The sequence below is a fragment of the Stenotrophomonas sp. 05N423 genome, from assembly GCF_056397145.1.
The window spans coordinates 1-56,919 of the sequence record NZ_JBFTMV010000002.1; the positions used below are offsets into that span (position 1 = coordinate 1).

General features: G+C 68.4%; 45 protein-coding genes and 3 tRNA genes (1 of these 48 only partly in view). 17 read left to right on the forward strand and 31 right to left on the reverse strand.

Annotation, left to right across the window (positions count from 1 at the left end; translation table 11 throughout):
• On the forward strand, positions 1-1,597 hold a 1,597-nt coding region (locus AC1DGW_RS03895; protein WP_478019647.1), incomplete at its 5' end, for a TonB-dependent receptor.
• A gap of 11 nt (positions 1,598-1,608) precedes the next feature.
• Here the strand turns inward: AC1DGW_RS03895 and AC1DGW_RS03900 are convergent.
• The gene (locus tag AC1DGW_RS03900; protein WP_478019649.1) at positions 1,609-2,922 is read right to left on the reverse strand and encodes a polyhydroxyalkanoate depolymerase; all 1,314 of its coding nucleotides are present in this window, start codon (positions 2,920-2,922) and stop codon (positions 1,609-1,611) included.
• Positions 2,923-3,094: 172 nt separating this feature from the next.
• Complete coding sequence (locus tag AC1DGW_RS03905) at positions 3,095-3,691, reverse strand: class I SAM-dependent DNA methyltransferase (protein WP_478019651.1); 597 nt, start codon at positions 3,689-3,691, stop codon at positions 3,095-3,097.
• Between the two features lie 62 nt (positions 3,692-3,753).
• On the opposite strand from AC1DGW_RS03905, the gene AC1DGW_RS03910 reads away from it, so the two are divergent.
• Complete coding sequence (locus AC1DGW_RS03910) at positions 3,754-4,212, forward strand: CopD family protein (protein WP_478019653.1); 459 nt, start codon at positions 3,754-3,756, stop codon at positions 4,210-4,212.
• 62 nt (positions 4,213-4,274) lie between these two features.
• On the opposite strand, the gene AC1DGW_RS03915 is transcribed toward AC1DGW_RS03910, so the two are convergent.
• The 17 genes from AC1DGW_RS03915 to rpsB all read right to left on the reverse strand — a co-directional run bounded on the left by AC1DGW_RS03915 (position 4,275) and on the right by rpsB (position 25,326).
• Positions 4,275-5,279 carry an acetyl-CoA carboxylase carboxyltransferase subunit alpha gene (locus AC1DGW_RS03915; protein WP_478019655.1) on the reverse strand — a complete coding sequence of 335 codons (1,005 nt, stop codon included), beginning with the start codon at positions 5,277-5,279 and terminating at the stop codon, positions 4,275-4,277.
• A gap of 76 nt (positions 5,280-5,355) precedes the next feature.
• Complete coding sequence (gene dnaE, locus AC1DGW_RS03920) at positions 5,356-8,943, reverse strand: DNA polymerase III subunit alpha (protein ID WP_478019657.1); 3,588 nt, start codon at positions 8,941-8,943, stop codon at positions 5,356-5,358.
• Positions 8,944-9,106: 163 nt separating this feature from the next.
• Positions 9,107-9,754 (reverse strand): ribonuclease HII, encoded by a 648-nt coding sequence (locus AC1DGW_RS03925; protein WP_478019659.1) that lies wholly within the window; start codon positions 9,752-9,754, stop codon positions 9,107-9,109.
• Entirely contained in the window at positions 9,751-11,013 is a 1,263-nt protein-coding gene (gene lpxB / locus AC1DGW_RS03930; protein WP_478019661.1) for a lipid-A-disaccharide synthase, read from the reverse strand. Before lpxB ends, AC1DGW_RS03925 begins: the two co-directional genes overlap by 4 nt.
• Positions 11,010-11,801, reverse strand: a complete 792-nt coding sequence (lpxA, locus tag AC1DGW_RS03935) for an acyl-ACP--UDP-N-acetylglucosamine O-acyltransferase (protein ID WP_478019664.1) — start codon at positions 11,799-11,801, stop codon at positions 11,010-11,012. Before lpxA ends, lpxB begins: the two co-directional genes overlap by 4 nt.
• A 19-nt stretch (positions 11,802-11,820) precedes the next feature.
• Complete coding sequence (gene fabZ / locus AC1DGW_RS03940; protein ID WP_054666837.1) at positions 11,821-12,279, reverse strand: 3-hydroxyacyl-ACP dehydratase FabZ; 459 nt, start codon at positions 12,277-12,279, stop codon at positions 11,821-11,823.
• Positions 12,276-13,289, reverse strand: a complete 1,014-nt coding sequence (lpxD, locus tag AC1DGW_RS03945) for a UDP-3-O-(3-hydroxymyristoyl)glucosamine N-acyltransferase (protein WP_478020656.1) — start codon at positions 13,287-13,289, stop codon at positions 12,276-12,278. Before lpxD ends, fabZ begins: the two co-directional genes overlap by 4 nt.
• A 227-nt stretch (positions 13,290-13,516) precedes the next feature.
• Positions 13,517-15,982: an outer membrane protein assembly factor BamA gene (bamA, locus tag AC1DGW_RS03950; RefSeq protein WP_478019666.1), complete on the reverse strand. Its 2,466-nt coding sequence runs from the start codon at positions 15,980-15,982 to the stop codon at positions 13,517-13,519.
• Between the two features lie 71 nt (positions 15,983-16,053).
• Positions 16,054-17,412 (reverse strand): RIP metalloprotease RseP, encoded by a 1,359-nt coding sequence (gene rseP, locus AC1DGW_RS03955; RefSeq protein ID WP_478019668.1) that lies wholly within the window; start codon positions 17,410-17,412, stop codon positions 16,054-16,056.
• A 26-nt stretch (positions 17,413-17,438) separates the two neighbouring features.
• The gene (locus AC1DGW_RS03960; protein WP_478019670.1) at positions 17,439-18,653 is read right to left on the reverse strand and encodes a 1-deoxy-D-xylulose-5-phosphate reductoisomerase; all 1,215 of its coding nucleotides are present in this window, start codon (positions 18,651-18,653) and stop codon (positions 17,439-17,441) included.
• Position 18,654: 1 nt separating this feature from the next.
• Positions 18,655-19,476, reverse strand: a complete 822-nt coding sequence (locus tag AC1DGW_RS03965; protein WP_478019672.1) for a phosphatidate cytidylyltransferase — start codon at positions 19,474-19,476, stop codon at positions 18,655-18,657.
• Entirely contained in the window at positions 19,473-20,222 is a 750-nt protein-coding gene (gene uppS / locus AC1DGW_RS03970; protein WP_478019674.1) for a polyprenyl diphosphate synthase, read from the reverse strand. The genes AC1DGW_RS03965 and uppS overlap by 4 nt, the downstream gene beginning before the upstream one ends.
• A 27-nt stretch (positions 20,223-20,249) precedes the next feature.
• Positions 20,250-20,807, reverse strand: a complete 558-nt coding sequence (gene frr, locus AC1DGW_RS03975; RefSeq protein ID WP_478019676.1) for a ribosome recycling factor — start codon at positions 20,805-20,807, stop codon at positions 20,250-20,252.
• 165 nt (positions 20,808-20,972) lie between these two features.
• A complete protein-coding gene (gene pyrH, locus AC1DGW_RS03980) occupies positions 20,973-21,701 on the reverse strand; it encodes a UMP kinase (RefSeq protein WP_055764505.1) in 729 nt (242 codons plus the stop codon).
• A gap of 119 nt (positions 21,702-21,820) precedes the next feature.
• Positions 21,821-23,326, reverse strand: a complete 1,506-nt coding sequence (locus AC1DGW_RS03985) for an HDOD domain-containing protein (protein WP_478019679.1) — start codon at positions 23,324-23,326, stop codon at positions 21,821-21,823.
• A 183-nt stretch (positions 23,327-23,509) separates the two neighbouring features.
• On the reverse strand, positions 23,510-24,391 hold the full coding sequence (tsf, locus tag AC1DGW_RS03990; RefSeq protein WP_478019681.1) for a translation elongation factor Ts: 882 nt from the start codon (positions 24,389-24,391) through the stop codon (positions 23,510-23,512).
• 146 nt (positions 24,392-24,537) lie between these two features.
• The gene (rpsB, locus tag AC1DGW_RS03995; protein ID WP_478019683.1) at positions 24,538-25,326 is read right to left on the reverse strand and encodes a 30S ribosomal protein S2; all 789 of its coding nucleotides are present in this window, start codon (positions 25,324-25,326) and stop codon (positions 24,538-24,540) included.
• Between the two features lie 351 nt (positions 25,327-25,677).
• Between rpsB and map the strand changes: the two genes are divergently transcribed.
• From map to AC1DGW_RS04035, 8 genes are all read left to right on the forward strand, one after another.
• Positions 25,678-26,469 (forward strand): type I methionyl aminopeptidase, encoded by a 792-nt coding sequence (gene map, locus AC1DGW_RS04000; protein WP_478019685.1) that lies wholly within the window; start codon positions 25,678-25,680, stop codon positions 26,467-26,469.
• Complete coding sequence (locus tag AC1DGW_RS04005; RefSeq protein WP_478019687.1) at positions 26,466-29,114, forward strand: [protein-PII] uridylyltransferase; 2,649 nt, start codon at positions 26,466-26,468, stop codon at positions 29,112-29,114. Before map ends, AC1DGW_RS04005 begins: the two co-directional genes overlap by 4 nt.
• On the forward strand, positions 29,114-30,148 hold the full coding sequence (gene dapD, locus AC1DGW_RS04010) for a 2,3,4,5-tetrahydropyridine-2,6-dicarboxylate N-succinyltransferase (RefSeq protein ID WP_478019689.1): 1,035 nt from the start codon (positions 29,114-29,116) through the stop codon (positions 30,146-30,148). Before AC1DGW_RS04005 ends, dapD begins: the two co-directional genes overlap by 1 nt.
• A gap of 126 nt (positions 30,149-30,274) precedes the next feature.
• On the forward strand, positions 30,275-30,631 hold the full coding sequence (locus tag AC1DGW_RS04015) for an arsenate reductase (protein WP_478019691.1): 357 nt from the start codon (positions 30,275-30,277) through the stop codon (positions 30,629-30,631).
• A gap of 96 nt (positions 30,632-30,727) precedes the next feature.
• The gene (gene dapE, locus AC1DGW_RS04020) at positions 30,728-31,855 is read left to right on the forward strand and encodes a succinyl-diaminopimelate desuccinylase (protein WP_478019693.1); all 1,128 of its coding nucleotides are present in this window, start codon (positions 30,728-30,730) and stop codon (positions 31,853-31,855) included.
• 24 nt (positions 31,856-31,879) lie between these two features.
• The gene (locus AC1DGW_RS04025) at positions 31,880-34,888 is read left to right on the forward strand and encodes a diguanylate cyclase (RefSeq protein WP_478019695.1); all 3,009 of its coding nucleotides are present in this window, start codon (positions 31,880-31,882) and stop codon (positions 34,886-34,888) included.
• 229 nt (positions 34,889-35,117) lie between these two features.
• Positions 35,118-36,803 (forward strand): asparagine synthase B, encoded by a 1,686-nt coding sequence (asnB, locus tag AC1DGW_RS04030; RefSeq protein WP_478019697.1) that lies wholly within the window; start codon positions 35,118-35,120, stop codon positions 36,801-36,803.
• Between the two features lie 151 nt (positions 36,804-36,954).
• On the forward strand, positions 36,955-37,380 hold the full coding sequence (locus AC1DGW_RS04035; protein ID WP_478019699.1) for a RidA family protein: 426 nt from the start codon (positions 36,955-36,957) through the stop codon (positions 37,378-37,380).
• A 39-nt stretch (positions 37,381-37,419) separates the two neighbouring features.
• Here the strand turns inward: AC1DGW_RS04035 and AC1DGW_RS04040 are convergent, their stop codons facing one another.
• Together AC1DGW_RS04040 and AC1DGW_RS04045 are read right to left on the reverse strand one after the other, a co-directional pair.
• Positions 37,420-39,768, reverse strand: coding sequence for a penicillin acylase family protein (locus AC1DGW_RS04040; protein ID WP_478019701.1), 2,349 nt, complete (start codon positions 39,766-39,768; stop codon positions 37,420-37,422).
• Positions 39,769-39,868: 100 nt separating this feature from the next.
• The gene (locus AC1DGW_RS04045) at positions 39,869-40,285 is read right to left on the reverse strand and encodes a hypothetical protein (protein WP_478019703.1); all 417 of its coding nucleotides are present in this window, start codon (positions 40,283-40,285) and stop codon (positions 39,869-39,871) included.
• 133 nt (positions 40,286-40,418) lie between these two features.
• Here AC1DGW_RS04045 and bfr point away from each other — a divergent pair, with 133 nt between their 5' ends.
• Positions 40,419-40,907: a bacterioferritin gene (gene bfr, locus AC1DGW_RS04050; protein ID WP_478019705.1), complete on the forward strand. Its 489-nt coding sequence runs from the start codon at positions 40,419-40,421 to the stop codon at positions 40,905-40,907.
• Between the two features lie 74 nt (positions 40,908-40,981).
• On the opposite strand, the gene AC1DGW_RS04055 is transcribed toward bfr, so the two are convergent.
• The 3 genes from AC1DGW_RS04055 to parC form a co-directional block, all read right to left on the reverse strand.
• Positions 40,982-41,641: a thiopurine S-methyltransferase gene (locus tag AC1DGW_RS04055; protein ID WP_478019708.1), complete on the reverse strand. Its 660-nt coding sequence runs from the start codon at positions 41,639-41,641 to the stop codon at positions 40,982-40,984.
• A gap of 11 nt (positions 41,642-41,652) precedes the next feature.
• Entirely contained in the window at positions 41,653-41,904 is a 252-nt protein-coding gene (locus tag AC1DGW_RS04060; RefSeq protein WP_478019710.1) for a hypothetical protein, read from the reverse strand.
• A 252-nt stretch (positions 41,905-42,156) separates the two neighbouring features.
• Positions 42,157-44,400, reverse strand: a complete 2,244-nt coding sequence (gene parC, locus AC1DGW_RS04065; RefSeq protein ID WP_478019712.1) for a DNA topoisomerase IV subunit A — start codon at positions 44,398-44,400, stop codon at positions 42,157-42,159.
• A gap of 211 nt (positions 44,401-44,611) precedes the next feature.
• Here parC and AC1DGW_RS04070 point away from each other — a divergent pair, with 211 nt between their 5' ends.
• From AC1DGW_RS04070 to AC1DGW_RS04085, 4 genes are read left to right on the forward strand one after another with little or no spacing between them, the layout of a single operon-like run.
• Entirely contained in the window at positions 44,612-45,055 is a 444-nt protein-coding gene (locus AC1DGW_RS04070) for a MarR family winged helix-turn-helix transcriptional regulator (protein WP_478019714.1), read from the forward strand.
• The gene (locus AC1DGW_RS04075) at positions 45,052-46,554 is read left to right on the forward strand and encodes an efflux transporter outer membrane subunit (protein WP_478019716.1); all 1,503 of its coding nucleotides are present in this window, start codon (positions 45,052-45,054) and stop codon (positions 46,552-46,554) included. The genes AC1DGW_RS04070 and AC1DGW_RS04075 overlap by 4 nt, the downstream gene beginning before the upstream one ends.
• A 10-nt stretch (positions 46,555-46,564) precedes the next feature.
• Positions 46,565-47,743, forward strand: coding sequence for a multidrug efflux MFS transporter periplasmic adaptor subunit EmrA (gene emrA, locus AC1DGW_RS04080; protein ID WP_478019718.1), 1,179 nt, complete (start codon positions 46,565-46,567; stop codon positions 47,741-47,743).
• A gap of 11 nt (positions 47,744-47,754) precedes the next feature.
• Positions 47,755-49,317 (forward strand): DHA2 family efflux MFS transporter permease subunit, encoded by a 1,563-nt coding sequence (locus AC1DGW_RS04085; protein WP_478019720.1) that lies wholly within the window; start codon positions 47,755-47,757, stop codon positions 49,315-49,317.
• 257 nt (positions 49,318-49,574) lie between these two features.
• Here AC1DGW_RS04085 and AC1DGW_RS04090 read toward each other — a convergent pair.
• From AC1DGW_RS04090 to AC1DGW_RS04100, 3 genes are all read right to left on the reverse strand, one after another.
• Positions 49,575-49,659: transfer RNA gene (locus tag AC1DGW_RS04090), tRNA-Leu, on the reverse strand.
• A 298-nt stretch (positions 49,660-49,957) separates the two neighbouring features.
• Positions 49,958-50,042: transfer RNA gene (locus tag AC1DGW_RS04095), tRNA-Leu, on the reverse strand.
• Between the two features lie 191 nt (positions 50,043-50,233).
• A tRNA-Leu gene (locus AC1DGW_RS04100) sits at positions 50,234-50,318 on the reverse strand.
• 115 nt (positions 50,319-50,433) lie between these two features.
• Between AC1DGW_RS04100 and rnr the strand changes: the two genes are divergently transcribed.
• Positions 50,434-52,887, forward strand: coding sequence for a ribonuclease R (gene rnr, locus AC1DGW_RS04105; protein ID WP_478019722.1), 2,454 nt, complete (start codon positions 50,434-50,436; stop codon positions 52,885-52,887).
• A 57-nt stretch (positions 52,888-52,944) separates the two neighbouring features.
• On the opposite strand, the gene AC1DGW_RS04110 is transcribed toward rnr, so the two are convergent.
• Positions 52,945-53,439 carry an RcnB family protein gene (locus AC1DGW_RS04110; protein WP_478019724.1) on the reverse strand — a complete coding sequence of 165 codons (495 nt, stop codon included), beginning with the start codon at positions 53,437-53,439 and terminating at the stop codon, positions 52,945-52,947.
• Positions 53,440-53,658: 219 nt separating this feature from the next.
• Here AC1DGW_RS04110 and rlmB point away from each other — a divergent pair, with 219 nt between their 5' ends.
• On the forward strand, positions 53,659-54,405 hold the full coding sequence (rlmB, locus tag AC1DGW_RS04115) for a 23S rRNA (guanosine(2251)-2'-O)-methyltransferase RlmB (RefSeq protein ID WP_055764552.1): 747 nt from the start codon (positions 53,659-53,661) through the stop codon (positions 54,403-54,405).
• Positions 54,406-54,465: 60 nt separating this feature from the next.
• Here the strand turns inward: rlmB and phoU are convergent, their stop codons facing one another.
• The 3 genes from phoU to pstA form a co-directional block, all read right to left on the reverse strand.
• Entirely contained in the window at positions 54,466-55,173 is a 708-nt protein-coding gene (gene phoU / locus AC1DGW_RS04120) for a phosphate signaling complex protein PhoU (protein WP_478019726.1), read from the reverse strand.
• A gap of 66 nt (positions 55,174-55,239) precedes the next feature.
• Positions 55,240-56,070 (reverse strand): phosphate ABC transporter ATP-binding protein PstB, encoded by an 831-nt coding sequence (gene pstB / locus AC1DGW_RS04125; RefSeq protein ID WP_478019729.1) that lies wholly within the window; start codon positions 56,068-56,070, stop codon positions 55,240-55,242.
• Between the two features lie 21 nt (positions 56,071-56,091).
• On the reverse strand, positions 56,092-56,919 hold the 3' portion of the coding sequence (gene pstA, locus AC1DGW_RS04130) for a phosphate ABC transporter permease PstA (RefSeq protein WP_478020659.1). It continues 33 nt past the right edge of the window; 828 of the gene's 861 nt are visible here — the last part of the coding sequence; its start codon lies off the right edge, out of view — the gene reads right to left on this strand; its stop codon occupies positions 56,092-56,094.

Below are 56,919 nucleotides of genomic sequence, written 5' to 3' on the forward strand. Positions count from 1 at the left end.
CGAAGGCTCCATGGGCGGCACCGTCCGCACCCTGACCCGCAAGCCCGACCTGGATGCCTTCGGCGCCGCCTTCGAGGCCTCGGCCTCCACCACCCGCGACGGCGGCAACGGCTGGGGCGGCAAGGCCATGCTCAACGTCCCGCTGCTCAGGGACAAACTCGCCGCGCGCGTCGCCGTCACCGACGAATCGCTCTCCGGCTGGATCGACGATGCCCGCAGCGACCGCAAGGACATCAACGAGCAACGGGTCAGGACCGGGCGCATCAAGCTGCGCTTCACCCCCACCGAGCACTGGGACATGGATCTGGCCTGCTGGAAGTACGACTCCGATGCGCCCGGCGGCGGCAACAGCGCGCTCGACAACCGCAGCACCAACTCCCACTACAGCAACACCGATGCCTGGAGCGTGGCCAGCTTCGCCACCAGCTACGCCTTCGATGGCTCACGGCTGTTCTATTCCTACGCCGACGCGGACCTGGCCTATGCCAACGACGGCATGCTGAATCCGACGACGACCTATGTGACCAACATCCAGATCGGCGTGCGCACCCACGAGCTGCGCTGGTCCTCGACCGGCGAGCGCACGTTGGACTGGACCGTGGGCTACTACCTGCGCAAGGCCGACCGCCATGAGCGTTCCAGCGTCGGCGGCGTGCCGCCCAGCCGGCTGGTGCAGTTCAACGACGCCTACGCGCTGTTCGGCGAGACCACGCTGAAGCTGCCCGCCCCGGCCTGGTCGCTGACCGCGGGACTGCGTTATTTCAAGGACCATGTGGATGCCAGGTCGGTCTCCACCGACCGTGCTTCGACCCTGGATGCGAAGTTCGACAGCTGGAACCCGCGCCTGGCGCTGTCGTTCAAGCCCGGCGAAGACACCACCCTCTATGCCAGCGTCGCCCGCGGCTTCCGCTCCGGGCAGTTGCAGCCGATAGCCACGCTGCTGGTGGCCGAGGCCAATGGCATCGAATTGCCGGCGGCCGTCGCCCCGGACAGCATCCTGACCTACGAGCTGGGTGCCAAGTCGCTGCTGGCCGGTGGCAGGCTGATGCTGGAAGGCGCGCTGTTCTACAGCGACTGGAAGAACGTGGCGGTGCGGGTGCCGATCACGACCAGCATCAACGGCCTGGTCAACTCCAAGGGTACCGAGAACAAGGGCGTGGAGGTGAACCTGATCTACTCGCCCAACGCCTCGTGGATGCTGCAGGTAGGCGGCAACTGGGTCGATGCGGCCTATGCCGAAGACGTGCCGGGCACGCCGCTGCGCAGGGGTACGCCGGTGTACAACGTGCCCAGGACGAGTTTCAGCGCGTCGGCGGCCCACAACTGGCCGGTGGGCGAGACACTCAAGGGCATCGCCCGGGCAGGCGTGGTGCACGACGCCCGGCGCGCGACGGCATTGACCTCAGGTACGCCGGGCGACGCGGTCACCTCGGTCGATGCGCGCGTCGGCCTGGAGTCGCCCAGCGGCTGGTCCGGCTACCTGTACGGCGAGAACCTGACCGACGACAACGGCGCGCTCAACGCACGCACCGTGGCCGGCATCGGCAACCGGCTGCGTCCGCGGACCCTGGGCGTCATGTTCCGCTACGACTACTGACCGCGGTCCGGTCAACGCTGCGCGCGGCGGCGCAGCGGGGTGACGTTGCTTGCGGACTTCTTCGCCTTCCTGGCGGCTGGCTGTGCGGACTGCGCGGCGAAGAAGTCGCGCACCTCCGGGTAGACCACTTCGCGCCAGCGGCGGCCGCTGAAGATGCCGTAGTGGCCGGCGCCTTCGACGGTGAGGTGGCGCCGGCGCGCTGCCGGAATGCCGGTGCACAGCGCCTGCGCGGCTTCGGTCTGGCCGAGGCCGGCGATGTCGTCCAGCTCGCCCTCGATGCTCAACAGCGCGGTGTCGCGGATCGCCGACGGGTCCACGCGCTCGCCGCGCACATGCCACTGCCCGCGCGGCAGCAGGAATTCCTGGAACACCACGCGGATGGTGTCCAGGTAGAAGCGCGCGGGCATGTCCAGCACCGCGTTGTATTCGTCGTAGAAGCGGCGGTGGGCGTTGGCGTCGTCCAGGTCGCCCTTGACCAGGTCGGTGTAGAAATCCCAGTGCGACATCAGGTGGCGGCTGGGGTTCATCGCCACGAAGCCGGCATGCTGCAGGAAGCCGGGGTACACGCGGCGGCCCTGGCCGGGGTAGGGCGCGGGGACGGTGTGGACGACGTTGTTCTCGAACCACGACAGCGGGTTGCGCGTGGCGAGATTGTTGACCGCGGTGGGGCTGCGGCGTGCGTCGATGGGGCCGCCCATCATCACCAGCGAGCGTGGCGTGGCTTCGCCACGGCTGGCCATCAGCGATACCGCGCCCAGCACCGGCACGGTCGGCTGGCAGACGCTGACCACATGCAGGTTCGCCGCGCCAAGGTGGCGGATGAATTCCTGCACGTACTCGACATAGTCGTCCAGGCCGAACTCGCCTTCTTCCACCGGCACCATGCGCGCATCGACCCAGTCGGTGACGTATACGCGGTGGTCGCGCAGCAGGGTGCGCACGGTGTCGCGCAGCAGGGTGGCGTGGTGGCCGGACAGCGGCGCCACCACCAGCACGGCGGGCTGGGCGAGCAGGGCTTCGACCTTGGCGCCGTCGTTGCTGTGGCGCTTGAAACGCAGCAGCCGGCAGAACGGTTTTTCCAGCTCGGTGAGCTGGGCGACGGGAACGACTTCGCCGTCGAGCTCCAGCTCGTGGATGTCCCACTCGGGCTTTTCGTAGTCCTTGCCGAGGCGATGGAACAGCTCGTTCATCGCCGCCAGCCGGTCGGCGCCGGGCATGGACGACCACCAGTGCCCCGGGTTGTTGAAGAACGCCGCATTGGCCTGCGCCTGGTGGACCCAGGGCGCGAGCAGATTGCGGGTCATCTCATGCAGTTGATAGAGCATGCCGGGCAATATGTATGGTCATATGGTGCCGTGCAGCATAACGCAAACAGGCAGGGGGCGAGTTAAGGCCGAGGGGCGTGGCCCCGAGCTGCGGCCGGTCCGTAGCTGCCGGGCTTGCCCGGCAGGGGCTTTCCCGGCAAGTCTGTGTGGGGTAAACCCACCGCTGCGGATTTCAATTGCCGCTTTCCAGCGCGGCCACCTCGTCGGCGCAGGCCGGCCCCAGCCAGCAGTGCGAGCCGGCGGCGCGGAAGCCGGCGGCCGCCAGCTGGCGGCGATACCAGCGCGCCGGGCGCGACTGGAAGCCGTCGTGGTCGCCGTGGAACTCGTCCTCGGCGGCGAAGGTTTCCAGGAAGGCCACGCCGCCGCACAGTTCGGCCAGCCCGGCCAGGCCCTGGCGCAGTTCGCGGCTGGACACGTAGTGCATGACGTCCGAGCAGACCAGCAGGTCCACCGGCGCGCAGGGGCGCAGCCACTGGAAATCGCCGAAGCGTGCCAGGTGCAGGTTGCGGGTGCGGCCATAGCGCCGCACGGCGTATTCGCTGCCGTCGAAGCCCATGTACTGCAGCTTCGGCCGCAGTTTCAGCAGCGGCGCGCGCCATGCGCCTTCGCCGCAGCCGATATCGAGCACGCTGCGGACCGGGCGTTCCAGGTAGTACTCGGCGGTGGCCACGGCCAATTGCACCTTGCGCGCCAGCCGCGCGGCGCCGCCGATATCGCCGCGGCGGTACCAGCGCTGGAAATAGGCGGCGTCGTATTGCTTTTCCTGCATGTGCGTGTCGGGGACGGATGGGCGAAAATGCGGCCATCCTACGCCGCCGATGGAGCCAGCGCATGCAATCGTATTTCTGGGTGAAGACCTTCCACATCGTGTTCGTGGTGGCGTGGATGGCCGCGGTGTTCTACCTGCCGCGCATCCTGGTCAACATCGTCGAGGCCGCCGGGCAGGCGGCCCAGGTTGGCGAACGCCTGCAACTGATGGGGCGGCGCCTGTACCGCTTCGGCCACGTCATGTTCGGTCTCGCCTTCGTGCTGGGGCTGGTGCTGTGGCTGGGCTACCGGGTATTGCCGGACTTCCCGACCATGGTCGCCCCCGGCGCCGCCGGCTGGCTGCATGCCAAGCTGGGCCTGGTGGTGCTGCTGCTGGCGTATTTCATCTTCACCGGGCGCTGGCTCAAGGGCGTGGCCAAGGGCAGGGCGCTGCCGTCATCGCGCACGCTGCGCTGGTTCAACGAACTGCCGTTGCTGCTGTTCGTCGCCATCGTCTATCTGGTGCTGGCCAAGCCGTTCTGAGGGTTTGAAACAAACGAAAGGCCGGCATTGCCGGCCTCGCGTTCTGATACGTTGAAAGCGGCTTACTTCTTCGCCACTTTGCCCTTCTTCTCGGTGGACTCGGCAGACGGGACGGCCTCGTAGGCGCCGTAGCCGCGCAGGCGTGCATAGCGCTTGGCCAGCAGTTCGTCGACCGGCAGCTTTTCCAGCGCGTCCAGTTCATTGAGCAGCACCGCTTTCAGGCGCTTGCCCATCTGCTTCGGGTTGCGGTGGGCGCCGCCGATCGGTTCGCGCACGACCTTGTCGATCAGGCCCAGGCCCTTCAGGCGCGGGGCGGTCATGCCGAGCTGTTCGGCAGCGTCCTTGGCCTTGCCGGCGTCCTTCCACAGGATCGAGGCGCAGCCTTCCGGGGTGATGGTCGAATAGACGCTGTACTCCAGCATCACGGTGCGGTCGCCCACGCCCAGCGCCAGCGCGCCGCCGGAACCGCCTTCGCCGATCACGGTGCAGATCACCGGCACCTTCAGCTCGGCCATTTCCAGCAGGTTGCGGGCGATGGCCTCGGACTGGCCGCGCTCCTCGGCGTCGATGCCCGGCCAGGCGCCGGCGGTGTCGATCAGGGTCAGCACCGGCAGGCCGAAGCGCTCGGCCATCTTCATCAGGCGCAGGGCCTTGCGGTAGCCCTCGGGCTTGGGCATGCCGAAGTTGCGCTTGATCTTTTCCTTGGTGTCGCGGCCCTTCTGGTGGCCGATCAGCATCACCGGGCGGCCGCCGATGCGGGCCAGGCCGCCGACGATCGCCTTGTCGTCGGCGAAGGCGCGGTCGCCGGCCAGTTCCTGGAACTCGTCGCAGAAGGTCCCGATGTAATCCATGGTGTAGGGGCGCGACGGGTGGCGCGCCACCTGCAGCACCTGCCAGGACGACAGGTTGCGGAAGATCTGCGCGGTACGCAGGCGCAGCTTGTCTTCCAGTGCCCGGACCTCGGCCTCGACATTGACCGCCGGGCCCGCGCTGGCGCTGCGCAGGTCCTGGATCTTGGTTTCCAGATCGGCGATGGGCTGCTCGAAATCGAGGTAGTTCGGATTCATCGGAAACCGTCTTGAATGAAAGTGGGGAAGTGTAGCCGAACGTGTTGGCCGGACCCGTACGCGGCCGTCCGGACCTTCAGCTGGCCCAGGGCGGGCTGTAGGCCAGCTTGACGCGGCGCACCGCCGGGTCTTCGCGCAGGGCGTCGAGCAGCTGCGTGCTGACCCGTACCGCGCCGCTGCCGCCGAGGTCGAGCATGCCGGCGACGCCGCCCTCCCTGCATCTCAGCAGCAGGTCCAGGCGGATCGGCGTGCGGCCGGGACGGTGCGTGGCCAGCAGTGGTTCGATGCGCTGCCAGATCGGGCCGCCGCGGCCGTCCACGCGCAGCGACAGCCGCACCGCATGGTCGGCGCACAGCTGCTCGAAGTCCCAGCACTGGCGGATGCGCAGTGCGTAGCCGCCGTTGAATTCGTCCTCGCGCAGGCCGCCCTTGACCACCAGGATGCGGTCCTTGGTCATCAGGTGGCCGAATTCGGCCAGGCCATCGGAGAAGGCGCTGCATTCCACGCGGCCCTTGCCGTCCTCCAGTTGCACGAACACCTGGCTGTCGCCCTTGCGGCGCACGCCGATGACCATGCCGGCCAGGATCACCTGCGCTTCCTGGCGCCAGCCGCGCTTCTCGCCGTCACGCGGTGGCGGTGCCGGTGCGACCAGCTTGTCCAGTGCGCCCAGGTCGGTGCCGACCAGTTCCTTGACGTCGTCGGCATACGGGTCGAACGGGTGACCGCTGAGATAGAAGCCCAGCGTCTCGCGCTCGCCGTTGAGCAGTTGCGCCACCGGCCATTCGCGGCTTTCCGGCAGGTCCAGCTGCGCGGCGGCGTTGACCGGATCGGGCGCGCCGAACAGCGAGTTCTGGCCCGAGGCCTTCTCGCGCGCCATCTGGTCGGTGGCTTTGAGCACCTCGGGCAGCTGCAGCATCAGCGAGGCGCGGTTGCGGCCCAGGCCGTCGAGCGCGCCGCACTGGATCATGGCCTCCAGGGTGCGGCGGTTGAGCTTGGCCGTTTCCACGCGCGCGCAGAAATCCAGCAGCGTGGTGTATTCGCCGCCGCGCAGGCGCTCGGCCACCACCGCCTCGCAGGCGCCCTGGCCAACACCCTTGATCGCGCCCAGCCCGTAGCGGATGGTGTCGGCGCTGGAGGCCTCAAACATGTAGGCCGAAGCGTTGACCCGCGGAGGTTCCACGTTCAGTCCGAGGTTGCGCACTTCGGCGAGGAAGCCGACCACCTTGTCAGTGTTGTCCATGTCCGAGGACAGCGTTGCGGCCATGAACTCGGCCGGGTAATGACGCTTGAGCCATGCGGTCTGGTAGCTGACCAGCGCGTAAGCGGCGGCGTGCGACTTGTTGAAGCCGTAGCCGGCGAACTTCTCCATCAGGTCGAAGATCTCGTCGGCCTTGGGGCCGTCGACGCCACCCTTGGCCGCGCCCTCGCGGAAGATCTCGCGGTGCTTGGCCATCTCGGCCGGTACCTTCTTGCCCATCGCGCGGCGCAGCAGGTCGGCGCCGCCCAGCGAGTAGCCGCCGACGATCTGCGCCATCTGCATGACCTGCTCCTGGTACACCATGATGCCGTAGGTGTCGCTCAGGATGGCCTCGGTGCGCGGGTCGGGATAGATGATCTCCTCCTGCCCGTGCTTGCGCGCGTTGAACGAGGGAATCAGGTCCATCGGGCCCGGGCGGTACAGCGACACCAGCGCGATCAGGTCCTCGAAGCGGTCGGGGCGCGCGTCCTTCAGCAGGCGGCGCATGCCCGAGGATTCGAACTGGAACACCGCGCCGGTGTTGCCGTTGGCGAAGATGTCCTTGTAGGTCGGGGCGTCGTCGAGCGGGATCTGGGTGATGTCCACCGGCGGGATGCCGGCGCGCGCGTGGCGGGCGTTGATCGCCTTCACCGCCCAGTCAATGATGGTGAGCGTGCGCAGGCCGAGGAAGTCGAACTTCACCAGGCCCACTTCTTCCACGTCGTTCTTGTCGAACTGGGTGACCGGGTTCCTGCCCAGGCTGCCTTCGTCGTGTTCGGCGTACAGCGGGCAGAACTCGCTCAGCGGCTCGGGCCCGATCACCACGCCGCCTGCGTGCTTGCCGGCGTTGCGGGTCAGGTCTTCCAGCTGCAGCGCCAGGTCGATCAGGTCGCGGACGTCGTCCTCGGTCCCGTAGCGCTGGATCAGCTCGGCCGAGGCCATTTCCGAATCCGGGCCTTCCTTGCCCTTGCCCAGCGCATCCTTCAGGCCGATGCCGAGGATGTTGGGGATCAGCTTGGAAACGCCGTCGACCAGGCCGTACGGGAAGCCGAGCACGCGCCCGGTATCGCGCACCACCGCCTTGGCCGCCATGGTGCCGTAGGTGATGATCTGGCTGACGCGCTCGCGGCCGTACTTGCGCGCGACGTAGTCGATCACTTCGTCGCGGCGGTCCATGCAGAAGTCGATGTCGAAGTCGGGCATCGACACGCGTTCCGGGTTGAGGAAGCGCTCGAACAGCAGGTTGTACGGCAGCGGGTCGAGATCGGTGATCTTCAGCGCCCACGCCACCAGCGAGCCGGCGCCCGAACCGCGGCCCGGGCCGATCGGGATGCCCTGGTTCTTTCCCCACTGGATGAAGTCGGCCACGATCAGGAAGTAGCCCGGAAAGCCCATCTTGATGATGGTGTCCAGCTCGAACTCGAGCCGCTCGAAGTAATCCTCGCGGCTCATGCCCGGCGCCAGCGGATTTTTCTCCAGGCGCTCGGTCAGGCCGTCGCGCGACATCTTCTGGATCCAGGTGTCCAGGGTCTCGTCGTCCGGCACCGGGTAGTCGGGCAGGAAGTAGGTGCCCAGCCGCATCTCGACGTTGCAGCGCTGCGCCAGCGCCAGCGTGTTGTCGATCGCGTCGGGGATGTCGGCGAACAGCTCGCACATCTGCTCGGGCGACTTCAGGTACTGCTCGCGGCTGTATTCGCGCGGGCGCTTGGGGTCGTCGAGCACGCGACCGGTGGAGATGCACACGCGCGCCTCGTGCGCGTCGAAATCCTGCGGCGACAGGAAACGCACGTCGTTGCTGGCGATCACCGGCAGGCCGCGCTGGCCGGCGGCCATCAGCGCGAACTGGTTGAAGGGCTCCTCGCCGTCGCGGCCGGTGCGGGTCAGTTCCAGGTGCAGGCCATCGCCGAACACGCGCTGCCAGTCGGCCAGCTGCTGCTCGGCCAGGTCATGGCGGCCTTCGCCGGCCAGTCGCCCGGCCAGGCTCTGGCGCCCGGCCAGCGCGAACAGGTTGTGGCAGCCGTCCTTCAGCCATTGCGGGTGGATGGCGACGCCGCCCTCGGGGCGGTGGCCTTCCAGCCAGGCGCGGCTGAGCAGGCGCGACAGGCTCAGGTAGCCTTCGCGGTCGCGGCACAGCAGGGTCATGCGCCACGGGTCGTGGCCTTCCTCGGCGATCAGCACGTCGGCGCCGGCGATGGGCTTGATGCCCACGCCCTCGGCGGCCTTGTAGAACTTCACCAGCGCGAACATGTTGTTCAGGTCGGTGACCGCCAGCGCCGGTGCGCGCATCTCCACCGAGCGGCTGAGGAGATTGGCCTGCTTGGCCTTCTTCGGGTCGGCCTGGTCCGGCTTGGCCGGAACGCGGATGGTGGAGTCCACCATCGAGAATTCGGTGTGGACGTGGAGATGGACGAAGCGGGGAGTGCTCATGCCGGATCACTGCGATGACACGGCAGGGTAGCCGCGGGGGGCGTGGGGAACAAGCTTGACAGGCACCGAATGCCCGCCCCGTGTAGGAGCGCACATCTGTGCGCGAAGGGCTTTCCCGGTAGAGCACCTTCGCGCACAGATGTGCGCTCCTACAAGTGCGCTCCTACGGGATGCGTGGCAGGCAGTCACGGACCGGCGCGAAGCTGCGCCGGTGCTCGGGGCAGGGGCCGTGCGTGCGCAGGGCGGCCAGGTGGGCCGGGGTGCCGTAGCCCTTGTGCTGGTCGAAGCCGTATTCGGGATGGCGCTGGTGCAGCGCCTGCATGTAGCGGTCGCGGCTGACCTTGGCCAGGATCGAGGCCGCCATGATGGCGCGGTCGATGGCGTCGCCGCCGACCAGGGCCTCGGCCGGACAGGGCAGGCCCTTGGGGATCTTGTTGCCGTCGATGCGCGCGAACTGCGCCACATGCGCCACGCCTTCCACCGCGCGGCGCATGCCCTGCATGGTCGCCTGGAAGATGTTGATGCCGTCGATCTCGGCCACGTCCACCAGCACGATGCTGTGGGCCAGGGCACGCTCGACGATGCGGTCAAAGAGTTGTTCGCGGCGCGCGGCGGTGAGCGCCTTGGAGTCGTCCAGACCATTGATGCGCGGCCGCTGCGGGTCGAACACCACCGCGGCCACGGCCACCGGTCCGGCCAGCGGCCCGCGCCCGGCCTCGTCCACGCCGGCGATCAGGCGTGGTCCCTGACGGGCGGCCAGCAGGCCGTCGTCGAACAGGGCAAGCGACGCGGCAGCGGCGCGCGCGTTCACGCAGGCTCGGCCAGCAGCGAGGCCACCGCGTCGGCGGCGCGGGCGGAGGCGTCCTGGCGCAGCTGCAGGTGCAGGCGCCGGTAGTCGTCCTGCAGTCCGGCCACGTACCCGGGCTGCTCGAACCATTGCAGCACCGCCGCGGCCAGGCGGTCGGGCGTGCAGTCGTGCTGGATCAGCTCCGGGGCGAGGTCGCGGCCGGCCAGCACGTTGGGCAGGGCGTAGCGGTCGACCTTGACCAGCTTCAAGGCCCTGGCGATGCGGTAGGTCAGTTCGGATACCCGGTAACCAACCACCATCGGCCGCTTGACCAGCATGGTCTCCAACGTGGCGGTGCCGGAAGCCAGCAGCACCACGTCGGCGGCGGTCACCGCATCGCGGGCCTGGCCGTCGAGCACGTGCAGGCGCGTGGCGGGCAGGGCCGAGGCGGCGATCTGCTGGTCGATCAGTTGCCGGCAGCCGGCGTTGGCGGCCGGCACCACGATGTGCAGGTCGGGCATGCGCTCGGCCACCTGCCAGGCGGCCTCGAAGAAGGCCGGGCCGAGCCGGCCGATCTCGCCCAGGCGGCTGCCAGGCAGCACGGCCAGCACCGGTGCGGTGGCCGGCAGCGCCAGTCGGGTGCGGGCGTCGGCGCGGTCGCTGTCCAGCGGGATCGCATCGGCCATGGGATGGCCGACGAAGCGCGCATCGACACCATGGCGGGCGTAGATCGGCGGCTCCATCGGGAACAGGCACAGCACCATGTCGGCGCTGGCGCCGATCTTCTCGGCGCGCTTCTCGCGCCAGGCCCAGACCGAGGGGCTGACGTAGTGCACGGTGCGGATGCCGCGCTGCTTGAGCCAGCGTTCCACGCCGAGGTTGAAGTCGGGCGCGTCGATGCCGATGAACACGTCCGGGCGCCAGTCGAGCACGCGCTCGCGGAACGCGCGGCGCAGCTTCAGCAGGCGCGGCAGGTGGCGCAGGATCTCGGCCAGGCCCATCAGCGCCAGTTCGCTGGCATCGAACCAGGTCTGGCAGCCGGCGTCGCGCATGGCGTCACCGCCGATCCCGGCGAACTCGGCGTCGGGGAAGCGCTGGCGCAGTTCGGCGATCAGGCCTGCGCCGAGTAGATCGCCGGAGGTTTCCCCGGCCACCAGCGCGATGCGCGGGGAACGGGGAAGCGGGAAGCGGGAAGCGGGAAGGGAAGCGGCGGGGACGGTTGTCTGGCCGCCGTCATTCCCCGTTCCCGATTCCCCGTTCCCGTTGTTGCTGCTGGCACTCATCGCTGCAGCGGACGGTCCGCGTGCTCGATGAAGTCCAGCATCTGCCGTACGTCATCGCTTTCCCTGGCCTGCTCGGCCAGTTGCAGCTTGGCCTCGGCCAGCGGCACGCCGGCTACATACAGGGTGCGGTAGGCGCGCTTGATGGCGCCGATGCGCCCGGCGTCGAAGCCGCGGCGCTTGAGGCCTTCACTGTTGATGCCGCGCGGGCGGCCGTGGCCGTCGATGCCGACCATGGTGAACGGCGGGATGTCGCCGGTGACCAGCGCCCCCATGCCAAGGAAGGCGTGGTCGCCGATGCGGCAGAACTGATGCGCGCCGGCGAAGCCGCTGATGATCACCCAGTTGCCGACGCTGACGTGGCCGGCCAGGGTGGTGTTGTTGGAGAACACGCAGTGGTCGGCCACGTGGCAGTCGTGGGCGACATGGGTATAGGCCAGCAGCCAGTTGTCGTTGCCGAGGGTGGTGACGCCGCCGCCGCCGCCGGTGCCGCGGTTGACGGTGACGAACTCGCGGAACACGTTGCGGTCGCCGATCACCAGTTCGGTGCGTTCGCCGGCGTACTTCTTGTCCTGCGGTTCGCCGCCGATGGCGGCGTGGCCGATGAAGCGGTTGTCGCGGCCGATGCGGGTCGGGCCATGGATGCTGCAATGGGGCCCGACCACGGTGCCGGCGCCGATCTCGACGTCGGCGCCGATCAGGCTGAACGCACCGACGCGCACGTCGTCGGCGAGTTTCGCCGACGGATCGACGACCGCCGTGGGATGGATCAGGGGGGCGCTGTCGCTCATGCGCGGGCTCCGGTCGGGGTCATTCGCGGGTGCCGGCGCACAGCACCTCGGCATGCGCCACGACTTCACCGTCCACCTTGGCTTCGCCGTAGTAGACGGCCATGTTGCGGATCACGCGCTTGACCTGCACGTGCAGTTCCAGCACGTCGCCCGGCACCACCTGCTTCATGAAGCGCACGTTGTCCACCTTGACCAGGTAGAACAGCTTGGACTGCGCGTCGCGGCCGAGGCTGAGCTGGGTCAGCACGCCGCCGGCCTGCGCCAGCGCCTCGATGATAAGCACGCCCGGCATGATCGGCTGGCTGGGGAAATGCCCCTGGAAGAACGGCTCGTTGATGGTGACGTTCTTGTGCGCGACGATCGTCCTGGCCTCCGTGTCCAGCGCGACCACCTTGTCCACCAGCAGGAACGGGTAGCGGTGCGGGATCAGCGTGCGGATGGTGTTGACGTCGATGGGCAACGGCAGCGGTGAGTTCATTCCTTCTCCTTGCTCACAGCCAGGACCCGGCGTGCCAGGCTGTCCAGCTGCTTGAAGCGCGCGGCGTTCTTGCGCCACGTGCGGTTGTCGGTCAATGGGGTGCCGGACGAATACTCGCCCGGTTCGGTGATGGAGTTGCGCACGACCGACTTGCCGGTGACGACGACGTGGTCGCAGATCTCGAGGTGTCCGACCACGCCGACCGCGCCGCCGAGCAGGCAGTAGCGGCCTATCCTGGCGCTGCCGGCGATGCCGGTGCAGCCGGCAATCGCGCTGTGCGCGCCGATGTGGCAGTTGTGGGCGATCTGCACCAGGTTGTCCAGGCGCACGTCTTCTTCCAGCACGGTGTCTTCCAGCGCGCCGCGGTCCACGCAGGTATTGGCGCCGATCTCGCAGTCGTCGCCGATGCGCACGCCGCCCAGCTGTGGCACCTTGATCCAGCGGCCGGCGTCCATCGCCAGGCCGAAGCCGTCGGCGCCCAGCACGGCGCCGGGATGGACGCGCACGCGCTTGCCGAGCCGGACCCGGGTGACCAGGGTGACGCGGGCGATCAGTTCGCAGCCGGCATCCAGCGCGCAGTCTTCGCCTATGATGCTGCCGGTGCCGACGATGCAGTTCTCACCGACCACGCTGCGCGCGCCGATGCTGACGAACGGGCCGATGTGGGCGCTGGCGGCCACCTGCGCGGACGGGTCGATCACCGCGCTGGGGTGGATGCCGGCCTCGCGCAGCGGCACCGTCTCGAACAGCGCGCCGATCTTGGCGAAGGTGGTGTAGGGATCCTTGGCGACCAGGGCGGTGCCGGGCGCGACCTCGGCGTCGTCGGCGCGCAGCACAACGATGGCCGCCCTGCTGTCGGCCAGCTGGGCGCGGTAGCGCGGATTGGCCAGGAAGGTCAGCTGGCCGGGGCCGGCATGGGCCAGCGTGGCCACGCCATGGATGGCCGTGGACGGATCGCCGTGCACCTGCAGCCCGAAGCGCTCGGCCAGTTCCTGTGCGGTATGGGTCAGAGTATTCACGCCGGGAGTTTAGCGTCTGGAAGTGGCGCGGTCATGCGGCGGCAGCCAAGAGCCCGCGTGGTTGCGGGGAGCGGCCGGACCGTTCTGGAGGAAAGCCCCCTTTGGTAAAGGGGCGCGCCGAAGGCGGGGGGAATCGGAAGGCAGGGGCGCGACCCATCGTTCCGCCATGGCGGAACGATGGGTACCCGGGGCAATGCCCCGGGTGCGCGGGCAGTTCGTCAGAACTGACCGCCGAAGGTGAACTGCAGGCGTTCGATCTCGTCGCCTTCCTTCTTCTTGAGCGGGAAGGCATAGCTGATCGAGATCGGGCCGACCGGCGCGCGCCACAGCAGGGCGATACCAGCAGAAGCGCGCAGCTCGCCCGCATCGAAGTTGTCGGTGCCGCTGTAGACGTTGCCGAAATCGAGGAAGGCCGACACGCGCGCCGACGGACTGTCGAACAGCTTCGGGAAGTAGGCTTCGACCGCACCGACCGTCTTCAGCGAGCCACCCAGCGGCTGGCCGCGATAGTAGCCGCCGATGACCTCCGAGCGCGGACCCAGGGTGTTGTCGCGGAAACCGCGTACCGAGTTGGTGCCGCCAGCGTAGAAGTTCTCGAAGAACGGCAGCCCGGACGCCTTCACCTGGCGGTGGTTGGCAGTGGGGTTGGTGGCGCAGTCCACCACTTCGGTGGTGCCCGGCTTGCCCGGGACGGCCGGCGTATCACCATCGGCCGGGATGCCTGGAACGGCGGGAATGTCGTTCCAGCAGATGTCGCGCACCTTGTCCTTGCCGTACGAATCGCCGTAACCGAACTCGACGCGGGTGTTGATCACCAGCGACGGCATGACCGGCCAGTACTTGGAGATCTGGTAGCTGAGCTTGTAGTACTCGGCGGTGGAGCCGGGCAGCGTGGCTTCCAGGCCCAGGCGCTGGTAGGTGCCGGCAGTAGGCATGAGGTACTGGTTGCGGGTATCGCGCGCCCAGCCCAGCTCGGTGCGCCAGGAATGGAAGGTACGCGTGCCCATCGCATCGATGTAGTCGATGATCGATTGCGGGGTATAGCCGCCATAGGTGGTGATCTGGTTGCTGTCGATGCCGAACATCAGCGAGAAGCTGTCGTTCTCGGTGATCGGCACGCCGAACACCATCTGCGCGGCGCCGTTGGTGCTGTTGTACTGGGCGGTGTTGAAGTCCGAGTAGTCCAGCTCGCGCCAGGACAGGTTGTAGCCCAGCGACACGCCGTCGTCGGTGAAATACGGGTTCGTATACGAGAAGCCGTAGCGCTGCAGATAGCTGCTGCGCGAGGCCTCGACCGAAACGCGGTTGCCGCCGCCCAGGAAGTTGTTCTGCGACAGCTGCACCGAGGTGGTCATGCCGTAGGACTGCGAATAGCCCAGGCCGAACACGAAGCTGCCCGAGGTGGTTTCCTTGACGTTGTAGACCACATCGACCTGGTCGTTGCTGCCGGTGACCGGAGTGGTCTCGACGTCGACCGATTCGAAATAGCCCAGGCGCTGCAGGCGGATCTTGGAGCGGTCGATGGCCGCCTGAGAGTACCAGGCGTTCTCGAACTGGCGCATTTCGCGGCGCAGCACCTCGTCGGCGGTACGGGTATTGCCCTTGAACACGATGCGGCGTACAGACACGCGCGGGCCGGGCACCACCTGCATGTTGACCGCCACCGTGCGTTCGGCGCGGTTGCTGGTCGGGATCGGATTTACCTTGGCGAAGGCGTAGCCGACGTTGGACAGCGTGTTGGTGATCGCATCGGCGCTGAACTCCAGCAGGCCGCGCGAGAACGTGTCGCCGGCCTTCTGGAACACCATGCGCTCGACGTCCTCCTGCGGCAGGACGGTGTCGCCGGTGACCTTGATCTCGGAGATCTTGTACTGCTCACCCTCGGTCACGCCGGCGGTGATGAACATGTCGCGCTTGTCGGGGCTGATCGAGACCTGGGTGGAATCGACGCTGAAATCGACATAGCCGCGGTCCAGGTACCAGGAGTTGAGCTTCTCCAGGTCGCCGGACAGTTTTTCCTTGGAGTACTGGTCGTCGCGGCGGTACCACGAGGCCCAGTTGTGTTCCTTGGACTCCCAGGTATCGAGGATGTCCCCGGCCTCGAACTTCTCGGTGCCGATCAGGTTGACGTGGCGGATCTTGGCCGCCTTGCCTTCCTTGACGGCGATGGCGACGTCGACGCGGTTGCGGTCCAGCGGGCTCACCGTCGGGGTGATCTCGACGTTGTACTTGCCGCGGTCGTTGTACTGGCGGCGCAGTTCCTGGGTCACGCGGTCCAGGCTCAGGCGGTCGAAGGTGCCGCCCTCGTTCAGGCCGATGTCGGCCAGGCCCTTGAGCAGCTGCTCGCTCTTGATGTCCTTGTTGCCGGTGACGGTCAGCTTGTTGATCGCCGGGCGCTCCTTGACCGTGACCACCAGGATGTCGCCCTGGCGGTCCAGCTGCACGTCCTCGAAGAAGCCGGTCTTGTACAGGGCGCGGATGGTATCGCCGACCTTGGCGTCGTCGACGCGGTCGCCGCGTTCCACCGGCAGGTAGGTGAAGACGGTGCCGGAAGAGATGCGCTGCAGGCCGTCCACGCGGATGTCGCTGGCGGTGAAGGGCTCGGCTGCCTGCGCGAGCGCGGGCGCGGCCAGACCGGCGGCGAGGGCGAGGGCAAGCAGGCGGCGATTGGGAAGTCGCGTCATGTCACGTCCGGTTGGAGTCGATTTCATTGTTGCGTGGGTGCCGGCGTATGACGACGTCAGCGGGAAAAAGTTCATCGCGGGACCAGCCCGAGGATGTCGTTGTAGAACGCCAGCCCCATCAGCCCGGCCAGCAGCGCCAGGCCGACGTACTGTCCGGCGGCCATGGCGCGCTCGCTCAACGGGCTGCCCTTGACCAACTCGATAAGGTAATACAGCAGGTGACCGCCGTCCAAGATCGGGATCGGCAGCAGGTTGATGATGCACAGGCTCAGCGACAGCAGGGCCAGGAAGTACAGGAACCAGTCCACCCCGCGTTCGGCCGAGGCATTGGCGACGCGGGCGATGGTGATCGGGCCGGAAATGTTCTTGACCGAGGCATGGCCGGTGAGCATGCGCCGCATCATGCCGAGGGAGTCGCTGGCCAGCCGGCCGGCCTCGCGCACGGCGGCCGGCAGCGCCGCCAGCGGCCCGTACTGCTGGCGGGCGTCATAGGCCGGGGCCTGGCCGGTGACGAAGCCCACGCCGAGCAGCCAGCGGCCCTTGCCCGCCTCGTCCGCCGCCTTCTGCGGCTGTAATTCCAGGGCCAGGCGCTGGCCGGTGCGTTCGACCTCGATCATGCCCGGGCCGCCGCGCTCGCCCAACTGCTGCACCAGCGGCGCGACCTGGTCGGCGCTTTCCACGCGCTGCCCGTCGATGGCCAGGATCAGGTCGCCGCGCTGCAGCTGGCCGCTGGCGGCCGAACCTTCGGCCACCGAATCGACCTGCGCCGGCTGCAACCAGAACTGCCAGGCCAGGCCGGCCTGCACCGGCACCGTGCGTTCGTCGAAACCAGCCGGCAGTGTGGACAGCGGCAGTACCCGGGTGTGGGTGTTGTCCAGCGTGTCGAGCACCCGCACGCGTGCGTCCTGGCGGTCCATCGCAGCGGTGGTGAGGGCCATGCTGGCCTCGGCCCAGGTCGCGACGGTGCGGCCGTCCACGTCGAGGATGCGGTCGCCGGGGGCGAGGCCGGCGGCGGCGGCCATGCCGCTGCTGCGGCCGATGGTGGCCGAGTAGTCCTGGCGGCCGATCACGAACATCGCCCACAGCAGGGCGATGCACAGCAGCAGGTTGGCGGCCGGGCCGGCGGCCACGATCGCGATGCGCTGCCAGACGCTCTTGTTGTTGAAGGCCACGGCGCGTTCGCCGGCGGGTACCTCGACTTCGCGCTCGTCCAGCATCTTCACGTAGCCGCCGAGCGGGATGGCGGCGATGGCGAACTCGGTGCCGTTGCGGTTGCGGCGGCTCCACAGCGGCCGGCCGAAGCCGACCGAGAAGCGCAGCACCTTCACGCCGCAGCGCCGGGCCACCCAGTAGTGGCCGAATTCATGGAACGTCACCAGCACGCCGAGGCTGACGATCATCCACCACACGGAACCGAGGAAGTCAGCCATGGACGCGGCTCGGTTGGAAGACGGGGTCAGGCATGGGGCAGGCGGGCGATGGCGGAGGAGGTGACCTGGCGGGACTGCGCGTCGGCCGCCAGCAGGGCGTCCAGTGTATCGGCAGCCATGTGAGGCAGGGTGGACAACGCATGTTCCACCAGCGCAGGGATCGACAGGAAGCCTATGCGGCCCTGAAGAAAGGCTGAAACGGCGACTTCGTTGGCGGCGTTCAGGATTGCCGGGGCGCTGCCGCCGGCCTCCATCGCCTGCCAGGCCAGGCGCAGGCAGGGAAAGGCCTCCAGGTCCGGGGCTTCGAAGTCGAGGCGACCCTGGGCCAGCAGGTCGAGCCCGGCCACGCCCGACTCGATGCGCCGCGGCCAGCCCAGTCCCACCGCGAGGGTAGTGCGCATGTCCGGCAGGCCAAGCTGGGCCAGGGTGGAGCCGTCGATGAACTCGACCAGCGAATGCACCAGACTCTGCGGGTGCACCAGTACGTCGATGCGCGCGCCGGGCACGCCGAACAGGTGGTGGGCTTCGATGACCTCCAGGCCCTTGTTCATCAGCGTGGCCGAATCGACCGAGATCTTCGGGCCCATCGACCATTTGGGATGCGCCACCGCCTGGGCCGGGGTCACCGCTTCCAGCTCGGCGCGGCTGCGGCCGCGGAACGGGCCGCCGGAGGCGGTGAGCAGGATGCGGCGCACGCCGGCGCCTTCGACGCTGGCGTCGCGCGAGCGCAGGCACTGGAAGATGGCGTTGTGTTCGCTGTCGATCGGGATGATTTCGGCCCCGGCTGCCGCCGCTTCGCGTGTCAGCAGTTCGCCGGCCAGCACCAGCGATTCCTTGTTGGCCAGCAGCAGTCGCTTGCCGGCACGGGCCGCGGCCAGGGTCGAGGACAGCCCGGCCGCGCCGACGATGGCCGCGACCACGGTGTCGCAGGCGTCGCCGGCGGCAAGTGCGTCGATCGCGGCGGCGCCGGCGTGGGCCTCGGTTGCCAGGCCGGCGTCGCGCAGCCCGTCGCGCAGGCGCTCGAACAGCGCCGGCTCGGCGATGACCGCGTGCCCGGGCCGGTGGCTCCGGCACAGCGCGATCAGCGCATCGACGTTGTTGCCGGCGGCCAGCACGCTGGCGCGCATCTGCTCCGGATGGCGGGCGATGACGTCCAGCGCCGAGGTGCCGATCGAACCGGTGGCACCAAGGATGGCGACCCGGCGCGGGGCGTCCCTGTGGAGAGGCGAGGAAGCGGACATGTCAGAAACCGAAGATTTCCTTGCCCAGCGCGAACACCGGCAGCGCGGCCAGCACGCCGTCGATGCGGTCGAGCACGCCGCCGTGGCCAGGGATCACGCTGCCCGAATCCTTGGCGCCGGCATGGCGCTTGAGCAGGCTTTCGAACAGGTCGCCGAGCACCGAGGCCAGCACCGCGACCGCGGCCACCAGCAGCAGCCAGCCGATATCCGCGGCCTGTACGCCCGCCAGCCAGCCGAAGCCGACGGCGACGGCCAGGCCCGCGACCAGCCCGCCCAGCAGACCTTCGATGGTCTTGTTGGGGCTTACGCGCGGCGCCAGCTTGTGCCTGCCGAAGGCGCGGCCGGCGAAATAGGCGCCGGAATCGGCGGCCCAGACGATGGCCAGCGCGGTCAGCAGCCAGCGGTTGCCGTGCGGCTCGCCGGCGTGGATCAGCACCAGCGCCGCCCAGGCCGGGACGATGGCCAGGGTGCCGGCGGCCAGCTTGAGCATGCGCGCGCTGCTTTCCTCGTGCGCGCCGAAATCGAAAAAGCGCAGCCACAGCAGCGCCAGCAGCCAGAAGCCGACACCAGCCAGCGATGCCAGCTGGAACAGCACCAGGCTGCCGGCCGATGCCCACACAAGCAGCACCATCAGCAGCAGGTTCAGCACCAGCAGCACGGTGCGCGGCAGGCCGTCCACGCCGGTGAGCCGGAACCATTCCCACAGGCCGGTCAGGAACACCAGCGCGGCGGCGGCGGCCAGCCACTGGGTGGGCAGCAGCAGGATCGCGCAGATGGCCACGGGGGCCATGATCAGGGCGGCGATGACACGGGTCTTGGTCATGGGGAAACGGTCTCCGTGGCCGCGGCGGCGACCTGTGCGCTGGTCAGTCCATAGCGGCGCTCGCGTTGCGTGTAGTCGTCCAGCGCCTGCTGCAGGAGGCCGGCATCGACATCCGGCCACAGCACGTCGGTGAACCACAGCTCGGTGTAGGCCAGCTGCCACAGCAGGAAATTGCTGATGCGGGTGTCGCCGCCGGTGCGGATGAAAAGATCCGGCGGCGGCAGGTCGGTCAGCGCGACATGCCGGCCGAGCAGGTGTTCATCGATCTGCTCGGGCAGCAGGGTGCCGGCGGCGACCTGCTCGGCGAGCAGGCGCGCGGCATGGGCGATGTCCTGGCGGCCGCCGTAGCTTGCGGCGATGCTCAGGGTCATGGCGCCGTTGCCGGCCGTGCGCTGCTCGGCCCGGTCCATGCGCTGGGCGATGCCGGCGGAGAAGCGCGAGCGTTCGCCGATGAAGCGCACGCGCACGCCGCGGCGGTCGAGTTCGTCCACCTCGCGGTCGAGCGCGCCCAGGAACAGCTTCATCAGCGCATCCACTTCCTCCTGCGGCCGTCCCCAGTTCTCGCTGGAAAAGGCGAACAGGGTGAGCGCGGCGATGCCGCGCTCCAGGCAGAAGTCGATGGTGCGGTTGACCGCGCGCGCGCCGGCGCGGTGGCCGATCATGCGCGGGCGCCGCCGCTGCTGCGCCCAGCGGCCGTTGCCATCCATGATGATGGCAACGTGCGCGGGCAGGCTTGGTGCTGGCATGCCGTCGGGCATGGTGGACGGCACCGGTCAGACCGCCATCAGTTCCTGTTCCTTGAGCTTGACCACTTCGTCGACGTCCTTGATCGCCTTGTCGGTCAGCTTCTGGATCTCGTCCTGCGCGCGACGGTCCTCGTCCTCGGTGATGGTCTTGTCCTTGAGCAGCCTGGCCACTTCCTGGTTGGCGTCGCGGCGGATGTTGCGGATGGCGACCTTGCTGTCCTCGCCTTCCTTGCCCACGGTCTTGGCCAGTTCCTTGCGACGCTCCTCGGTCAGCGGCGGCAGGTTCAGGCGGATCACCGTGCCCATGGTGGTGGGCGTGATGCCGATGTCGGAAGCGTAGATGGCCTTCTCCACTTCCTTGATCATGTTCTTGTCGAACAGGGTGATGACCAGCGAGCGGCCTTCGGACACGCTGATGCTGGCCACCTGGTTCAGCGGCGTGTCGGTGCCGTAGGCCTTGACCTTGATGCCGTCCAGCAGGGCCGGCGATGCGCGGCCGGTGCGGATGGTGGTGAGGGTGTGGCGCAGAGCGTCGAGGCTCTTGGCCATGCGCGCCTGCGCATCTTGCTTGATGTCGTTGATCATCGCCGGAATCCTGGATGTTTCTGGAACCGGCCGATTATAGGCGAACAGCCCTGCCGGCCGGACGGGAATCGTGGAGCGGGGCGCGCCGGCTTCCCTGCGCGCCCCGTGAGTCGTGCCGTGCCGGGCGTCCGCCGGTGGCACGGTCCTGCCTGGCCGGGCCTGTTGTCAGTGGGCGTCGCGGCCGTGGACCAGGGTGCCGATGTTCTCGCCGCGCAGGATCTTGAGCAGCTCGCCGGGCTGGCCCATGTCGAACACGCGCAGCGGCAGGTCGCTGTCGCGGGCCAGAGCGAAGGCGGCGGTATCCATGACCTCCAGGCCCTGGCTGATGACCTGGTCGTAGCTCAGGGTGTCGTAGCGCACTGCATCGGCGTGCTTGTTCGGGTCCTTGTCGTAGACGCCGTCGACCTTGGTGGCCTTGAGCAGCAGGTCGGCGCCGATCTCGATGGCGCGCAGCGCGGCGCCGGAGTCGGTGGTGAAGAACGGGCTGCCGACGCCGGCGGCGAAGATCACCAGCCGGCCCTTTTCCAGATGGCGGATGGCGCGGCGGCGGATGTAGTCCTCGCACACGTCGTTGATCTTGATCGCGCTCATCACGCGCGCCTTGGCGCCAAGCTTCTCCAGCGCGTCCTGCATGGCCAGCGCGTTGATGACCGTGGCCAGCATGCCCATCTGGTCGCCGGTGACCCGGTCCATGCCGCCGGCGGCCAGGCCGGCGCCGCGGAAGATGTTGCCGCCGCCGATGACCAGCGCCACCTCGGCGCCGGCCTGCTGCGCCTCGATGACCTCGCGCGCCAGGCGGTTGATGATCTTGGGGTCGATGCCATAGTCCTCGTCTCCCATCAGCGCCTCCCCGGAAAGTTTCAGAAGGATGCGTTGGTAGGCGAGCTGGGACATGGGCGACCTCGGTGGCTGGAAAACGCGGGAATTCTAACGGATCGAGGGCCTGCCGGGCAGCGCTTTTGTTGCGCTGCAATGACGGATTTCCACCCGCGTTCGCCCGTGTTCAGCCGTGTTCAGCCGGAAGCCGGCTGCGGCTCGGGGGCGCGGGCGATCACCCGGTTGCGGCCCAGGCTCTTGGAACGATAGAGCACATCGTCGGCGGCCTTGAGCAGATCCTGCACGTTGGCGAAGCGCTCGTAGTCGCCATGCGTGGCCACGCCGGCGGAAAAAGTGACGTGCAGCGGCGCGCCCTCGATCTCGGCCATCGGCGTGTGCGCGATGGTGTCCAGCACGCGTCGCACCACCTCCAGGGCGAGGTGCTCGTTGGTGTCGGGGAACAGCACCACGAATTCCTCGCCGCCGAAGCGGGCGACGGTATCGCTGTTGCGCAGCTGTTCCTGCAGGTGCGAGGCGAAGGACTGCAGCACCTGGTCGCCGGCCAGGTGGCCGTGGGCGTCGTTGATCTTCTTGAAGTCGTCCAGGTCGATGAAGGCGATGGACAGCGGCCGGTTCATGTGCGCGGCGCGCGCGAACTCCTGCTCCAGCACCGTTTCCAGGTGTCTGCGGTTGAGTACGCCGGTGAGGGCGTCAAGGTGTGCCTGTTCGGCCAGGCGCCGGGCCATCAGTTCGAAGTCGTCGGCGCGCCGACGGGTGGTCGCGGCGTCCTGCAGTTCGCGCAGGTTGCGCAGTTCCTTCAGTTCGTTGGCGTGGTCGAGCAGGAAGCGCAGGCGCGCCGAACTGGGCACCGGCACGTCGAGCAGGGCGCACAGTTCCGGCAGCATCTGGCTGACACGCTGCAGCACCAGCTCGAAGCCCTGGCTGTCCATGCCCAGTTCCTGGTAGGCCTGCTGCAGGGCATGGCTGCGGGCGGCGTCGGCATCGGGTGCCAGCCAGATCTCGGCCACGCAGCCGGACAGGGCGACGCAGCGCTGGAACAGGTCCCCCGGCGCGGCCGGCGGCTCGCTGCGGGCGATCGCTTCCACCAGGTAGCGGGGCAGGTGCCATTGCTCGCACAGCTGGGCGCCGGCCTCTGCATGGCTGCAGCCGAGGATGGCGCGCTCGTGGGCGAGCAGTTCCTCGTTGCAGGTGGCGCTGTCGAACAGCGCCGGGTAGATGTCCGGGCTGGCCTGCATCAGTGCCAGCGCACCGATGTCCTGCAGCAGGCCGGCGAGCATCAGTTCCTCGACGCGCCGCACCCCGCAGCCCAGGCCGAGGAAGCGTGCGGCCAGGGCGCAGAGCACGCTGCGGCGCCAGATGCGCTCCAGCAGGCGCGGGTCCTGGCCTTCCTTGTCCAGCGCATGCGCCAGCGAAAAACCGAGCGCCAGCTGCAGGGTCGCATTGAGGCCGAGCATGGTCAGCGCCTGCCCGAGGTTTTCGATCCGGCGCCGGCTGGCGTACAGCGGGGAATTGGCGATGCGCAGCATGCGCGCGCTCAGGGCCATGTCCATCGCGATGGCGTCGGCCGCGGTGGCGATGTCGGTCTCCGGATCCTGCGCCAGTTCGATGATGCGGATGGCGATGCCGGGCGGCGAGGGCAGGTTGCGGCAGAGCGACAGCGCTGCGTTGAGCTCGGGGGACATGTCGGGGGAGGTGTTCAGCAGGCCATCAAGGATACGGACGGGGTGGGCGCCGGGGTGTTTGCGTCACAGTATCGGGCAAAGGGACTTGAAGTCCACAGGAAAAACGGGATCGGCATCCGGATGCCGGATAAAAAAGAAGCCGCGGAGTCCGCGGCTTCTTCTGGGCTCCTGATCAGGGCCGTGTCAGACCTGCATCGCCTTGGCGACTTCGGCGGCGTAATCCTCGACCACCTTCTCGATGCCTTCGCCGACCACCAGGCGCTGGAAGCCGACGACATCGCCACCGGCGGCCTTCACGGCCTGCTCGACGGTCTTGTCGCCGTCCAGCACGTAGTTCTGGCCGTACAGGGTCACTTCGCTGATGATCTTGTTGATCTTGCCGCTGATGATCTTTTCCAGGATCTCGGCCGGCTTGGCCTTGTCCTTCTCGCTCATCTTGGCCAGCTCGATTTCCTTTTCCTTGGCGACGAACTCGGCCGGCACGTCGGCGGCCTTGTTGTGCGGCGGATTCATCGCGGCCACGTGCATGGCCAGGCCGTTGGCCAGCTCGGCGTTGCCACCGGCCAGGTCGACCAGCACGCCGATCTTGCCGTTGGTGTGCACGTAGGCGCCGACGGTGTTGCTGCCTTCAACCTTGGCCAAGCGGCGGATCTGGATGTTTTCGCCCAGCTTCTGGATGGCGGCGGCGCGGGTTTCCTCGACGGTTTCGCCGGAGGCCAGCTTGGCCGACTTCAGGGCTTCCACGTCGGCGGCGCCCGAGGCCAGGGCGGCCGCGGCGACGGCGTCGACGAACGCCTTGAAGTTGACGTCGTTGGCGACGAAATCGGTTTCCGAGTTCACTTCGACCAGCACGGCCTTGCCACCGTTCACGGCGACGCCGATGCGGCCTTCGGCGGTGACGCGGTCGGCCTTCTTGTCGGCCTTGGCGGCGCCGGACTTGCGCAGGGCTTCGGCAGCGGCGTCGATGTCGCCGTTGTTCTCGGCCAGCGCCTTCTTGCATTCCATCATGCCGGCGCCGGTGCGCTCGCGCAGTTCCTTGACCAGGGATGCGGTGATTTCAGCCATGGTTAAAACCTCTGAGAATTTGGGGTGGATGTGTAGGAGCGGCGTAAGCCGCGAACGGGCTTCACGGGAAAGCCGCATCGCGGCTTACGCCGCCCCTACCGGGGGAAGCAGCCGCGCGATGGTCGCGCGGCTGCATTGCGCCACGATTACTCGGCGGCTTCGGCCTTCTTGGCGCGCGGCTTGCGGGCCGGCTTGGCTTCGCCCTCGGCGCCTTCGGCGAACTCTTCCTCGCGCACCGAGGCGGCGTTCGGGGCGGAGGCCTTGCCTTCCAGCACGGCGTCGGCGGCGGCGCGGGCGTACAGCTGCACGGCGCGGATGGCGTCGTCGTTGCCCGGGATGGCGTAGTCCACCAGTTCCGGGTTGTAGTTGGTGTCGACCACGGCGATCACCGGGATGCCGAGCTTCTTGGCTTCCTTGATGGCGATGTCTTCATGGCCGATGTCGATCACGAAGATCGCGTCCGGCAGGCGGTTCATGTCCTTGATGCCGCCCAGCGAGGCTTCCAGCTTGTCGCGCTCGCGGCGCAGGCCCAGCACTTCGTGCTTGACCAGCTTGTCGAAGGTGCCGTCGGTTTCGCCGGCTTCCAGTTCCTTCAGGCGGGCGACCGACTGCTTGACGGTGCGGAAGTTGGTCAGGGTGCCGCCCAGCCAGCGCTGGTTCATGAACGGCATGCCGCAGCGCTCGGCCTCTTCCTTGATGGCGTCGCGCGCGCTGCGCTTGGTGCCCAGGAACAGGATGGTGCCGCGCTTCTGGGCAACGGACGAGATGAAGTTCATCGCATCGTTGAACAGCGGGACGGTCTTTTCCAGGTTGATGATGTGGATCTTGCCGCGGGCGCCGAAGATGTACGGAGCCATCTTGGGGTTCCAGTAACGGGTCTGGTGGCCGAAGTGGACGCCGGCTTCCAGCATCTGGCGCATGGTGATCTGGGACATTGCAGAACTCCTGAACAGGGAACCGGCGATTCCGCCCGCGGGAAAGTGTGCGGGACGCGTGGAAGCGCGAAAGGTTCCGGGGTTGGGCTTCCCTGCTGCCTCCGTGACCGACGACATGCGTACTGGAGCCTTGGCTCCAGCTGGCACGCGCACCCCGGCACGGATGGGGGCAGCAGGTGTGGATTCACCGGTGACGCCCGGTGTGGGCGGTCCGGAGCGGCGCAGGGCCGGCAACGGAGCCGCGGAATTATAGGGCGCGCGGGGCCGCCGCGCAAACCGCCAGCCCGGCCGGCGCGCGCGGGCCGGGGGGCGGGTCGTTCAGGCAGGCGCCAATGGGTGATAATGGCGGCCATGAGCGTGAACCTGAAAACCCCCGAAGAAATCGCCAAGATGCGCATCGCCGGCCGCCTGGCGGCCGAAGTGCTGGACATGATCGGCGCACACGTCAAGCCCGGCGTCACCACCGAGGAGCTGGACCGCATCTGCCACGACCACATCGTCAACGTGCAGGGCGCGATCCCGGCCAACGTCGGCTACCGCGGCTTTCCCAAGACCCTGTGCACCTCGGTCAACAACGTGATCTGCCATGGCATTCCCAGCGAGGCCAAGGTGCTGAAGGACGGCGATATCGTCAATATCGACGTGACCGTCATCAAGGATGGCTGGCACGGCGACACCAGCCGCATGTACTACGTCGGCACGCCGTCGGTGATGGCCCGGCGCCTGGTGGACACGACGAAGGAAGCCATGTGGCGCGGCATCCGCGCGGTCAGGCCGGGCGCCACGCTGGGCGACATCGGCAATGCGATCCAGGAATACGCCGAGTCCGAGCGCTTCAGCGTGGTGCGCGAGTACTGCGGCCACGGCATCGGCAAGGTCTACCACGACGAGCCGCAGGTGCTGCATTACGGCCGGCCCGGCCAGGGGCTGGTGCTCAAGCCGGGCATGACCTTCACCATCGAGCCGATGATCAACGAGGGCACCCGCTATACCAAGGTGCTGCCGGACGGCTGGACCGTGGTCACCAAGGACCGCAAGCTCTCGGCGCAGTGGGAGCACATGGTGGCGGTGACCGAGGACGGCGTTGAAGTGCTGACGCTGTCGCCGGCCGAGACCGGACACGCGCCATCCGGGGCGGCATGAGTCAACTGCCGGCGGATCTGGTCCAGCACGTACCGGACGCGCCGGCCGATCCCGCGGGCGATGCGCAGTGGGCTGCCGCGGCGCGGCAGTCGCTGGCCCACGCCGATGCGCGGTTGTGCCGTCGCTTCGAGCAGGGCGACAACATCGAGCGGCTGCTGGCGCTGCGCGCGCGCTGCGTCGACCACCTGCTCCAGCAGGCCTGGCGGCGTTGCCTGCCGGCCGACGGCGGGCTGTCGCTGTTCGCGGTCGGCGGCTACGGGCGCGGCGAACTGTTCCCGCGTTCGGACATCGACCTGCTGGTGCTGGGCGAGCCGGAGGTGCAGCAGGCGGACGAGGCCGCGCTGGCGCGCCTGTTCGCGCTGCTGTGGGACGCGGGGTTGCCGGCCAGCCACGCCGTGCGTTCGGCCGCGCAATGCGCGCAGGCCGCAGCCGACCAGACCGTGCTCACCGCACTGATCGAAGCGCGGCCGCTTTGCGTCGAACCTGGCGCGCAGCAGGCGCTGGCGCGCGCGGTGTCGCCGACCCTGATCTGGCCGGCGCGCGACTATTTCCTCGCCAAGCGCGAGGAACTGCTGTTGCGCCACCAGCGTTTCGGCGACACCGCCGACAACCTCGAACCGGACATCAAGGACGGCCCCGGCGGCCTGCGCGACCTCAACACCCTGGGCTGGATGGCGCTGCGCGCGTTCGGCGTGAGCGACATCGACGCGCTGGTCGGGCTCGGGCACCTGGGCCTGGACGAGGCTGCCGCGCTCAAGCGCGAGCGCGCGGTGCTGGCGCGGCTGCGCTTCGGCCTGCACCTGGTCGCGCAGCGCGCCGAGGAGCGTCTGCGTTTCGATCACCAGAAGGCGCTGGCCGAGCGCATGGGATTCGCCGACGACGCCGGCAATCTCGGCGTGGAAAAGATGATGCAGGGCTTCTACCGCAGCGCGGCGGTGATCCGGCGCATCAGCGACCGCCTGCTGCAGCGTTTCGAGGAACAGTTCGACGGCGAAGCGGTACCCGAGCCGGCCGGCGACGGTTTTTCGCTGCGCCGAGGCTACCTGTCGGCCGACGACCCGTTGTGGCCGCATGGCGACATCGCGCGCATCTTCGCCCTGTTCGCCTGCTGGGCGCGCACGCCGCAGGTACGCGGGCTGCATTCGCTGACCGCGCGCGGCCTGGCCGAGATGCTGGACGAGATTCCCGCATACACGCAGGTGGGCGAGGCGGTGCGCGGGCAGTTCATCGCCCTGCTGCGCGGCCCGCGCGCGGTGGATACGCTGGCGCGCATGGCGCGGCTGGGCGTGCTCGGGCAATGGATACCGGCCTTCGCGCAGGTGTCCGGGCGCATGCAGTTCGACCTGTTCCACGTCTACACCGTGGACCAGCACACGCTGATGGTGCTGCGGAACATCGGCGTGTTCGCCGCCGGCCGCGCCGACGAGCGCTTCTCCATCGCCCACGAGGTCTGGCCGCGGCTGCGCAAGCCGGAACTGCTGCTGCTGGCCGGGCTGTTCCATGACATCGCCAAGGGCCGCAACGGCGACCATTCCGAACTCGGCGCGGTGGACGCGCGCGCGTTCTGCGCCGCGCATGGCCTGAGCGCCACCGACACCGACCTGGTGGCGTGGCTGGTGGAACAGCATCTGCGCATGTCGGTCACCGCGCAGAAGCAGGACATCACCGATCCGGAGGTCATCCACCGCTTCGCCGGACTGGTCGGCAGCCGCGAGCGGCTGGACTACCTGTATCTGCTGACCTGCGCCGACATCGCCGGCACCAGCCCCAAGCTGTGGAACGCATGGAAGGACCGGCTGTTGGCCGACCTGTATTTCGCCGCGCGCCGAGCCCTGCGCGAAGGGCTGGAGCCGCCGTTGCCCGAAGCCGAGCGGGTGCAGGAGGCGCGCGCCAGTGTGCGCGGGCTGATGCGCGCGCTGGGCCATGCCGACGCGGCGATCGAGCGCCAGTTCGGCGCGATGCCGGACGAGAGTTTCATGCGTTTCCGCCCCGAGCAACTGGTGTGGCAGGCCACCTCGCTGATGGAGGTGGCGCGCGGCGGCACCCTGGTCAAGGCGCGGCGGATCGCGCCGGAGAGCGACGCGCTGGAAGTGTTCGTGCACTCGCCCGACCGCGACGGCCTGTTCGCCGCGATCGTGATGACGCTGGACCGCGCCGGCTACAGCATCCATCGCGCGCGCGTGCTCGACGGGCCGGAGGACACCATCTTCGATACTTTCGAGGTGACGCCGGCGGGCAGCTTTGCCGATGGCGACACCGCGCGCCTGGAACTGCAACTGCGCAAGGCGCTGGCCGGCAACATCCAGATCCTGCGGCCGGCGCGGCGGGTGATCCCGCGCCAGCTCAAGCACTTCCGTTTCGCGCCGCGCATCGAGTTCATCGAGAACGCCGAGCACGGCCGCACGGTGCTGAACCTGGTGGCGCCCGACCGCCCCGGCCTGCTGGCCGATGTCGCGCACGTGCTGCGCGACCAGCGGCTGCGGGTGCAGGACGCGCGCATCGCCACCTTCGGCGAGCGCGCCGAGGACCAGTTCCAGCTCACCGACCGCCACGACCAACCGCTTACCGAAACCTCCCGGCAGGCACTGCGCGATGCATTGCTGGCCTGCCTGGAACCCGATAGAACGCCAGGAGACCCCCGCTGATGGCCACCAGGAAGACTGCCGCCAAGAAGGCTGCACCGAAGAAGACCGCCCCGGCTGCCAGGCCGGCCGCCAGCAAGGCCGCGCCAGTGAAGAAGGCGACTAAGGCCGTGGCCAGGAAGGCGCCTGCCGCCAAGCCAAAGGCCGCGCCGAAGGCGATCGAATCGATCGGTCCGCGCAGCCTGCGCAAGCCGCCGGCGCCGGGCGTGGCGGAGATGAAGTTCGGCATCGAAAGCGCGTTCGAACGCCGCGCGATGCTGACCATGGACGAGATCGAGGGCTACACCCGGCCGCTGGTCAACCGCGTCATCGACGGCCTGGAGTCGGGCGAATTCCGCGTCGCCGAGCCGGACGGCAATGGCGGCTGGAAGGTCAACGAGTGGTTGAAGAAGGCGGTGCTGCTGTACTTCCGCGTCAACGACATGAGCGTGATGGACGGCCGCCCGGCGCCGTTCTGGGACAAGGTCGAGTCGCGCTTCGCCGGCTACGGCGAGGCGGAGTTCCGCGCCGCCGGCGTGCGCGTGGTGCCCGGCGCCATCGCCCGCCGCGGCTCGCACTTCGGCAAGGACGTGGTGCTGATGCCGAGCTTCACCAACATAGGTGCGCACGTGGGCGAGGGCACCATGGTCGATACCTGGGCCACGGTTGGTTCCTGCGCGCAGATCGGCAAGCATTGCCACCTGTCCGGCGGTGCCGGCATCGGTGGCGTGCTGGAGCCGCTGCAGGCCAGCCCGACCATCATCGAGGACCACTGCTTCATCGGCGCGCGTTCGGAAGTGGTGGAGGGCGTGGTCGTTGGCCACCACAGCGTGATCGGCATGGGCGTGTTCCTCAGCCAGAGCACGCGCATCTACAACCGCGCCACCGGCGAGATCAGCTACGGCTACATTCCGCCCTACAGCGTGGTGGTGTCCGGCTCGCTGCCGAGCAGGGACGGCACCCACTCGCTGTACTGCGCGGTGATCGTCAAGCAGGTCGATGCACGTACCCGCAGCAAGACCAGCGTCAACGACCTGCTGCGCGGATTGGCGGATTGAAGCAGGGAGCGAGTGGGGAGGAACGAGGAACGCGTAGAGGCCACGGCCCGCACTTTCCCGCTTCTCCCTGCCTTCCCTCGTTCCCCGCTTCTCTCCACTCGTTCCTGGCTCCAAGGATTCCATGACATGACGACCCTGTATGGCCTGAAAAACTGCGACACCTGCAAGAAGGCCTGCAAGTGGCTGGATCGCTTCGGCGTCGCTTACACCTTCGTCGATTACCGCGACCACAAGCCCAGCCCGGAAATGCTGGTCGAATGGGCAGGCAAGGCCGGTGGCTTCGAAGCGCTGATCAACAAGTCCTCGACTACATGGCGGCAGTTGCCGGACAACCGCAAGGCGGCCGCGTCGGACGCCGAATGGAAACTACTGCTGCGCGAGCACCCGCAGCTGATCAAGCGCCCGTTGGTCGTCACCAAAGACGGCGCGATGACACAGGGATTTTCCGACAACGGCTTCAAGCAGCGCTTCGGCGTCGCGTGACGGCACACATGTAGGCGCGCACTTCAGTGCGCGATGAGGCTTTCCCGGTGAAGTCCCATCGCGCACTGAAGTGCGCTCCTACGGGAGACATGTCGAATGAACGATGTGCTTGAACTGACTTGCGAGCTGATCGCGCGTCCTTCGGTAACGCCCGAGGATGCCGGCTGCCAGCAGTTGATCGCCGACCGCCTGCAGGCCGCCGGTTTCGCCTGCGAACACCTGCGCCTGGGCGAGGTCGACAACCTGTGGGCCACGCATGGCAGCGGCGCGCCGGTGCTGGTGCTGCTTGGCCATACCGACGTGGTACCCAGCGGCCCGGCCGATGCCTGGGCCAGCGATCCGTTCCGGCCGGAGATGCGCGACGGCGTGCTGTACGGCCGTGGCGCGGCCGACATGAAGGGCAGCGTGGCCGCGTTCGTGGTGGCCGCCGGGCAGTTCGTCGCCGCCCATCCCGACCACCCCGGCACGCTGGCGGTGCTGTTGACCAGCGACGAGGAGGGCGATGCCATCGATGGCGTGCGCCATGTCGCGCGGCTGTTCCGCGAGCGCGGGCAACGCATCGACTGGTGCATCACCGGCGAACCCTCGTCCACCGCCAAACTCGGCGACCTGCTGCGCGTGGGCCGTCGCGGCAGCCTGTCTGCAAAGCTGCGGGTCAAGGGCGTGCAGGGCCATGTCGCCTACCCGGAGAAGGCGCGCAACCCGATCCACCTGGCCGCGCCGGCGCTGGCCGAACTGGCCGCGCGGCACTGGGACGATGGCTACGAGAGTTTCCCGCCGACCAGTCTGCAGATATCCAACATCGAAGCCGGCACCGGCGCGAGCAACGTCATCCCCGGCGACCTGCGGGTGATGTTCAACCTGCGCTACAACCCGCACTGGAATGCCGATCGCCTGGAGGCGGAGATCGCCGCATTGCTGGACCGCCATGCGCTCGACCATGAACTGCACTGGCACCGCAGCGGCGAACCCTTCTACACGCCGGAAGGCCGCCTGCGCAGCGTTGCCCGCGAGGTGCTGGCCGGGTTCGCCGGCGCCGCGCCGGAGGAAAGCACCGGCGGCGGCACCTCCGATGCCCGCTTCATCGCGCCGCTGGGGGCGCAGTGCATCGAAGTGGGGCCGGTGAACGCCAGCATCCACCAGGTGGACGAGCACGTGAGGCTGGACGATCTGCGGGCTTTGCCTGATCTTTACCGGCAACTGATCACCAGACTGCTGGCCTGAACCATGCCCGCCCGGATTGCCACGATGCTTCGCGCTGCAACCGGGACGAGGACGAAACGGGCGTTCTGGCCACGCGCGCTGGCCGCCTGCGGACTGTGGCTGGCGCTGCAGGTGGCGCAGGCGGCGGCCGCGATGCACGGCCTGCCCCTGATGCGGCATTTCGGTGTCGGCGACCTGCCGGCCGCGCCGTTCTATTCGGACATCGCGGTCGATGCCCAGGGCACGCTCTATGCAGGCAGCAGCGAAGGCGTGATGGTGTTCCGCAGCGGCCTGTGGGAGTTGTTCGAGCTGCCGAACCGGGCGTCGGTCTATACGTTGCTGGCTGCTGCCGATGGCCGGCTCTATGTCGGCGGTGCCGGCACGCTGGGCGAACTGCGCCGCGAAGCCGATGGCAGCCTGCGCTTCGTCGACCTGCAGCTGCGGTTCACCCGCGACGATGGCGCGCCGCTGCCGCCCTCGGATTTCTACGGGCTGCTGGAAACCGCGCGCGGCGTGGTGGCGAACAATGGCCGCCGGTTGTACCTGCTGCGGCACGATGGCGACGCATCGTGGCGCGACCTGCCGGCAGGCGCTGGGCAGATGCTGTTCGCTGCCGGTGGCGAGCTGTATGTCCAGGTCGCCGGTACCGGCCTGTGCCGCATCGACGATACCGGCCTGGTGCCGCTGCCGGGTGCGCGTGCGCTCGAACCGCTGCGTCTTTCCGGCCTGTGGGCCCGGGATGGCGGGCTGCTGTATGCGGCCAGCGATGGCTTCCATTTCGGTGATGCCGAAGGTGTGCGCAAGCTGGCCAGCGACGCGGATGCCGCTTTCGCGGCCCATGTGCCCTACAGCGGCATCCGCCTGCCCGATGGCGGCTTCGTTTTCGGCAGTTATGACGGCACGCTGATGCATTTCTCGCCGGAGCTGCGCCTGCTCGACAGTTTCCAGCTCACCCGCGGCAGCCTGGATGGCTTCGGCCTGGACCGCAACGGCGGCCTGTGGGTGGTGGGCAAGGCCGGGCTGACCCGCCTGCGCCTGCCTTCGCCGTGGACCGTGTTCGATCAGCGGCACGGGCTGACGGACCGGATTTACGACAGCGCCTGGCACGACGGCGGCCTGTGGGTGGCGGCGATGGGCCTGTGGCGCGCCGGGCCGGGGGTGGCCGGTAGCGTGCCGCATTTCAAGCCGCAGCCGGGGTTGAGCACGCAGCTGGAAGTATTCGCTTTGCGCGGAACCGATGCCGGCCTGCTGATCGGCGACCGGCTTGGCCTGGCGGTGCTCGACCCGGGGGCGGAGCAGCCGCGGCGGCTGTATGGCCCGCGCATGGGCGACGGCGTTCATGCCCTGCTGCCGTCGGCGTTCGACGCCACGCGTGCGCTGGCGGTGGGCGGCCATGAAGGGCTCTGGCTGGCGCTGCGCGACGGACGTTGGCAGGTGGCCGCGCGCTGGCCATCGGACCTCGGTGGCTTCACTGGCCTCGATGGCCTCGTCGAGACCGCGCCGGGCGAGGTATGGGCGGGCGATACGCGCGGTGGCGCACACCGCTGGCGCTTCGATCCGGGCTCCGGGGAACTGCATGAGCAGCGCCGTTTCGGCGCCGCTGAAGGGTTGTCCATGGAGGGGGGGCAGGCGACCCATCTGCTGCGCATCGACGATGTCCTGTACGCGGTCGCCGGCCAGGATGTGCGCAGGCTGGAGGGAGAGCGCTTCATGCCGGCCAGCTTGCCGGCGCTGGCGGGATTGCAGCGGCCATGGGAACTGGAGGCGACCAGCACCGCGATCGGCAGCTTCGCCTGGACCACCCGCCAGCTGTGGTGGCGGCGCCCCGGCGAAAAGACCTTCCGCCTGCAGCAGGTCAGCAGCAGCCGGGTGCCGGGATACGCGGCGGTGTCGCTGCAGGGCGATGGCCGCCTGCGGCTGACCGCCTGGGACAGCCTGCTGCAGTTCGATCCGGACATCGCGCAGGCCGCCCCCGCGCCGCTGCACGCGCGCCTGGACCAGGTCCGCCTGCTGCAGGCGGACCACCCGCCCGCGCTGCTGCCCTTGCAGCCCGGGGCGATGCAGGCGTTGCCGCCGGGGTCCGGATTGGCATTGAGTTTTGGAATCGCGGCGATGGAACCGGAGGTCGAGTTCCGCTATCGCATGTCCGGCTACAGCGAGGCGTGGTCGGAGTGGAGCACGAACCGCGATCTGGGCTATCGGCGCCTGCCCCCGGGCGATTACCGCTTCGAACTGCAGGCGCGCACCCGCGATGGCAGGCAGGCCGATCCCCTGGTCTATCCGTTGCGGGTGGCGCCGTTCTGGTACGAACGCGGCGTGGTGCGGGCACTGTTCGGGCTGCTCGGCGTGGCGCTGGTTGCGCTCGCAGTGCATGCGCGTTACCGCAGCATCCGCGCGCGCAACCGCGAACTGGAGCGGCGCATCGCCGAACGCACCGGTGAACTGGAAGCAGCCAACCGCCAGCTCACCGAACTGGCGGTCGTCGATGGCCTGACCGGCATCGCCAACCGCCATGCGATGGAACGGGCGCTGCAGCGCGGATGGCAACGCTGCGGCGAGCGCGGAGAACCGCTGGCGGTGGTGATGGCCGACGTGGATCACTTCAAGCAGTTCAACGACAACCATGGCCACCAGGCCGGCGACATGCAGCTGCGACGGGTGGCCGGCGTGCTGGCCGCCGAGGTGTCCGGCGTCGATGAACTGGCCGCGCGCTACGGCGGCGAGGAGTTCGTTCTGATCCTGCCCGGGATCGACCGCGGGGCGGCGAAGCTGCGCGCCGAGCATGTGCGGCGGCAGGCCGAAGCGGCCATGGCCGCGGCCGGTCTGCCGGGCAGCATCAGTCTCGGCGTGGCGGTGACCGTACCGGCCGCCGATGGCGATCCGGCGCTGCTGGTTCGCTGCGCCGACCAGGCGCTGTACCGGGCCAAGCACGGCGGCCGCAACCGGGTCGAGTGCGCCGGCGGGGACGATTTCGCCTTGCTCGCACAGGGCGGGCTGATTGCTGCTGAAACTGTTGCGCGGCCCCCGGAACCCACGTTATCGTCGGCCCCATGAACCGCAACGCCTGCGCCAACGTGAACGTTTCGAACAATCGCAATAATGCGATTGCGAACAATCGCGCGCGGCCGATGCGGGTCTGCGACTGAGCCACAAGCACCATACGCCCAGTGACCAGAAAACCCGCATCGGCCGATGCGGGTTTTTTGTTTCCCGCATCCACGATCCAGGCCATCGAAGTCGCTGCTTCCGACGTTCGACCCCACGAAACCCAGGAGCTTTCCCCATGTGTTCCATCTTCGGCATCTTTGGCCTGCAACCCGGCGACGACCTGCAGGCCCTGCGCCGCCAGGCGCTCGAGCAATCGCAACGCCAGCGTCATCGCGGCCCCGACTGGAGCGGCGTATACGTGGACGAGCGCGCCATCCTCGTGCATGAGCGCCTGGCCATCGTCGATCCGGCCGGTGGTTCGCAGCCGCTGCTGTCCGAGGACGGTGCGCTGGCGCTGGCGGTCAACGGCGAGATCTACAACCACCGCGAACTGAAGCAGGAACTCGCGCAGCCCTACGCCTTCCAGACCGGCTCGGACTGCGAAGTGATCAACGCGCTGTACCGCGAGGACTCGCCGGCCTCGTTCCTCAACCGCCTCAACGGCATCTTCGCCTTCGCGCTGTGGGACAAGGCGAAGGGGCGCGCGATCATCGCCCGCGACCCGATCGGCGTGGTGCCGCTGTACTGGGGCCACGACAAGCAGGGCCGCCTGTGCGTGGCCTCGGAAATGAAGTCGCTGGCCGACACCTGCGCCGACGTGGCGCAGTTTCCGCCAGGGCACTGGTACGACAGCGCCACCGGCGAACTGGCGAAGTACTACGAGCGGCCATGGCGCGACTACGACGCGGTGCAGGGCGTGGAGGTGTCGAAGCAGGAGCTGCGCGAAGCCTTCGAGGCCGCCGTGCACCGCCAGCTGATGACCGACGTGCCCTATGGCGTGCTGCTTTCCGGCGGCCTGGATTCCTCGCTGGTGGCGGCGGTGGCCGCGCGTTACGCACGCCACCGCATCGAGGACGGCGACAAGAGCGAGGCATGGTGGCCGCGCCTGCACAGCTTCGCCATCGGCCTTGCCGGTTCGCCCGACCTGGCCGCGGCGAAGATCGCCGCCGACATGCTCGGCACCGTGCACCATGGCTTCGAATACACCTTCGAGGAAGGCCTGGACGCGCTGCCGGAAGTGATCCGCCACGTCGAGACCTACGACGTCACCACCATCCGCGCGTCCACGCCGATGTTCCTGCTGGCGCGCCGGATCAAGGCGATGGGCGTGAAGATGGTGCTGTCCGGCGAGGGCAGCGACGAGATCTTCGGCGGCTACCTGTATTTCCACAAGGCGCCGAACGCGCGCGAGTTCCACGAGGAGCTGGTGCGCAAGCTCGACGCGCTCAACAACTACGACTGCCTGCGCGCCAACAAGTCGATGATGGCCTGGGGCGTGGAGCCGCGCGTGCCGTTCCTGGACCGGGCCTTCCTCGACGTGGCGATGCGCATGGATGCCAGCCACAAGATGGTGGACAAGGCCAGCGGCCGCATCGAGAAGGCGGTGCTGCGCGAGGCGTTCGAGGGCTATCTGCCGAAGGAGGTCCTGTGGCGGCAGAAGGAGCAGTTCAGCGACGGCGTCGGCTACGGATGGATCGACGGGCTGAAGGCGCACGCCGAGGCGCAGGTGAGCGACCGCGTGCTGGCCGCCGCCGACAAGAGTTTCCCGTACAACCCGCCGCAGACCAAGGAGGCGTATTACTACCGCCACCTGTTCGAGCAGTTCTTCCCGAGCCGGGCGGCATCGGAGACGGTGCCGGGCGGCAAGTCCATCGCCTGTTCCTCGCCGGCGGCGATCGCCTGGGACGCCAGCTTCGCGGCCATGGCCGACCCGTCGGGCCGCGCGGTGGCCGGCGTGCACGAGCAGGCGCTGGCGGGTTGAACGGACCGGCGTGGTGATCTGTCCGCCGCGTGGTCTTCGACCGTCGCCTGATGCTCTTCTGAACAGCTGTACCTCGTCGAGCCGGCAACGGCGGCCTCCTGCGGAGACCGCCGTTGCCGCTCCTCTCTCCATTCGATCAAAGGGACTTCCGATGCGTGCGTGTTCGTTGCTGGTATCCGGTCTGTTGTGCAGTTCGCTTGCCCATGCCGCGGAGACGCCGCTGGAGCGCCACCAACTGGGCAGCTGGGAGGCCGATATCGGTTACACCGGCGTGGTGCGCGATGGCGACACCCTGCATGTTTCCGGCGTGCCCTGCCGGGGAAAGGACATGCAGGCCGCCGTACAGGCGTGCTACGGCGAGCTGACGAAGATCCTGCAGCGGTTCGGCGCAGACAGCAGCCAGGTGGTGAAGGAGACCGCGTACACCACCGACATGGATGCGCTGGTCAAGGCCATTCCCGAGCGCAAGGCGTTCTTCGCCGATGGCAGGTACCCCGCCGCGAGCTGGGTGCAGGTCAGCCGCCTGTTCAACGCCGAGGACATGCTCGAAGTCGAGTGGACGGTGCGGTTGAAGTAGCACTGTCCACCGGGTGGGCGCCGCAATGCGCCCGTTGCTTCAGCGTGGGCGCAGGACCAGGGTGTGCTCGGTGGCGCCGGGCAGGAACGGTGTCGGCCGGCCCTGCACCCAGTCGTCGTGGCCGGCGCCCCAGAATGGCGACAGCGGATGCCCGCTCTGGCCGCCGGGCATGTGCACGATGCCGTCCGCTTCGTGGCCGGGGGAGACCACCATGCGCTCGGACGCGCCGAAGTTGGGCGTCTGCACGCGCGGCATGTTGCCGTCGCCCGGCAGCGGTTGCGCCGGCATGCACAGCCAGCGCTTGAACAGGGCAGGCAGCGCACGCGAGACCGGATGGCAGATGGCGGCGGYATTGCGTTCGCCCCAGGTGCGCGCGGCGAGGTCGCTGCCCTGTGCGGCGAGATCGGTTTCCAGCTGCCGCGCGCTGTGTGCGAGCAGCTCGTCCCAGCTCCTGAACGGCGGTGGCAGCAGGTTCGGCGGGCGCTGTTCCAGCATCGGCCAGACCACGCCTTCCAGCTGCGGCAGGCGCGGGGCGAGGTAGGCCTCGCCAAGCCGCTGCCGCGCGGGCGCGAGCAGGCCGGCTTCCAGCGTGTCCAGGGTGATGCCGCGGAAACCGCGGGCGATACGGTAACTGGCCGAATCGACGGCGGCGTGGCCTTCCCAATGGCGGCTGGCTGCTTCCAGCCGTCGCAGTGCCGGGTCGTCGCTGTGCTCGACGGTGGCGCGCAGCAGTTTCCACCAGCGCTCCATCAGCACCGCGCGGTCGTCCAGCTGGATGGCGAGCAGGTCGCGCTCGTCGAAGCGTTCGCGGGCGAACAGGCCGTCGCGGATCTGCCGCGCACGCGCGCCCAGGTCGTAGCCGCTGTCGCCGGCCTCGGCCAGTGCGGCGCCATCGAGCACGCGGGTATTGGCGGTCCACAGGCGGTGGTCGGGCGGATCGACCAGCGACGGGGCCTGGTCCGTGCGGACCGGCCAGGGCGGGCAGTGCGTCGCGCCGGCGTCGATGATGCCGTTGGTCCTGCAGGCGGGGTCCCGCTGCGGACGCGCGCCGATCAGGCGCCAGGCGATGCGGCCCCGGCTGTCGGCCAGCAGCAGGTTCTGCGCCGGGATGCCGGAGCGGTCGGCCACCGCCAGCGCGGCGTCCAGATCGGCGGCGCGTGCCATGTCGGCGAAGTCCAGCCGTATCGCGCCCGGCAACTGCGCGGCCCAGCGCAGCGCCAGCAGGCTGCCGTCGGCGTTGTCGTGCAGTACCGGCCCCCAGTCGCTTTCGCGCACGACCAGGGTTTCGGCCGGTGCGCCCGCCACGGCGATGGTTTCCCGGTATTCGCGCAGCGGCGCGCCAGCGGGCAGGCGCGCGAAATCGGCGGTGTCGATGTAGCTGTTGGTGAAGCCCCAGGCCACATGGGTATTGCTGCCGACGACGACCACCGGCAGTCCCGGCAGGCTGAAGCCGGTGACGTCGACCTTGCCGCCCGATGCGGCCGGATCGGGGTGGCGCAGGCGCACGCGGAACCAGATGTTGGGCGCGCGCAGCGCCAGGTGCATGTCGTCGGCCAGGATCGCACGGCCATCGCGGGTGAGTGCGCCGGCGACGGCGAAGTTGTTGCTGCCCGGCGAGGAATCGGCTGCCCGTGAAGCGGAAGCCGTTCCGTCGGGAGCGGTCGATCCCGTCCCCAGCGTGCGCAGGTCGAGCGTGGCGGCATCGGGCAGGGAGGCATCGCCGCGCGCGACGCCGGACAGCGGCGCGTCCCAACTGCTGCCGTCGTGCGCGATCAAGGCGTACAACGCGGGTGGCACCACTTCGCGGATGCGGGCCAAGGCGAGCTCACGGCTGTTGCCGGGATCCTGCAGGTCGGCGTACATCGCCAGCCCGGTCAGCACCGAGTCGTCCAGGCTCCATGGACGCGGCTGCTGGCGCAGCAGCAGGTAGGGCCAGGGGCGCACCGGCAGCGCGGCCAGCCCCGCGTTGACGCCATCGCGGTAGGCCTCGAGCACCGCGCGCTTGTCGCCCAGTGCGAGATCGAGATCGGCATGCACGCGTGCGCGCAGGCGGTGGACGCGCATGCGCCGGTCCAGCGGCAGCGCACCGGCGCCGAACAGTTCGGACAGCTCGCCGGCGGCCGAACGCCGCATCAGGTCCATCTCGAAGTAGCGTTCCTGCGCATGCACGTAGCCCAGGGCACGGGCCATGTCGCGTTCGTCGGCGGCATCCACCGTCACCATGCCGTTGCCGTCGCGCTGTACCTGGACGGGGGCGGTCAGACCCGGCAAGGCGGGTTGGCCGTCCAGTTCCGGCAGGCTGCCGCGCAGCAGCAGCCATGCGGTACCCAATGCGAGCAGCAGCAACACCAGTAGCAATCCAGACAAACGCAGGAGCCAACGCGGCATGGGTTTTCCCGGCTTTGGGTTTGCGGTGGATTGTAGATGGCATGAAGCGGATGGATTCATGCCATGTATCTGGCCATATGACGATGCCAGCGGATGGTGTCTATTCGGGTGGGGTATTGGCCCTGTAGCAGGATCTGATGACGACAACCGGAAGCAGGGCAATGGCAGGGGGCAATGAGCAGGTGACAAATACCCAGGCAGCTTGAGCAACCGAACTGGCTGCTCCCAAGTGCCATATGACCGATTGGGCCACGACGCCACATGTGGGGCCAAGGATGGCGCAACAGGCAAGGCGGACCATCGCAGACTTGAAGTGTGGTGTTCCCGGCAACGTGAAAGAGAACGGGAGCAACAGCAGCAGCCAGGCAGCAATCAGTGGATCAGGAAAGGCGCCGACCCAGTCAGGCAGATGGACCACCTTGGAGAACATGAGCAGGTCGGGCCAGGCCAGGACGACTCCTGCTGCAAGCAGGATCGAGAGTGAATACCAGAACCCGGTTGGTGGGAGTTTCTTCATGGTGGGAAATTCCTGAGCCGGGCAGAGAGCTGGCTGGCAGCCGATCGGAGCGCAACTGAAACTGATTCCGATTAGATCATCGCCGCGCCGGATCGGGCATCCTGTGCCGACACGAACATCAGGAGCACCCCCCATGCAGGGCCACCCGGAAGTCATCGAATGCCTGAAGGAACTGCTGCGCGGCGAGCTGGCCGCGCGCGACCAGTACTTCATCCATTCCCGCCGTTACGAGGACCAGGGCCTGCATGCGCTGTACGAGCGCATCGGCCATGAGATGGAAGAGGAAACCGAGCATGCCGACGCGCTGCTGCGGCGCATCCTGTTCCTCGGCGGCGACCCGGACATGCGCCCGCATGGCTTCGCCCCCGGCAAGACGGTGGTCGAGATGCTGGAGAAGGACCTGCAGACCGAGTACCAGGTGCGCGCCAACCTGGCCGCCGGCGTCAAGCTGTGCGAGTCGCTGGGCGACTACGTCAGCCGCGACATCCTGATCGCGCAGCTGCGCGATACCGAGGAAGACCATGCCTGGTGGCTGGAGCAGCAGTTGGGCCTGATCAGGCGCATCGGCCTGGAGCTGTACCAGACCAGCAAGATCGACGCGAAGGGCTCGCCGGCGCATTGAGCGGCATCAACCCGCAGCGATGAACAAAGAAGGCCGGGGATTCCCGGCCTTCTTTGTTCGTGCATGGCGGCGTGTCAGTTGCCGGCGCGCTGCATGCGGTAGACCGTGGTGGACAACGCGCTCACGCCTTCGGCGCGGAAACCGGGTTCCTGCGCGAGGATGTCGCGGCGCTCGGCCAGTTCCACCCGCCATGATGGCGCGAACGATTCCACTTCCGCCTGTTGCACCGAAAATGGCGGCCCGGCCTTCTCCATCTGCGGGTATTCGAGGGTGATGACCAGTGCGCGGCAGCCGGCCGGCAACCGCGCGTACACGGTGTCGCGGTAGCGCTGGCGCAGTTCCGGCGGCAGCGCGATCAGCGCGGCGCGGTCGTAGATGCCGGCGATGCCGGCCAGGGTGTCATCGTCGAGGGTGAAGGCGTCGCCGCGGATGATCTCGATCGGTCCGGCGCTGTAGTGCTCGCCCAGCGGGCTCATGCGGCGCTCGGGCTGCAGGCCGGCCTCGACGAAGAACTGCTCCACCGCCAGCGGCGAGATCTCGACGCCGAGCACGCGGTAGCCCTGTGCGGCCAGCCAGTGCATGTCCAGGCTCTTGCCGCACAGCGGCACCAGCACCCGGCTGCCGGGCGCGACCTGCAGTGCGGGCCAGTGCTTTTCCAGCAGCGGCATCACTTCGCCGCGATGGAAGCCGATCTGTCCCTGTTGCCAGCGTTGCAGCCAGAAATCGGGTTGCATGGTCCTCCTCCTCAGCGGGTTTTCCGCCAGCCGTTCTCCGGCGTGATCCGCTCAAGCGCTTCATTGCCTGCATAGAAGCGGATCAGGCCACAATCGCGGCAGACGATGCTGCGCATCTTGGCGCTGGCGAAGATGCCGCCGGCGCCGGGCAGCAGGTCGGGGCCGTAGCCGCCGCGGGCGCTGATGCCGCCATGGGTGTACAGATTGTCGCCGTGGCATTCGGGGCAGATGGTCTGCGGGGAGGCGTCTTCAGGGGATGTCATGGCGATTCCTTTTGAAGCGGGTTTCCAGCCATTGCCACGGCCGGCGCACAGTATGGATCGACATACCGCGCGACGTCGAAGGGAGCTGGGAAGGCCGCGCCACGCATGCGCATGGCGACGACAGTTCCGGCCGCGCCGCCGCGCGCCAGTGGAGTGGGTTACTGGACATCGAGGCCTTCCACCTTCTGCCGCGCCACGCATGCACATGGCGACGGCAATGTTTAACGCGCCGCCGCGCGCCAGTGAACCGGCTTACTGGACGTCGAGGCCTTCCACCTTCTGCCACCCCCTCGGCAGCAGATGCCCGCGGCTGGCCCGCGCTCCCATATACGCATCCAGTTCCTTGAACGACAGGTTCATGGTGCGCTGGCCGCTGCGGACCTGCAGGGTGGCGCCGGGCGATACCGCGACCACCGCGACCACCCGCTCGGTGGCGAGTTTGGCCTTGGGGATCTCGATGATCTTGTTGCCCTTGCCCTTGTCCAGCTCGGGCAGTTCGGTGGCGGGAATGGCGAGCATGTTGCCGGCGCTGGTGACCGCGACGATGCGGTCGGTCTGCGGGTTGGCGACCACTGTCGGCTGCAGCACCGCCGCGCCGGTCGATAGATTGAGCATGGCCTTGCCGGCCTTGTTGCGGCCGGTGAGGTTCTCGAAGCGGGTGACGAAGCCGTAGCCGTGCGAGGAGGCAAGCACGAAGCGGGTGTCGTTGTCGCCGCTGGCCAGGGTGACGAAGCTGCTGCCGGCGGCCGGCGAGAAGCGTCCGGTCAACGGCTCGCCGTTGCCGCGCGCCGAGGGCAGGGTATGCGTGGGCGTGGAATAGGCGCGTCCTTCGTTGTCGAGGAAGGCCACCTGCTGGGTGCTGCGCCCGCGCACCGCCGCCAGCAGGCTGTCGCCCTCGCGGTAGGACAGGCCGCCGGCATCGACGTCGTGGCCCTTGGCCGCGCGCACCCAGCCCTTCTCCGACAGCACCACGGTGACCGGTTCGCTGGCGACCAGTTCGGTCTCGTCGATGGCCTGGGCAGCGCCGCGCTGCACCAGCGGCGAGCGGCGCTCGTCGCCGAACTTCTTGGCATCGGCCAGCAGTTCGTCCTTGACCAGCTTCTTCAGCTTCGCCGCGCTGCCCAGGATGGACAGGATCTTCTCGCGTTCGGCGGCCAGCTCGTCCTGCTCGCCGCGGATCTTCATTTCCTCCAGGCGGGCCAGTTGCTTGAGCTTGGTTTCGAGGATGTACTCGGCTTGGTCCTCGGACAGGCCGAAGCGGGCGATCAGCGCCGCCTTCGGTTCATCCTCGGTGCGGATGATGCGGATCACCTCGTCCAGGTTGAGGAAGGCCACCAGCAGGCCTTCCAACAGGTGCAGGCGGCGCTCGACCTTCTGCAGGCGGTGGTTGAGGCGGCGGGTGACGGTGTCCTGGCGGAAGCGCAGCCACTCGCCCAGCAGCTGCCGCAGGTTCTTGACCTGCGGACGGCCGTCCAGGCCGATGACATTGAGGTTGACCCGGTAGCTCTTCTCCAGGTCGGTGGTGGCGAACAGGTGGCCCATCAGCTGCTCGGCGTCGACGCGGCTGGAGCGCGGGATCAGCACCACGCGCACCGGGTTGGCGTGGTCGGACTCGTCGCGGATGTCCTCCAGCCACGGCAGCTTCTTGGCACGCATCTGCTGGGCGATCTGCTCGATCACCTTGGACGGCGAGACCTGGTGCGGCAGCGCGGTGATGACGATGTTGCTGTTTTCTTTCTGGAAGGTGGCGCGGGCGCGCACGCTGCCGTTGCCGGTCTCGTAAAGCTGCCTCAGGTCGCTGGCCGGGGTGATGATCTCGGCGGTAGTGGGATAGTCCGGGCCCTTCACGTGCTCGCACAGGTCGGCGACGGTCGCATCCGGGTCGTCGATCAGCCGCACCAGCGCGCTGACGATTTCGTTGAGGTTGTGTGGCGGCACGTCGGTCGCCATGCCGACGGCGATGCCGGTGGTGCCGTTGAGCAGCAGGTGTGGCAGCCGCGCCGGCAGCCAGCTTGGCTCCTCGAGCGTGCCGTCGAAATTGGGGGACCAGTCGGTGGTGCCCTGGCCCAGTTCGCCCAGCAGCACCTCGGCGATCGGGGTCAGCTTGGATTCGGTGTAGCGCATGGCCGCGAACGACTTGGGATCGTCGCTGGAGCCGAAGTTGCCCTGGCCGTCGATCAGCGGGTAGCGGTAGGAGAAGGGCTGGGCCATCAGCACCAGCGCCTCGTAGCAGGCGCTGTCGCCGTGCGGGTGGTATTTGCCGATGACATCGCCGACGGTGCGCGCGGACTTCTTCGGCTTGGACGCGGCGTTCAGGCCCAGCTCGCTCATCGAATAGATGATGCGGCGCTGCACCGGCTTCAGGCCGTCGCCGATGAAGGGCAGGGCGCGGTCCAGCACCACGTACATGGAATAGTCGAGATAGGCGCGCTCGGCATACTCGCGCAGCGGCTGCTGCTCGAAACCGTGGAAGGCGGGGCGTACAAGTTCGGTCATGCGGGGCTGTTACCTGTGGCTGGGGGGCGGCGACGGCCGTCGCCCCCGCGAGCCGGTGATTATCCGGATGCGGTCGGGGATGCCAAGCCGCGGATCGTCGGCCCGGGTCCCGGGGCGGGGGGGGGATTGATCCAATGCTGCAACACGGCATTTCATGCCGGATGAAATATTTCCATTGAGAATTATTCTTTCTGGAATAAAATGCCCGGCCATGATCTGCGCGACCACCAATCCCCCCAGTTTCGGCCTGTTGCTGCGGCAGACGCGTGACGGCCTTGCCCGCCAGCTGGATGCGTCGATGGCCGAGGAGAACCTCGGCATCGGCTTCACCCATTTCGTGGGCCTGAAGACGCTGGCCCACATGGCCCCATGCACCGCCAACGAACTGGCACAGGCGCTGGACCAGGTGCCCAGCGCGGTGACCCGCCTGCTGGACAAGCTCGAATCCCTCGGCTGTGTCCGCCGCGAAGCGCACGCACAGGACCGGCGGGCGCTGCAGATCGTGCTGACCGAACAGGGCCGCGAGCTGTGCGCGCGGCTGAAGAAGCGCGGCGACGCGGTCATGGATTACGCCATGCGCGACCTGAGCCCCGACGAGCGTGCGCTGTTGCTGTCCCTTCTTACCCGCATCCGCGATTCCCTGACACCCCCATGATCTCCTTCTCTGTATCCCATCCCCTGCGGCGCCGCGCCCGGCCGCTGTTGCCGGCGACGCTGGTACTGGCGCTTGCCGCCTGCGCCAGCAGCGGCGGCCTGCAGCCGCAGGGCCGGCTGCTCGATGCCGACAGCCTGCACAGCGAACGCACCCTGGCCACCAGCGACCTGTCCGTGGCCGGTTTTCCGGCCAGCGACTGGTGGCGGGTTTTGGGCGATCCGCAGCTCGACGCGCTGGTCGCCGAAGGACTGGCCGGTCACCCGAGCCTGGACGCGGCCGACGCGCGCCTGCGCCAGGCCCAGGCGCAGGCCGGGGTCGCCCGCGCCGATCGCCTGCCCAGCCTGTCCGTCTCCGGCGGCTACACCGGCGTGCGCCTGCCCGAATCGATGGTGGGCGACGAGATGGGCGGCCGTTACATGGGCAGCGGCCAGATCGCCTTCGATTTCAGCTATGGCTTCGACCTGTGGGGCGGCAAGCGCGCCAGCTGGGAAGCGGCGGTCGACGCGGTGCATGCCGCCACCGTCGACGCCCAGGCCGCGCGCCTGAAGCTGTCCTCCGGGATCGTCCAGGCCTATGTCGAGCTGGACCGCGCCTGGCGTTCCAACGACGTCGCCGAGCAGGAACTGGAGCGTGCGCAGAAGACGCTGCAGCTGGTGCGCCAGCGCCGCGCCGCCGGCATCGACAGCGACCTGCAGGTCCGCCAGGCCGAAGCCCGCATCCCCGCCGCGCAGCAGCAGCTGCAGGCCGCGCAGCAGCAGATCGACGCCGCGCGCACCGCGCTGGCGGCGCTGGTCGGGCAGGGGCCGGACCGCGGCCTGGCCATCGAACGCCCGCAGGCATTGAACGCTGCCGTGCTGCAGCTGCCGGGCGTGCTGCCCAGCGAGCTGCTCGGTCGGCGCCCGGATATCGTCGCCGCGCGCTGGCGCGTGGAAGCGGCCGGCAAGCAGATCAAGGTCGCCAGGACGAAGTTCTACCCGAGCCTCAACCTCACCGCGCTGGCCGGCGTGGTCGCGCCGAATGTCGGCGACCTGCTCAGGAGCAGCTCGACCTTCGCTTATCTCGGCCCGGCGCTGAGCCTGCCGATCTTCGAAGGCGGGCGCCTGCGCGCCAACCTGGCCGGCGCCGACGCGCAGTACGACCTGGCCGTGGCCGGCTACAACCAGGCCGTGGTCGATGCGCTGCGCGAGGTGGCCGACCAGGTCAACGCGGTGCGTTCGCTCGAACAGCAGGCGCAGTCGCAGCAGCAGGCGGTCGCCACCGCGGGCGCGGCCTTCGACCTGGCCGGCCAGCGTTATCGCGCCGGTGTCGGCAACTACCTGGACGTGCTGTCCGCGCAGTCGCAACTGCTCGGCGCGCAGCAGGCGCTGACCGCGCTGCACTCGCAGCAGCTGCTGGCCGCGACGCGGCTGACCCAGGCCCTGGGCGGTGGCTTCGAGCCGCCCGCCGATGGTGCCGCCGCCCCGGCTGTTTCCTCTTCCTCCGTGTCCACGCATTCCTGAGAAACACCCCATGAGCCAGACCAACACTCCTGAAGCCCCCGTCGCGCGCAGCCGCCGTGGCCGGCTGCTGCGCGGACTGCTTGCCATCGTCGTGCTGCTGCTGGCGGCATTCGCGCTGTGGTACTTCGCCTTCGGCCGCTGGTTCGAGGAAACCGATGACGCCTACGTGCAGGGCAACCAGGTGCAGATCACCCCGCAGGTGGCCGGCACCGTGGTCGCCATCGCCGCCGACGACGGCATGCGCGTGGAACGCGGCCAGGTGCTGGTGCGGCTGGATCCGGCCGATACCGAAGTGGCGCTGCAGCAGGCCGAGGCCAATCTGGCCCGTACAGTGCGCCAGGTCCGCGGCCTGTACCGCAGCGTGGAAGGCGCGCAGGCCGACTTGAACGCGCGCCAGGTCACCCTCAAGCGCGTGCGCGACGACTTCGCCCGCCGCAAGGACCTCGCCGCCACCGGTGCGATCTCCAACGAAGAACTGGCCCATGCCCGCGACGAACTGGCTGCGGCCGAAGCCGCGGTGGCCGGTTCGCGCGAGACGGTGGAGCGCAGCCGCGCGCTGGTGGACGACACCGTGGTCGCCACCCAGCCGGACGTGAAGGCCGCCGCCGCGCAGCTGCGCCAGGCGTGGCTCAACAATGCCCGCGCCGGCATCGTCGCGCCGGTCGCAGGTTTCGTCGCGCGCCGCTCGGTGCAGGTCGGCCAGCGCGTGCAGCCGGGCAATGCGCTGATGGCCGTGGTACCCGCCGAGCAGATGTGGGTGGAAGCCAACTTCAAGGAAACCCAGCTGCGCCACATGCGCCTGGGCCAGGAAGTGGAGCTGCGCTCGGACCTGTACGGCGGCGACGTGAAGTACAAGGGCCGCATTGCCAGCCTGGGCCTGGGCACCGGTTCGGCGTTCTCGCTGCTGCCGGCGCAGAACGCCAGCGGCAACTGGATCAAGATCGTGCAGCGCGTGCCGGTGCGCATCGCCATCGATGCCAAGCAACTGGCCGATCATCCGCTGCGCATCGGCCTGTCGATGAAGGCCGAGGTGAGCCTGCGCGACCAGAAGGGCGAGGTGCTGCCGGCCAAGGCGGCGGCGGGCACGGTGTTCGACACCGACGTCTACGCCGCGCAGCTGCATGATGCCGACGAGGCGATCGCGCGGATCATCCACGACAACCTGCCGCGCCAGGCCAAGGCCGGCTGAGGTCACCCCGCATGTCCGCTCAAGCTCCGGCCGCGTCGCAGCCGGCCGCAGGTTTCGCCCCGCCCAGCGTGGCGCTGTGCACCTTCGGCCTGGCGTTGGCCTCGTTCATGCAGGTGCTCGACACCACCATCGCCAACGTCTCGCTGCCGGCCATTTCCGGCAACCTTGGCGCCAGTTCGCAGCAGGCCACCTGGGTCATCACCTCGTTCGCGGTCAGCACCGCCATCGCGCTGCCGTTGACCGGCTGGCTCAGCCGCCGTTTCGGCGAAACCAGGCTGTTCGTGTGGGCGACGCTGGCCTTCACCGTCGCCTCGCTGCTGTGCGGCCTCGCGCAGAGCATGGGCATGCTGGTGGTGTCGCGCGCGCTGCAGGGCTTCGTCGCCGGCCCGATGTACCCGATCACCCAGTCGCTGCTGGTGTCGATCTACCCGCGCGAGAAACGTGGGCATGCGCTGGCGCTGCTGGCGATGGTCACCGTGGTCGCGCCGATCGCCGGGCCGATCCTCGGCGGCTGGATCACCGACAACTACAGCTGGGAATGGATCTTCCTGATCAACGTTCCGCTGGGCGTGCTGGCCGCGTCCATCGTCGGCGGCCAGCTCAAGGGGCGGCCGGAGCAGATCGAGAAGCCGAAGATGGACTACGTCGGCCTGGTCACCCTGGTGATCGGCGTCGGTGCGCTGCAGCTGGTGCTGGACCTGGGCAACGACGAGGACTGGTTCTCCTCGGCGAAGATCGTGGTGCTGTCGTGCGTGGCGGTGGTGTCGCTGGCGGTGTTCCTGATCTGGGAGCTGACCGACAAGGACCCGATCGTCGACCTGCGCCTGTTCCGCCACCGCAATTTCCGCGCCGGCACGCTGGCGATGGTGGTGGCCTACGCGGCGTTCTTCAGCGTGGCGCTGCTGATCCCGCTGTGGCTGCAGCGCGACATGGGCTATACCGCGATCTGGGCAGGCCTGGCGACCGCGCCGATCGGCATCCTGCCGGTGATCCTGACCCCGTTCGTCGGCAAGTACGCCGGCCGCTACGACATGCGCATGCTGGCCACCATCGCCTTCATCGTGCTGTCGCTGACCAGCTTCCTGCGCTCGGATTTCAACCTGCAGGTGGATTACCGGCACGTGGCCGGCGTGCAGCTGCTGATGGGTGCGGGCGTGGCGCTGTTCTTCATGCCGGTGCTGCAGATCCTGCTGTCGGACCTGGACGGGCGCGAGATCGCCGCCGGTTCCGGCCTGGCCACCTTCCTGCGCACGCTCGGCGGTAGTTTCGCCGCCTCGCTGACCACCTGGCTGTGGGCGCACCGCACCCAGGAACACCACGCGCACCTGACCGAACACATCTCCGCCTATACGCCGGGCATGCAGGAACAGGTGGCGGCGATGGGGCAGGGCGACCTGCAGCATGGCGCGGCGCTGTTGAACAACATGATCAACCACCAGGCCTCGCAGATGGGCTTCAACGACATCTTCTACCTGCTGGGCTGGACCTTCCTGGCGATCATCGCCTTCCTGTGGCTGGCCAAGCCGCCCTTCGGCGCCGGTGCCGGCAGCGCGGCCAGCGCCGGCGGCCACTGAGGCACGACGATCCCCGCCCGCAAGGCGGGGATTCTTGTATGCAAAGATGCATGCGCGGGCCGGCCGGCCAGTACCCGGCTGCGGATGACGGCAATGCAGGAGTCGCGCGAAGCGACTGCCGGGCGCGACCATCATGGAATGCGGGTACAGAAGCGCCGGGAGCGGTTTTTGACATCGCTTGCCGATGGCCCGAAGGGTTCCCGCCCGGATGGCGGGAACAAAAAAACCCGCTTCCGCGGGTTTGATCTGTTGAGTCATGGTGCCCAGGAGAGGACTCGAACCTCCACGGTTTTACCCGCTAGTACCTGAAACTAGTGCGTCTACCAATTCCGCCACCTGGGCGACTCAGGCGGAGAATTATGCGGGCAGCCAGCCAGGGCGTCAACCATTGTTGGCTGGTGGCGAAGTGATGCATGCAGGAGCATGCGCGGCCGCGACCGATGCCTTCCCGGTGCAGCCCCGGTCGCGATCAGCATCGCTCTTGCAGGGGCGGGAGGGATTGCCGGCAGGGGCAATCCCGGACAACAAAAAAAACCGCCTGGAGCGGTTTTTGACATCGCTTGTCGATGGCCCGAAGGGTTGCCGCCATGGATGGTGGCAACAAAAAACCCGCTTGCGCGGGTTTGATGTGCTTGAGTCGTGGTGCCCAGGAGAGGACTCGAACCTCCACGGTTTTACCCGCTAGTACCTGAAACTAGTGCGTCTACCAATTCCGCCACCTGGGCGACTCAGGAGCGGAATTATGCAGGGCGTTTCCGGGAGCGTCAACAACAAAATGCATGCGTGGAATGTTGATGCCCGGCATCCGCGGTGGCCATGAAGTGATGGCGCCTCGGGAGGGCGCATGCCATGTCGCTGCGTGGCGGATGACGGGCAACAAAAAACCCGCTTGCGCGGGTTTTTCCGTTCCGAATCATGGTGCCCAGGAGAGGACTCGAACCTCCACGGTTTTACCCGCTAGTACCTGAAACTAGTGCGTCTACCAATTCCGCCACCTGGGCGATTCGGGCCGGCAATTCTGGTGGCCGGCCCGGAGTTTGTCAACGGCTTTCCGCGCGACGATGGCGGGGTGGCGTACGCGCTGCATCCACGCCGCAGCGGGTACCATGGGGCTCGATGAAAAACAAAAAGACCACCGGAGCCGGCAAGGCTCCCAAGTCCGCCCCCGGCGCAAAGCCGGGCAAGCCCCGCAAGTCCGCCAAGCTGCCGCCCTGGATGCCGGACAGCCTGGCCACCCCGGCCAAGGGCGGCAGAGGCAAACCCAAGGACAGTGCGCCACCGAAGAGCTTCGTGCGCGGCCGCTCCCGACCCGCACCGGCTTCCGCTTTCGACGATCCCTACGCCGCGCGCGAGGCCGAGCGCTACGCCCAGCCGATTGCCAGCCGCGAGGCGATCCTGCAACTGCTCGACCGCTGCGAGGGACCGCAGAATGCGGAGGAGATCGGCGCCCGGCTCGGTCTGACCGAACCCGAGCGTGCCGACGCGCTGGCCAAGCGCCTGGGCGCGATGGTGCGCGATGGCCAACTGGTGCAGAACCGCCGTGGCGGCTTCGCCCCGGTGCTGGTCACCAACCTGATTCCCGGCGTGGTCATCGCCAACCCGGAAGGCTTCGGCTTCCTGCGCCCCGACGAGGGCGGCGACGATCTGTTCCTGCCGCCCTATGAAATGCGCAAGGTCATGCATGGCGACCGCGCGCTGGCCAACGTCACCGGCATCGACCGCCGCGGCCGCCGCGAAGGCAGCATCGCGCGTGTGCTGGAACGCGGCGTCAACCGCCTGATCGGCCATTTCAGCGTCGAGATGGGCATCAACTACGTGGTGCCCGACGACAAGCGCATCCAGCGCAGCATCCAGATCCCGGTCGACGCCACCGGCGGGGCGAAGGACGGCCAACTGGTGGTCTGCGAACTGACCCAGGCGCCGGATTCACGGCGTCCGCCGATCGGCAGGATCATCGCCGTGCTCGGCGACAGACTGACGCCCTCGCTGGTGGTGGAGACCGCCATCCACGGCCACGACCTGCCGCACGAGTTCCCGCCGGAAGTGCTGGACGAGGCGACGGCGATCCCGATGACGGTCGAGCCGGCGATGATCGGCACGCGCGTGGACCTGCGCGCGCTGCCGCTGGTGACCATCGACGGCGAGGACGCCAAGGACTTCGACGACGCGGTGTTCTGCGAACCCAACCGCGACGGTTTCCGCCTGGTGGTGGCGATCGCCGACGTCTCGCACTACGTGCGCCCCGGCACGCCGCTGGACGAGGAAGCGCAGAAGCGGGCCACGTCGGTGTACTTCCCCGGCTACGTGGTGCCGATGCTGCCGGAGACGCTGTCCAACGGCATCTGCTCGCTGCGGCCGAAGGAAGACCGCATGTGCTTCGTCTGCGACATGCAGGTGGGTCGCGATGGGCAGGTGACCGGCTCGAAGTTCTACGAAGCGGTGATGAACTCGCACGCGCGCCTGACCTATACGCAGGTGTGGAATGCGGTGGGCGAGGACGATGCCGACGCCAAGGCCTTCATCGGCCCGCTGCTGCCGCAGATCCAGAGCCTGCACCAGCTGTACCGCATCCTGGCCAAGGCGCGCGAACGTCGTGGCGCCATCGAGTTCGAATCCTCGGAAGTGCGCTTCGTGCTGGACAACCGCGGCGAGGTCACCCAGGCCGGCATGCTGGTGCGCAACGACGCGCACAAGCTGATCGAGGAATGCATGATCGCCGCCAACGTGGAGGCGGCGCGCTACCTGCTGTCCACGCATATCCCCGCGCCGTTCCGCGTGCACGAGCGGCCGCCGGAATCCAAGTTCGCCGACCTGCTGGAGTTCCTCAAGGAGTTCAAGCTGAGCCTGCCGGCGTGGAGCAAGGTACAACCGGGCGACTATACGAAGCTGCTGAAGAAGGTGCGCGAGCGCCCGGACGCGGCGCTGCTGGAATCGGTGCTGCTGCGCAGCCAGTCGCTGGCGGTGTATTCGCCGGACAACAACGGCCACTTCGGCCTGGCGCTGGAGGCCTACGCGCACTTCACCTCGCCGATCCGCCGCTACCCGGACCTGCTGGTGCACCGTGCCATCAAGTACGCGCTCACCGGTGGCCCGCGCGACAAGTACACCTATACGCCGCGCGAGATGGCGGCGCTGGCGCTGCAGTGCTCCGAGCGCGAGCGCCGCGCCGACGAGGCCGAGCGCGAGGTGGACGAGCGCTTCCGCGCGGCGTGGATGGAGAAGCACGTCGGCGGCCAGTTCGACGGCGTGATCAGCGGCGTGACCAGTTTTGGCCTGTTCGTCGAACTGGACGAGTCCAAGGTCAACGGGCTGGTGCACGTGACCCAGCTGCCGCACGACTATTACCAGTTCGACCCGCTGCGCAAGACGCTCACCGGCGACCGCCGTGGCGTCCAGTTCCGGCTGGGCGACCGCGTGCGCATCCTGGTGCTCAAGGCCAGCATGGAGGAGCGCAAGATCGACTTCCGCCTGGTCGAGCGGCTCGACGGCGAGGGCGGTGCGGTGGACGAGGGACTGCCGCCGTTGCCGCAGCGTGGCAAGCCGGCCAAGCGTGCCAAGCAGAAGTACTGAGGGAAAGACGGCCGGTGCCACGCACCGGCCGTTTCCATTCCGGGTCCGCGCGCAGGATCAGAACAGGCCGTAGACGGTCTGCTCCACGCGCCCGCTGGCCAGGTTCACCAGCAGCGCGTCATGGCCATAGCGCACCCATTCGTAGCCGACCGGCGGGGTTTCCAGGTCGAACAGCCAGTAGTCGGCCAGGCGGTACTCCGGCGCGAAGAACGCTGCCGGCAGCAGGTCGCCGAAATACCAGGTGCGTTCCACCCAGCCCCGCGGCGGCAGGTAGGGCCCGATGACATAGCGGCGATGGGCGCGGAAATTGTGGTTGAAATGGTCCGGGTCGATCCGCTCCGGGCGGTGGTCCCAGCCCGTCGGCGGGCTGATCGGATGGTACGCGCGGGGGCCGTGGAAGGCTTCGGGCGCATGCGCGCGTCCGGCCACCGGCGGGTGCCCGCCGCGCTCGTGTTCGTGCTCCTGGGCGGCGACGGCCGTGGTGGCGGACAGCGCGCCCGCCAGCAGCAGTACGGCCCAGGCCCTTGTCGTGGAGTTCCTGTTGCCGGTCATGATCGTGCTCCTGTTCTGTCGGTGGAGCCGGGCGGCGGTGTCTGTCGGCAGGGTCGCCCCAGCGGTTCCGATGATGGAAGCGGCCTTGTTAGGTCCGCCGCAGGGGTGGATTAACGATCGTTAATCCGCTTCCGCCGCCGGGCGTCCGTTCAGCCGGCACCGGTGCCGGCGGGGCCGATGCACTACCATTACGCGCCCAACCCCCCTCGCGCGGTCGCAATGAGCAAGCAGAACCAGTGGATCGTCGGCGTCAATGCCGTGGCTTCGTCGATCGAAAAGGACCCGGACAACGTCCGCGAGGTGCTGATCGAGGCCGGCAGCAAGAACGCGCGGCTGGTCGAGATCGAGGAGAACGCGCGGCGCAAGGGTATCGACGTGCGCCGCGTGGGCGCGCAGGCGCTGGGCGGCGTGGCCGGGCAGGTCCGCCATCAGGGCGTGGTCGCGCGCTATGCCGCCGCGAAGCTGTGGGGCGAGAACGAGCTGGAAGGGCTGGTCGAGGCCGCCGGAGGCAAGGCGCTGCTGCTGGTGCTGGACGAGGTGCAGGACCCGCACAACCTCGGCGCCTGCCTGCGCAGCGCCGCTGCCGCCGGCGTCACCGCGGTGGTGATCCCCAAGGACAAGAGCGCGCCGGTCAACGCCACCGTGCGCAAGACCAGCGCCGGCGCGGCCGACCGCATCCCGGTGGTGGCGGTGACCAACCTGGCGCGTTGCCTGAAGGACCTGCAGAAGCAGGGCGTATGGCTGTACGGACTGGCCGGCGAAGCCGAGCAGACCATCCACCAGCTGGACCTGCGCGGCAACGTCGCGCTGGTGATGGGCGGGGAGTCCGACGGCCTGCGCCGCCTGACCCGCGAGACCTGCGACGGACTGGTGCGCATCCCGATGCCGGGTGACGTGGAAAGCCTCAACGTGTCGGTGGCCACCGGCGTGGCGCTGTTCGAGGCGGTGCGGCAGCGGCTGGGGTGAGGCGCGGCGCAACCGATATCGGAAAGAAAAGACGCCGGGCGATGCCCGGCGTCTTCGTTTTCAGGTGTGGTCGACCGTGCTGGTCTCGTCGCGCTTCTCGCGCGGCGGCAGCGGCGCGTCGCCGTGCACCAGGAACCAGACGTTCTCGGCGATGTTGGTGGCGTGGTCGCCGATGCGCTCCAGGTTCTTGGCCATGAACAGCAGGTGCGTGCAGGGGGTGATGTTGCGCGGGTCTTCCATCATGTAGGTGAGCAGTTCGCGGAACAGCGCGGTGTACTGCGCGTCCAGCCGGGCGTCGTCCTGGCGCAGCGCCAGCGCGGCATCGGCGTCGTTGTCGCGATAGGCCTCCAGGGAGCGCCGCACCTGCTGCGCGGCGAGCCGGCCGAGGGCGCGCAGGCCCTGGATCTGCGGCATCGGCGGCACCGTGGCCAGGGCGATGGAACGCTTGGCGACGTTGGCGGCGTAGTCGCCGATGCGCTCGATGTCGGCCGGGATGCGCAGGCCGGCGAGGATCTCGCGCAGATCGCGCGCCATCGGGCCGCGCAGGGCCAGACGCATCACGTCGTGGCTGATCTGCTGTTCCAGCGCGTCGATGGCTTCGTCATTGGCGATGATGCGGCGCGCGGCGTTCTCGTCGCGGCGCTCGATCACGTCCAGCGCGGCCTCGAGCTGGGCGACGGACATCTCGCCCATGCGCACGATCTCGGCCACCAGCCGGTGCTGTTCTTCGTCGTAGCTCTTGACGATGTGGTCGTTGGGAAGATTCATGGTGATTCCATCATGTAGGGCCGGGCCATGCCCGGCTGGCGTCATGGGGGGAGGGCGGAGCGGAGATCAGCCGAACCTGCCGGTGATGTAGTCCTCGGTCTGCTGCCGGGACGGATTGGAGAAGATCACGTCGGTGCGGTCGTGCTCGATCAGGTCGCCCAGGTACATGAAGGCCGTGTAGTCGGACACGCGCGCGGCCTGCTGCATGTTGTGGGTGACGATGGCGATGGTGTAGTCGTTCTTCAGTTCCTCGACCAGCTGCTCGATGCGGCTGGTGGAGATCGGGTCCAGCGCCGAGGTCGGTTCGTCCAGCAGCAGCACATCGGGCTTGAGCGCCACCGCGCGGGCGATGCACAGGCGCTGCTGCTGGCCGCCGGACAGGCCCAGCGCGCTCTGGTTCAACTTGTCCTTCACCTCGTCCCACAGCGCGCCCTGGCGCAGCGCCTGCTCGACGCGGTCGGTCATGTCGGCCTTGGACAGCTTCTCGTGGTGGCGGATGCCGTAGGCGACGTTCTCGAAGATGGTCATCGGGAACGGCACCGGCTTCTGGAACACCATGCCGACCTTGGAGCGCAGGCGGTTCATCGGGTACTTCGGCGAGAGGATGTTCTCGCCGTCCAGCAGCACTTCGCCGCGGGCTTCCAGCTTTGGGTACAGCGCATAGATGCGGTTGAAGATGCGCAGCAGTGTCGACTTGCCGCAACCGGAGGGGCCGATCAGCGCGGTGACGCGCTTTTCCGGGATTTCCAGGCTGATGTTCTTCAACGCGTGGAACTGGCCGTAGTAGAAGTCCAGGCCGCGCGCGGCGAGCTTGACCGGTGCCGGCGTCTGCAGGTCCTGGTGCGCGGTAGGCACGGCGATGCGCTGCATCGGCACGGCATTGGTGAGGTCGTTCATGGGCAGGTCCATGGAAGGAAGTCAGTCGTTGGAGATGCGGTTGCGCAGCAGCAGGCCGCGCGCGGAGAGGCTGACCAGCAGCACGAACAGGGTCAGCACCAGCGCGCCGGCCCAGGCCAGCACCTGCCACGATTCGTAGGGGCTGCCGGCGAACTGGTTCATCACCACCGGCACCGAGGCCATCGGCTGGAACACGTTGCTGTTCCAGTACTGGTTGCCGAAGGCGGTGAACAGCAGCGGCGCGGTCTCGCCGCTGATTCTTGCCAGAGCGAGCAGGATGCCGGTGACGATGCCGGCCATGGCGCTGCGGTACAGCACCTGCACGATCACCTTCCACTGCGGCACGCCCAGCGCCAGCGCCGCTTCGCGCATCTGCACCGGCACCAGCCGCAGCATCTCGTCGGTGGTGCGGATCACCACCGGCAGCACGATGAAGGCCAGCGACAAGGCGCCGGCGAACGCGGAGAAGTTGCCGCCGGTCTGCATCACGTACAGGGTGTAGACGAACAGGCCGAGCACGATCGACGGCGCCGACAGCAGGATGTCGTTGACGAAGCGCACCACCGTGCCGGCCTTGCGCGCATTGCCGTACTCGGCCAGCCAGGTGCCGGCGGCCACGCCCAGCGGCGTGCCGATGGCGATGGCCAGGGCGCACATCACCGCGCTGCCGAAGAAGGCGTTGAGCAGGCCGCCTTCCTGCATCGGCGGCGGCGTCATTTTGGTGAACAGGTCCAGGTTGATGCCCGGCAGGCCCTTGGACAGCAGGGTCCACAGGATCCAGCCCAGGAACAGCAGGCCGAACGCGGCGGTGGCGCAGGCCATCAGCAGCGCGGCGCCGTTGACGAGGCG

What these genes read in the sequence shown, in the direction of transcription:
- AC1DGW_RS03900 (WP_478019649.1), bottom strand. Translation starts at nt 2,922, where the DNA reads ATGCTCTATCAACTGCATGAGATGACCCGCAATCTGCTCGCGCCCTGG.
- AC1DGW_RS03905 (WP_478019651.1), bottom strand. Translation starts at nt 3,691, where the DNA reads ATGCAGGAAAAGCAATACGACGCCGCCTATTTCCAGCGCTGGTACCGC.
- AC1DGW_RS03910 (WP_478019653.1), top strand. Translation starts at nt 3,754, where the DNA reads ATGCAATCGTATTTCTGGGTGAAGACCTTCCACATCGTGTTCGTGGTG.
- AC1DGW_RS03915 (WP_478019655.1), bottom strand. Translation starts at nt 5,279, where the DNA reads ATGAATCCGAACTACCTCGATTTCGAGCAGCCCATCGCCGATCTGGAA.
- dnaE (WP_478019657.1), bottom strand. Translation starts at nt 8,943, where the DNA reads ATGAGCACTCCCCGCTTCGTCCATCTCCACGTCCACACCGAATTCTCG.
- lpxB (WP_478019661.1), bottom strand. Translation starts at nt 11,013, where the DNA reads ATGAGTGCCAGCAGCAACAACGGGAACGGGGAATCGGGAACGGGGAAT.
- lpxA (WP_478019664.1), bottom strand. Translation starts at nt 11,801, where the DNA reads ATGAGCGACAGCGCCCCCCTGATCCATCCCACGGCGGTCGTCGATCCG.
- fabZ (WP_054666837.1), bottom strand. Translation starts at nt 12,279, where the DNA reads ATGAACTCACCGCTGCCGTTGCCCATCGACGTCAACACCATCCGCACG.
- bamA (WP_478019666.1), bottom strand. Translation starts at nt 15,982, where the DNA reads ATGACGCGACTTCCCAATCGCCGCCTGCTTGCCCTCGCCCTCGCCGCC.
- rseP (WP_478019668.1), bottom strand. Translation starts at nt 17,412, where the DNA reads ATGGCTGACTTCCTCGGTTCCGTGTGGTGGATGATCGTCAGCCTCGGC.
- AC1DGW_RS03960 (WP_478019670.1), bottom strand. Translation starts at nt 18,653, where the DNA reads ATGTCCGCTTCCTCGCCTCTCCACAGGGACGCCCCGCGCCGGGTCGCC.
- AC1DGW_RS03965 (WP_478019672.1), bottom strand. Translation starts at nt 19,476, where the DNA reads ATGACCAAGACCCGTGTCATCGCCGCCCTGATCATGGCCCCCGTGGCC.
- uppS (WP_478019674.1), bottom strand. Translation starts at nt 20,222, where the DNA reads ATGCCAGCACCAAGCCTGCCCGCGCACGTTGCCATCATCATGGATGGC.
- frr (WP_478019676.1), bottom strand. Translation starts at nt 20,807, where the DNA reads ATGATCAACGACATCAAGCAAGATGCGCAGGCGCGCATGGCCAAGAGC.
- pyrH (WP_055764505.1), bottom strand. Translation starts at nt 21,701, where the DNA reads ATGTCCCAGCTCGCCTACCAACGCATCCTTCTGAAACTTTCCGGGGAG.
- AC1DGW_RS03985 (WP_478019679.1), bottom strand. Translation starts at nt 23,326, where the DNA reads ATGTCCCCCGAGCTCAACGCAGCGCTGTCGCTCTGCCGCAACCTGCCC.
- tsf (WP_478019681.1), bottom strand. Translation starts at nt 24,391, where the DNA reads ATGGCTGAAATCACCGCATCCCTGGTCAAGGAACTGCGCGAGCGCACC.
- rpsB (WP_478019683.1), bottom strand. Translation starts at nt 25,326, where the DNA reads ATGTCCCAGATCACCATGCGCCAGATGCTGGAAGCCGGCGTCCACTTC.
- map (WP_478019685.1), top strand. Translation starts at nt 25,678, where the DNA reads ATGAGCGTGAACCTGAAAACCCCCGAAGAAATCGCCAAGATGCGCATC.
- AC1DGW_RS04005 (WP_478019687.1), top strand. Translation starts at nt 26,466, where the DNA reads ATGAGTCAACTGCCGGCGGATCTGGTCCAGCACGTACCGGACGCGCCG.
- dapD (WP_478019689.1), top strand. Translation starts at nt 29,114, where the DNA reads ATGGCCACCAGGAAGACTGCCGCCAAGAAGGCTGCACCGAAGAAGACC.
- AC1DGW_RS04015 (WP_478019691.1), top strand. Translation starts at nt 30,275, where the DNA reads ATGACGACCCTGTATGGCCTGAAAAACTGCGACACCTGCAAGAAGGCC.
- dapE (WP_478019693.1), top strand. Translation starts at nt 30,728, where the DNA reads ATGAACGATGTGCTTGAACTGACTTGCGAGCTGATCGCGCGTCCTTCG.
- AC1DGW_RS04025 (WP_478019695.1), top strand. Translation starts at nt 31,880, where the DNA reads ATGCTTCGCGCTGCAACCGGGACGAGGACGAAACGGGCGTTCTGGCCA.
- asnB (WP_478019697.1), top strand. Translation starts at nt 35,118, where the DNA reads ATGTGTTCCATCTTCGGCATCTTTGGCCTGCAACCCGGCGACGACCTG.
- AC1DGW_RS04035 (WP_478019699.1), top strand. Translation starts at nt 36,955, where the DNA reads ATGCGTGCGTGTTCGTTGCTGGTATCCGGTCTGTTGTGCAGTTCGCTT.
- AC1DGW_RS04045 (WP_478019703.1), bottom strand. Translation starts at nt 40,285, where the DNA reads ATGAAGAAACTCCCACCAACCGGGTTCTGGTATTCACTCTCGATCCTG.
- bfr (WP_478019705.1), top strand. Translation starts at nt 40,419, where the DNA reads ATGCAGGGCCACCCGGAAGTCATCGAATGCCTGAAGGAACTGCTGCGC.
- AC1DGW_RS04055 (WP_478019708.1), bottom strand. Translation starts at nt 41,641, where the DNA reads ATGCAACCCGATTTCTGGCTGCAACGCTGGCAACAGGGACAGATCGGC.
- AC1DGW_RS04060 (WP_478019710.1), bottom strand. Translation starts at nt 41,904, where the DNA reads ATGACATCCCCTGAAGACGCCTCCCCGCAGACCATCTGCCCCGAATGC.
- parC (WP_478019712.1), bottom strand. Translation starts at nt 44,400, where the DNA reads ATGACCGAACTTGTACGCCCCGCCTTCCACGGTTTCGAGCAGCAGCCG.
- AC1DGW_RS04070 (WP_478019714.1), top strand. Translation starts at nt 44,612, where the DNA reads ATGATCTGCGCGACCACCAATCCCCCCAGTTTCGGCCTGTTGCTGCGG.
- AC1DGW_RS04075 (WP_478019716.1), top strand. Translation starts at nt 45,052, where the DNA reads ATGATCTCCTTCTCTGTATCCCATCCCCTGCGGCGCCGCGCCCGGCCG.
- emrA (WP_478019718.1), top strand. Translation starts at nt 46,565, where the DNA reads ATGAGCCAGACCAACACTCCTGAAGCCCCCGTCGCGCGCAGCCGCCGT.
- AC1DGW_RS04085 (WP_478019720.1), top strand. Translation starts at nt 47,755, where the DNA reads ATGTCCGCTCAAGCTCCGGCCGCGTCGCAGCCGGCCGCAGGTTTCGCC.
- rnr (WP_478019722.1), top strand. Translation starts at nt 50,434, where the DNA reads ATGAAAAACAAAAAGACCACCGGAGCCGGCAAGGCTCCCAAGTCCGCC.
- AC1DGW_RS04110 (WP_478019724.1), bottom strand. Translation starts at nt 53,439, where the DNA reads ATGACCGGCAACAGGAACTCCACGACAAGGGCCTGGGCCGTACTGCTG.
- rlmB (WP_055764552.1), top strand. Translation starts at nt 53,659, where the DNA reads ATGAGCAAGCAGAACCAGTGGATCGTCGGCGTCAATGCCGTGGCTTCG.
- phoU (WP_478019726.1), bottom strand. Translation starts at nt 55,173, where the DNA reads ATGAATCTTCCCAACGACCACATCGTCAAGAGCTACGACGAAGAACAG.
- pstB (WP_478019729.1), bottom strand. Translation starts at nt 56,070, where the DNA reads ATGAACGACCTCACCAATGCCGTGCCGATGCAGCGCATCGCCGTGCCT.